At 59.2% G+C, this 54,079-nt stretch carries 65 protein-coding genes and 1 tRNA gene (1 of these 66 only partly in view); 43 read left to right on the top strand and 23 right to left on the bottom strand.

Annotated elements, in window-relative coordinates; all coding sequences use genetic code 11:
• The 3 genes from fdhD to BLT98_RS24485 form a co-directional block, all read left to right on the top strand.
• Positions 1-768 carry the 3' portion of a formate dehydrogenase accessory sulfurtransferase FdhD gene (gene fdhD / locus BLT98_RS24495; RefSeq protein ID WP_244517695.1) on the top strand. The gene continues 27 nt to the left of window position 1, outside the view, so only the last 768 of its 795 coding nucleotides appear in the window; its start codon lies beyond the left edge, outside the window; the stop codon is at positions 766-768.
• Between the two features lie 155 nt (positions 769-923).
• Positions 924-2,423, top strand: coding sequence for a metal-dependent hydrolase family protein (locus BLT98_RS24490; protein WP_244517679.1), 1,500 nt, complete (start codon positions 924-926; stop codon positions 2,421-2,423).
• A gap of 46 nt (positions 2,424-2,469) precedes the next feature.
• Entirely contained in the window at positions 2,470-3,450 is a 981-nt protein-coding gene (locus tag BLT98_RS24485; protein ID WP_092612388.1) for a ribonuclease Z, read from the top strand.
• Here the strand turns inward: BLT98_RS24485 and BLT98_RS24480 are convergent.
• On the bottom strand, positions 3,437-4,093 hold the full coding sequence (locus BLT98_RS24480; RefSeq protein ID WP_170846485.1) for a tetratricopeptide repeat protein: 657 nt from the start codon (positions 4,091-4,093) through the stop codon (positions 3,437-3,439). The genes BLT98_RS24485 and BLT98_RS24480 overlap by 14 nt on opposite strands.
• On the opposite strand from BLT98_RS24480, the gene BLT98_RS24475 reads away from it, so the two are divergent.
• A complete protein-coding gene (locus BLT98_RS24475) occupies positions 4,056-4,916 on the top strand; it encodes an XAC2610-related protein (RefSeq protein WP_170846484.1) in 861 nt (286 codons plus the stop codon). The two genes, BLT98_RS24480 and BLT98_RS24475, sit on opposite strands and share 38 nt — an antisense overlap.
• 49 nt (positions 4,917-4,965) lie before the next feature.
• Positions 4,966-5,436, top strand: coding sequence for a GNAT family N-acetyltransferase (locus BLT98_RS24470; RefSeq protein WP_092612379.1), 471 nt, complete (start codon positions 4,966-4,968; stop codon positions 5,434-5,436).
• Here BLT98_RS24470 and BLT98_RS24465 read toward each other — a convergent pair.
• The gene (locus BLT98_RS24465) at positions 5,433-6,041 is read right to left on the bottom strand and encodes a TetR/AcrR family transcriptional regulator (protein WP_348272747.1); all 609 of its coding nucleotides are present in this window, start codon (positions 6,039-6,041) and stop codon (positions 5,433-5,435) included. The two genes, BLT98_RS24470 and BLT98_RS24465, sit on opposite strands and share 4 nt — an antisense overlap.
• A gap of 245 nt (positions 6,042-6,286) precedes the next feature.
• On the opposite strand from BLT98_RS24465, the gene BLT98_RS24460 reads away from it, so the two are divergent.
• Positions 6,287-7,432, top strand: coding sequence for an MFS transporter (locus BLT98_RS24460; protein ID WP_211615111.1), 1,146 nt, complete (start codon positions 6,287-6,289; stop codon positions 7,430-7,432).
• Positions 7,433-7,442: 10 nt separating this feature from the next.
• On the opposite strand, the gene BLT98_RS24455 is transcribed toward BLT98_RS24460, so the two are convergent.
• The 5 genes from BLT98_RS24455 to BLT98_RS24435 all read right to left on the bottom strand — a co-directional run bounded on the left by BLT98_RS24455 (position 7,443) and on the right by BLT98_RS24435 (position 9,858).
• Positions 7,443-7,937, bottom strand: a complete 495-nt coding sequence (locus BLT98_RS24455; protein ID WP_092612371.1) for a prolyl-tRNA synthetase associated domain-containing protein — start codon at positions 7,935-7,937, stop codon at positions 7,443-7,445.
• A 64-nt stretch (positions 7,938-8,001) separates the two neighbouring features.
• Positions 8,002-8,211, bottom strand: a complete 210-nt coding sequence (locus BLT98_RS24450) for a DUF3079 domain-containing protein (protein WP_092612368.1) — start codon at positions 8,209-8,211, stop codon at positions 8,002-8,004.
• A gap of 137 nt (positions 8,212-8,348) precedes the next feature.
• Complete coding sequence (locus tag BLT98_RS24445; protein ID WP_211615105.1) at positions 8,349-8,711, bottom strand: hypothetical protein; 363 nt, start codon at positions 8,709-8,711, stop codon at positions 8,349-8,351.
• A gap of 125 nt (positions 8,712-8,836) precedes the next feature.
• Entirely contained in the window at positions 8,837-9,244 is a 408-nt protein-coding gene (locus BLT98_RS24440; protein WP_092612362.1) for a GNAT family N-acetyltransferase, read from the bottom strand.
• Between the two features lie 152 nt (positions 9,245-9,396).
• Positions 9,397-9,858: a GNAT family N-acetyltransferase gene (locus BLT98_RS24435; RefSeq protein ID WP_092612358.1), complete on the bottom strand. Its 462-nt coding sequence runs from the start codon at positions 9,856-9,858 to the stop codon at positions 9,397-9,399.
• Positions 9,859-10,149: 291 nt separating this feature from the next.
• On the opposite strand from BLT98_RS24435, the gene BLT98_RS28955 reads away from it, so the two are divergent.
• On the top strand, positions 10,150-10,563 hold the full coding sequence (locus BLT98_RS28955) for a hypothetical protein (protein WP_139179369.1): 414 nt from the start codon (positions 10,150-10,152) through the stop codon (positions 10,561-10,563).
• Positions 10,564-11,115: 552 nt separating this feature from the next.
• Here the strand turns inward: BLT98_RS28955 and BLT98_RS24430 are convergent.
• Positions 11,116-11,508: a GFA family protein gene (locus BLT98_RS24430; protein WP_092612355.1), complete on the bottom strand. Its 393-nt coding sequence runs from the start codon at positions 11,506-11,508 to the stop codon at positions 11,116-11,118.
• 342 nt (positions 11,509-11,850) lie between these two features.
• Entirely contained in the window at positions 11,851-12,543 is a 693-nt protein-coding gene (locus BLT98_RS24425) for a DUF4274 domain-containing protein (protein WP_139179368.1), read from the bottom strand.
• Positions 12,544-12,620: 77 nt separating this feature from the next.
• Between BLT98_RS24425 and BLT98_RS24420 the strand changes: the two genes are divergently transcribed.
• Both BLT98_RS24420 and BLT98_RS24415 read left to right on the top strand, forming a co-directional pair.
• Positions 12,621-13,121 carry a DUF4265 domain-containing protein gene (locus BLT98_RS24420; RefSeq protein WP_092612349.1) on the top strand — a complete coding sequence of 167 codons (501 nt, stop codon included), beginning with the start codon at positions 12,621-12,623 and terminating at the stop codon, positions 13,119-13,121.
• A 1,213-nt stretch (positions 13,122-14,334) separates the two neighbouring features.
• The gene (locus tag BLT98_RS24415; protein ID WP_092612346.1) at positions 14,335-15,174 is read left to right on the top strand and encodes a TIR domain-containing protein; all 840 of its coding nucleotides are present in this window, start codon (positions 14,335-14,337) and stop codon (positions 15,172-15,174) included.
• A gap of 459 nt (positions 15,175-15,633) precedes the next feature.
• Here the strand turns inward: BLT98_RS24415 and BLT98_RS24410 are convergent, their stop codons facing one another.
• From BLT98_RS24410 to BLT98_RS24385, 6 genes are all read right to left on the bottom strand, one after another.
• Positions 15,634-16,377, bottom strand: coding sequence for a toll/interleukin-1 receptor domain-containing protein (locus BLT98_RS24410; RefSeq protein WP_092612342.1), 744 nt, complete (start codon positions 16,375-16,377; stop codon positions 15,634-15,636).
• Positions 16,370-16,669 (bottom strand): SOS response-associated peptidase family protein, encoded by a 300-nt coding sequence (locus tag BLT98_RS24405; protein ID WP_092612339.1) that lies wholly within the window; start codon positions 16,667-16,669, stop codon positions 16,370-16,372. Before BLT98_RS24405 ends, BLT98_RS24410 begins: the two co-directional genes overlap by 8 nt.
• Positions 16,670-16,679: 10 nt before the next feature.
• Positions 16,680-17,123, bottom strand: a complete 444-nt coding sequence (locus BLT98_RS24400; protein WP_139179367.1) for a hypothetical protein — start codon at positions 17,121-17,123, stop codon at positions 16,680-16,682.
• Positions 17,124-17,523: 400 nt separating this feature from the next.
• Entirely contained in the window at positions 17,524-17,739 is a 216-nt protein-coding gene (locus tag BLT98_RS24395) for a hypothetical protein (protein ID WP_092612333.1), read from the bottom strand.
• Entirely contained in the window at positions 17,736-18,782 is a 1,047-nt protein-coding gene (locus tag BLT98_RS24390; protein WP_092612330.1) for a phage portal protein, read from the bottom strand. Before BLT98_RS24390 ends, BLT98_RS24395 begins: the two co-directional genes overlap by 4 nt.
• Before the next feature lie 14 nt (positions 18,783-18,796).
• A complete protein-coding gene (locus BLT98_RS24385; protein WP_092612647.1) occupies positions 18,797-20,608 on the bottom strand; it encodes a terminase ATPase subunit family protein in 1,812 nt (603 codons plus the stop codon).
• Positions 20,609-20,744: 136 nt separating this feature from the next.
• On the opposite strand from BLT98_RS24385, the gene BLT98_RS24380 reads away from it, so the two are divergent.
• The 24 genes from BLT98_RS24380 to BLT98_RS24265 all read left to right on the top strand — a co-directional run bounded on the left by BLT98_RS24380 (position 20,745) and on the right by BLT98_RS24265 (position 39,732).
• Complete coding sequence (locus tag BLT98_RS24380; RefSeq protein ID WP_092612327.1) at positions 20,745-21,533, top strand: GPO family capsid scaffolding protein; 789 nt, start codon at positions 20,745-20,747, stop codon at positions 21,531-21,533.
• A gap of 47 nt (positions 21,534-21,580) precedes the next feature.
• Positions 21,581-22,600, top strand: a complete 1,020-nt coding sequence (locus tag BLT98_RS24375; RefSeq protein WP_092612324.1) for a phage major capsid protein, P2 family — start codon at positions 21,581-21,583, stop codon at positions 22,598-22,600.
• Positions 22,600-23,316: a phage terminase small subunit gene (gpM, locus tag BLT98_RS24370; RefSeq protein WP_092612321.1), complete on the top strand. Its 717-nt coding sequence runs from the start codon at positions 22,600-22,602 to the stop codon at positions 23,314-23,316. The genes BLT98_RS24375 and gpM overlap by 1 nt, the downstream gene beginning before the upstream one ends.
• 95 nt (positions 23,317-23,411) lie before the next feature.
• Positions 23,412-23,915, top strand: a complete 504-nt coding sequence (locus tag BLT98_RS24365; RefSeq protein ID WP_092612319.1) for a head completion/stabilization protein — start codon at positions 23,412-23,414, stop codon at positions 23,913-23,915.
• The gene (locus BLT98_RS24360) at positions 23,915-24,124 is read left to right on the top strand and encodes a tail protein X (protein WP_092612316.1); all 210 of its coding nucleotides are present in this window, start codon (positions 23,915-23,917) and stop codon (positions 24,122-24,124) included. The genes BLT98_RS24365 and BLT98_RS24360 overlap by 1 nt, the downstream gene beginning before the upstream one ends.
• Before the next feature lie 64 nt (positions 24,125-24,188).
• Complete coding sequence (locus BLT98_RS24355) at positions 24,189-24,560, top strand: hypothetical protein (protein ID WP_035820867.1); 372 nt, start codon at positions 24,189-24,191, stop codon at positions 24,558-24,560.
• On the top strand, positions 24,560-25,120 hold the full coding sequence (locus BLT98_RS24350) for a glycoside hydrolase family 108 protein (RefSeq protein ID WP_092612313.1): 561 nt from the start codon (positions 24,560-24,562) through the stop codon (positions 25,118-25,120). Before BLT98_RS24355 ends, BLT98_RS24350 begins: the two co-directional genes overlap by 1 nt.
• Positions 25,117-25,629: a lysis system i-spanin subunit Rz gene (locus BLT98_RS24345; RefSeq protein ID WP_092612309.1), complete on the top strand. Its 513-nt coding sequence runs from the start codon at positions 25,117-25,119 to the stop codon at positions 25,627-25,629. Before BLT98_RS24350 ends, BLT98_RS24345 begins: the two co-directional genes overlap by 4 nt.
• On the top strand, positions 25,613-26,101 hold the full coding sequence (locus tag BLT98_RS24340) for a phage tail protein (protein ID WP_092612306.1): 489 nt from the start codon (positions 25,613-25,615) through the stop codon (positions 26,099-26,101). The genes BLT98_RS24345 and BLT98_RS24340 overlap by 17 nt, the downstream gene beginning before the upstream one ends.
• Positions 26,098-26,565, top strand: a complete 468-nt coding sequence (locus tag BLT98_RS24335) for a phage virion morphogenesis protein (RefSeq protein ID WP_092612303.1) — start codon at positions 26,098-26,100, stop codon at positions 26,563-26,565. The genes BLT98_RS24340 and BLT98_RS24335 overlap by 4 nt, the downstream gene beginning before the upstream one ends.
• Positions 26,566-26,663: 98 nt before the next feature.
• The gene (locus tag BLT98_RS28950) at positions 26,664-28,034 is read left to right on the top strand and encodes a PIN-like domain-containing protein (protein WP_139179365.1); all 1,371 of its coding nucleotides are present in this window, start codon (positions 26,664-26,666) and stop codon (positions 28,032-28,034) included.
• Positions 28,035-28,175: 141 nt separating this feature from the next.
• On the top strand, positions 28,176-28,838 hold the full coding sequence (locus BLT98_RS24330; RefSeq protein WP_092612644.1) for a phage baseplate assembly protein V: 663 nt from the start codon (positions 28,176-28,178) through the stop codon (positions 28,836-28,838).
• The gene (locus BLT98_RS24325; protein WP_092612300.1) at positions 28,835-29,179 is read left to right on the top strand and encodes a GPW/gp25 family protein; all 345 of its coding nucleotides are present in this window, start codon (positions 28,835-28,837) and stop codon (positions 29,177-29,179) included. Before BLT98_RS24330 ends, BLT98_RS24325 begins: the two co-directional genes overlap by 4 nt.
• Complete coding sequence (locus BLT98_RS24320) at positions 29,176-30,087, top strand: baseplate assembly protein (protein ID WP_092612296.1); 912 nt, start codon at positions 29,176-29,178, stop codon at positions 30,085-30,087. Before BLT98_RS24325 ends, BLT98_RS24320 begins: the two co-directional genes overlap by 4 nt.
• A complete protein-coding gene (locus BLT98_RS24315; protein WP_170846483.1) occupies positions 30,080-30,700 on the top strand; it encodes a phage tail protein I in 621 nt (206 codons plus the stop codon). The genes BLT98_RS24320 and BLT98_RS24315 overlap by 8 nt, the downstream gene beginning before the upstream one ends.
• Positions 30,697-32,217, top strand: a complete 1,521-nt coding sequence (locus tag BLT98_RS24310; RefSeq protein WP_139179364.1) for a phage tail protein — start codon at positions 30,697-30,699, stop codon at positions 32,215-32,217. The genes BLT98_RS24315 and BLT98_RS24310 overlap by 4 nt, the downstream gene beginning before the upstream one ends.
• Before the next feature lies 1 nt (position 32,218).
• Positions 32,219-32,728: a hypothetical protein gene (locus tag BLT98_RS24300; protein WP_092612290.1), complete on the top strand. Its 510-nt coding sequence runs from the start codon at positions 32,219-32,221 to the stop codon at positions 32,726-32,728.
• A 31-nt stretch (positions 32,729-32,759) separates the two neighbouring features.
• Entirely contained in the window at positions 32,760-33,935 is a 1,176-nt protein-coding gene (locus BLT98_RS24295; protein WP_092612287.1) for a phage tail sheath protein, read from the top strand.
• Between the two features lie 56 nt (positions 33,936-33,991).
• Positions 33,992-34,501 (top strand): phage major tail tube protein, encoded by a 510-nt coding sequence (locus tag BLT98_RS24290; RefSeq protein ID WP_092612284.1) that lies wholly within the window; start codon positions 33,992-33,994, stop codon positions 34,499-34,501.
• 37 nt (positions 34,502-34,538) lie between these two features.
• Entirely contained in the window at positions 34,539-34,847 is a 309-nt protein-coding gene (locus tag BLT98_RS24285) for a phage tail assembly protein (protein ID WP_092612281.1), read from the top strand.
• Between the two features lie 8 nt (positions 34,848-34,855).
• Entirely contained in the window at positions 34,856-34,969 is a 114-nt protein-coding gene (locus BLT98_RS24280; protein ID WP_071650284.1) for a GpE family phage tail protein, read from the top strand.
• Positions 34,970-37,840 (top strand): phage tail protein, encoded by a 2,871-nt coding sequence (locus tag BLT98_RS24275; RefSeq protein ID WP_139179363.1) that lies wholly within the window; start codon positions 34,970-34,972, stop codon positions 37,838-37,840.
• A 15-nt stretch (positions 37,841-37,855) separates the two neighbouring features.
• Positions 37,856-38,464: a phage tail protein gene (locus BLT98_RS24270; protein WP_092612275.1), complete on the top strand. Its 609-nt coding sequence runs from the start codon at positions 37,856-37,858 to the stop codon at positions 38,462-38,464.
• Positions 38,461-39,732: a phage late control D family protein gene (locus BLT98_RS24265; RefSeq protein ID WP_092612272.1), complete on the top strand. Its 1,272-nt coding sequence runs from the start codon at positions 38,461-38,463 to the stop codon at positions 39,730-39,732. Before BLT98_RS24270 ends, BLT98_RS24265 begins: the two co-directional genes overlap by 4 nt.
• Before the next feature lie 160 nt (positions 39,733-39,892).
• Here BLT98_RS24265 and BLT98_RS24260 read toward each other — a convergent pair whose 3' ends face one another.
• From BLT98_RS24260 to BLT98_RS24250, 4 genes are all read right to left on the bottom strand, one after another.
• Positions 39,893-41,335, bottom strand: a complete 1,443-nt coding sequence (locus BLT98_RS24260; protein WP_092612270.1) for an SMODS domain-containing nucleotidyltransferase — start codon at positions 41,333-41,335, stop codon at positions 39,893-39,895.
• Positions 41,332-42,264, bottom strand: a complete 933-nt coding sequence (locus BLT98_RS24255) for an S-4TM family putative pore-forming effector (RefSeq protein ID WP_139179362.1) — start codon at positions 42,262-42,264, stop codon at positions 41,332-41,334. The genes BLT98_RS24260 and BLT98_RS24255 overlap by 4 nt, the downstream gene beginning before the upstream one ends.
• A 547-nt stretch (positions 42,265-42,811) precedes the next feature.
• Positions 42,812-43,666, bottom strand: a complete 855-nt coding sequence (locus tag BLT98_RS28945; protein WP_139179361.1) for a BRCT domain-containing protein — start codon at positions 43,664-43,666, stop codon at positions 42,812-42,814.
• Positions 43,667-43,673: 7 nt separating this feature from the next.
• Entirely contained in the window at positions 43,674-44,117 is a 444-nt protein-coding gene (locus BLT98_RS24250; RefSeq protein WP_092612264.1) for a helix-turn-helix domain-containing protein, read from the bottom strand.
• 294 nt (positions 44,118-44,411) lie between these two features.
• Between BLT98_RS24250 and BLT98_RS24240 the strand changes: the two genes are divergently transcribed.
• The 10 genes from BLT98_RS24240 to BLT98_RS29280 all read left to right on the top strand — a co-directional run bounded on the left by BLT98_RS24240 (position 44,412) and on the right by BLT98_RS29280 (position 49,096).
• Entirely contained in the window at positions 44,412-44,615 is a 204-nt protein-coding gene (locus BLT98_RS24240) for a hypothetical protein (protein ID WP_035820909.1), read from the top strand.
• Positions 44,616-44,652: 37 nt separating this feature from the next.
• Complete coding sequence (locus BLT98_RS24235; RefSeq protein WP_035825591.1) at positions 44,653-44,841, top strand: hypothetical protein; 189 nt, start codon at positions 44,653-44,655, stop codon at positions 44,839-44,841.
• On the top strand, positions 44,838-45,101 hold the full coding sequence (locus BLT98_RS24230; protein WP_092612257.1) for an Ogr/Delta-like zinc finger protein: 264 nt from the start codon (positions 44,838-44,840) through the stop codon (positions 45,099-45,101). Before BLT98_RS24235 ends, BLT98_RS24230 begins: the two co-directional genes overlap by 4 nt.
• Positions 45,102-45,221: 120 nt before the next feature.
• Positions 45,222-45,623, top strand: a complete 402-nt coding sequence (locus tag BLT98_RS24225; protein ID WP_092612254.1) for a hypothetical protein — start codon at positions 45,222-45,224, stop codon at positions 45,621-45,623.
• 101 nt (positions 45,624-45,724) lie between these two features.
• The gene (locus BLT98_RS29610; RefSeq protein ID WP_035820917.1) at positions 45,725-46,078 is read left to right on the top strand and encodes a hypothetical protein; all 354 of its coding nucleotides are present in this window, start codon (positions 45,725-45,727) and stop codon (positions 46,076-46,078) included.
• Positions 46,068-47,906 carry a replication endonuclease gene (locus BLT98_RS24215; RefSeq protein WP_092612251.1) on the top strand — a complete coding sequence of 613 codons (1,839 nt, stop codon included), beginning with the start codon at positions 46,068-46,070 and terminating at the stop codon, positions 47,904-47,906. Before BLT98_RS29610 ends, BLT98_RS24215 begins: the two co-directional genes overlap by 11 nt.
• On the top strand, positions 47,903-48,055 hold the full coding sequence (locus tag BLT98_RS29285; protein WP_170846482.1) for a hypothetical protein: 153 nt from the start codon (positions 47,903-47,905) through the stop codon (positions 48,053-48,055). Before BLT98_RS24215 ends, BLT98_RS29285 begins: the two co-directional genes overlap by 4 nt.
• Positions 48,049-48,288: a hypothetical protein gene (locus tag BLT98_RS24210; protein WP_092612248.1), complete on the top strand. Its 240-nt coding sequence runs from the start codon at positions 48,049-48,051 to the stop codon at positions 48,286-48,288. The genes BLT98_RS29285 and BLT98_RS24210 overlap by 7 nt, the downstream gene beginning before the upstream one ends.
• Entirely contained in the window at positions 48,285-48,899 is a 615-nt protein-coding gene (locus BLT98_RS24205) for a hypothetical protein (RefSeq protein WP_211615101.1), read from the top strand. Before BLT98_RS24210 ends, BLT98_RS24205 begins: the two co-directional genes overlap by 4 nt.
• A 29-nt stretch (positions 48,900-48,928) precedes the next feature.
• Entirely contained in the window at positions 48,929-49,096 is a 168-nt protein-coding gene (locus BLT98_RS29280) for a hypothetical protein (protein WP_170846481.1), read from the top strand.
• Between the two features lie 143 nt (positions 49,097-49,239).
• Here the strand turns inward: BLT98_RS29280 and BLT98_RS24200 are convergent, their stop codons facing one another.
• From BLT98_RS24200 to BLT98_RS24185, 4 genes are all read right to left on the bottom strand, one after another.
• A complete protein-coding gene (locus BLT98_RS24200; RefSeq protein ID WP_092612245.1) occupies positions 49,240-50,421 on the bottom strand; it encodes a tyrosine-type recombinase/integrase in 1,182 nt (393 codons plus the stop codon).
• Positions 50,422-50,615: 194 nt separating this feature from the next.
• Positions 50,616-50,705 (bottom strand) — tRNA-Ser (locus BLT98_RS24195).
• A gap of 93 nt (positions 50,706-50,798) precedes the next feature.
• On the bottom strand, positions 50,799-52,844 hold the full coding sequence (locus tag BLT98_RS24190; RefSeq protein ID WP_092612242.1) for a putative bifunctional diguanylate cyclase/phosphodiesterase: 2,046 nt from the start codon (positions 52,842-52,844) through the stop codon (positions 50,799-50,801).
• Between the two features lies 1 nt (position 52,845).
• Positions 52,846-53,934 (bottom strand): EAL and HDOD domain-containing protein, encoded by a 1,089-nt coding sequence (locus BLT98_RS24185; protein WP_348272746.1) that lies wholly within the window; start codon positions 53,932-53,934, stop codon positions 52,846-52,848.
• Positions 53,935-54,079: the final 145 nt, after the last annotated feature.

The following is a 54,079-nucleotide window of genomic DNA, read 5'->3' as shown; positions in this document are numbered from 1 at the left end:
ACGGCGGGCCGCGACATGGTGGCCGAGGAGTATCCCGTGGCCCTCGTCTACAACGGCATCGCCCACGCGGTAATGATGGCCACGCCGCGCGACCTCGAGGAATTCGCCGTCGGCTTTACCTTGACCGAAGGCATCGTCGGCAGCGTGCGCGACATCTACGACCTCGATGTGTGTTGCGGCGAGGATAGCGCGGAAGTGCGGCTGACCATCGCGCAGCCGGAGTTGATCAAGCTCAAGGCCCGCCGCCGCGCGCTGACAGGGCGCACCGGTTGCGGCGTGTGCGGCATCGAAAGCCTGGCCCTGCTGGACCTGGTGCCGGAAAAGATCACGCGTCCCCTGCCGCCGCTGGTCGCCAGCAGCGCCATCCTCGGCCGCGCCGCGCGCGAACTGCTGCCGTACCAGGAGCTGATGCACAAGACGGGCGGCGTGCACGCGGCCGCCTGGTGCACGGCCGAAGGTGCCATCGTGAAAGTGTTCGAGGATGTGGGCCGGCATAACGGCCTGGACAAGCTGATCGGCTACCTGGCCCTGCACCGCATCGCCATGCACGACGGCTTCGTCTTCCTGTCCAGCCGCGCCAGCTATGAACTGGTGCGCAAGTCGGCGCGCATGCATATCGGACTCGTCGCCACCATCTCGGCGCCCACCTCGCTGGCCATCCGCATCGCGCGCCAGGCCGGCATGCAGCTGGCCAGCTTTTGCCGCCGCGACGGCTTTGTCGATTACACGGCCGGCGACGGGGAAGATGGCGGCCAGCATGCACCTTAGCATGTACCTTTAACGGCAGATGCTGCATTCTTTGCTGTAAAGCAAGTGCACGCTTGACTTGCCGACGCTGCGGGCTTTCAATGGGAATAGTTTCCTATTATTAACTTTGCCTGCGGCCACTCTCCTGGCGCGGCAACGATGAAAGGATGGCGTCGATGGCCCAGGCACAAGAGCAGCATCTGATGGATACATGGCAAACGGGCGGCTTGAAGCCGCGCGCCTGCGACTGCGGCGGCACCGTCTTTACCATCTTGCACCAGCGGGTGATGGCCGACATGCGGCGCCGGCAATTTCTCGGCGGCGCGGCCGCCATGCTGGCACCCTTCGTCGGCCTCGGCCTGTCCACCGGCAACGCCATCGCCCAGCAGCCGCAAACGCCCCAGCGCCCCCTGCTGCTGACCAATCTGCGCCTGTTCGACGGCACGGGCAAGGCGCCCCGCTCCGGCATCCACGTGCTGGTGACGGGCCCGACCATTACCGCCCTGCTGCCGGCCGGCGAGAAGGTGGACGGCGCGCAAGTGATCGATTGCCAGGGCAAGCTGGTGATGCCGGGCCTGATCGACGCCCACTGGCACACCATGCTCGCCGCCATCAACCAGGTGACGGCCATGACGTCCGACGTCGGCTATCTGTACCTGGTGGCGGCGCAGGAAGCGCAGCGCACCCTGCTGCGGGGCTTTACATCCGTGCGCGATCCTGGCGGCCCCGCCTTTGCATTGAAACGCGCCATCGATGAAGGCATCGTCGACGGTCCGCGCATCTTTCCATCGGGTGCCATGATTTCGCAAACCTCGGGCCATGGCGACTTCCGTTTGCGCTCGGACATCCCGCGCGCTGCCAATGCGCCGCTGGGCATGGCGGAAACGGCGGGCATGGCCATGATCGCCGATGGCGAGGCGGAAGTGCTGCGCCGCGTGCGCGAACAATTGATGCTAGGCGCGACGCAAATCAAGATGATGGCGGGCGGCGGCGTTGCTTCGATGTACGACCCGCTCGACAGCACGCAATATTCGGAACGCGAACTGCGCGCCGGCGTGGAAGCGGCCGCCGACTGGGGCACGTATGTGATGACCCACGTCTACACGCCGAAAGGCATACAGCGGGCCATCCGCGCAGGCGTGCGCAGCATCGAGCATGGCCAGCTGGCCGACGACGACTCCGTGCGCATGATGCGCGACACGGGCACATGGTGGAGCCTGCAGCCTTTCCTGCAAGACGCGGATGCGAATGTCTACCCCGATGCGGCGCGCAAGGCCAGCCAGGCCATTGTCTCGGAGGGCACGGTGAAGGCGTATGCGCTGGCGCAAAAGTACGGCATCAGGACGGGCTGGGGCACGGACGTCCTGTTCAACGCGAAAAACACGCCCACCCAGGGCCGCCAGCTGGCGAAACTCACGCGCTTTTACGACCCGTTGACCCTGCTGGCGCAGGCGACGGGGCAAAATGGCGAACTGCTGGCCCTGTCCGGCCAGCGCTCGCCCTACCCGGGCACTTTGGGCCGCCTGGCCGCGGGCGCGCTGGCCGACTTGCTGGTGGCCGATGGCGACCCCGCGAAGAATCTCGATTTTCTCGCCCGGCCGGAAGAAAGCCTGCTGCTGATCATGAAGAACGGCCGCATCTACAAGGACAAATTGAGCGCGCCATTGGCAGGCTGAAGACTGGCGCGTTGGCAACGGCGGTGGCTTGCCGCATAATGCGCCCATGTTCAAATTGACTTTTCTCGGCACGTCTTCCGGCGTGCCCACGCGCCACCGCAACGTCACGTCGCTGGCCCTGCAAACGACGCACAACCGCGACTGGTGGATGATCGATTGCGGCGAAGCCACGCAGCACCGGCTGCAGCGCCTGCCCCTGTCCGTGCACGACCTGGTGGGCATCTGCATCACCCACGTACATGGCGACCACAGCTACGGGCTGCCGGGCTTGCTGGCCAGCGCCTCGATGACGGGGCGCAAGAAGCCCCTGCTGCTGATCGCCCCGGCCGCCATCAAGGCCTGGATCGACGCGACACTGCTGCACACGGAACTGTTCCTGACGTATCCGCTGATCCACATCGACGTGGACAGCGCGCCAGTGGTGTACGAGGAAGCGGGCTTGACCGTCTCGCGCCATGCGCTGTCGCACCGCGCCCCGAGCGTCGGCTATCGTTTCGCACTGGAAACGAGCCGATGGAAGCTGGACAAGGCAGCCCTGCAGGCAGCGGGCGTGCCGTCCGGTCCCGCCTGGGGACTCTTGCAGGCGGGCCAGGATACGGTCCTGGACGACGGCACGGTATTGAACGCCGCCACTTTCCGCCAGGTGGAAACGCAGCGCGCCACGGTGGTGATCGGCGGCGACAACGACACGCCAGCGTTGCTGGCGGAGGCTTGCGCGGATGCGCAATTGCTCGTGCATGAAGCCACCTACACGGAAGCGATGCTGCAGAAAGTGGGGCCCGGCCCCACGCACAGTTCCGTGCAGCGCGTGGCGCAGTTTGCCGAAGCGGTGCGCCTGCAGAACCTGATCCTCACCCACTTCAGCGCCCGCTACCACAATGCGGACGGCATGGCCGAGCTGGAAGCGGAAGCCCGGCTGCATTATTCGGGCGAACTGTTCCTGGCGCGCGATTTCGACAGCTATGAACTCGACGCGGCGGGTGCGCTCAGCAAGCAGCCGGGGAAATCGTCGTTCAGTGGGGATTGACGCCATACTGCGCCGCATACTCGGCGGCCAGCGCGCGCGCCGCCAGTTGCTGTGACGGCGTGAGGATTTCCAGCAACTGGTCGCGGTTCTTGATCGATTGCACGCTGCCTGCCTCGGCCGGCATGGCGATCCACGCATACGCCTGCACGTAGTCGAGCTCCACGCCCTGCCCTTGCGCGTACAGCAAGCCATATTCATTCTGCGCCGACAGGGAACCGGCTTCGGCCGCCTGCTTGTACCAGAACGCCGCTTCGGCAAAGTCTTGCGGTACGCCATCGCCCTTGCGGTAAGCCTGCGCCAGGTTGAATTGCGACTGGCCATCGCCCGCCTCGGCCGCCTGGCGGCCATACGCGAGCGATTGCGCCATGTCTTGCGCGACGCCATCGCCGCTCGCATACATCAGGGCCAGATTGGCCAGCGATGGCGGAAAACCCGCCTGCGCGGCCGCCGTAAACAATTCCACCGCTTTCGGCAAATCTTGCGTCACGCCATGGCCCTGGTAATACAGGCTGGCCAATAAATGCTGGCCGGCCGGATCGCCGGTGCGCGCGGCCGCATCGAATTGCTTGAATGCCTCGGCATGATGGCCGTCGTTATAAGCGAGGATGCCCGCTTCATTCAAAGATTCGGGAGAGGATGTCATAAGAATTCCTTGTTCATGGATTTTTGGCATTGTACACAGCACCGTTCCGCGCAGAATACACGATAGGGAATGGTGTGGCGCACTGCCCAAATCCTGCAGTATGATCACTCTCCGCCTGATGCAATCGGGGCATTTGCCCCAACGCCCGTCCACGAATATCGCCATGAAACTGATTGCTCTGCTTTTATCCCTGATTTCCACCTCGGTTTATGCTGGCACCTTGCATCTGGATAAAGCAGTGACAGGCAAAGTGTGGCAAGCGGCCGATATCCGTTATGCGAATCACGATGAAAAACAGACGTACCGGCTGAAAATCGGAAAGCAGTGGATCAATGGCAGTTGCAGCAGCAGCGGCACGGGCAATTTGCACGCGCTGCTGCTGGACATGGATTTTGACGGCCATGCCGACCTGTGGGTCACGGGCTACACGGATAGCCAGGGGCGCATCCGCTGTTCCGATGTGTGGCTGTGGGATGCGCCAGCGAAGCAATACCGTTTCAACAAGCCATTATCAGCCATTCCAAATCTGGATATCGGCATGAACGATCAAAGAATCGAAGGCGGCATCCCCAATTGCGGCTGCGCGGCGCAATGCTTTTATGAAGACAGCTATGCGTGGCGGGCCAGCAAATTAATCGCCACCGCGCGGCGCGAACAGGATTGCGAGCGCTATCGGGAATATCGCTTGAATGACAAAAACGACTTGATCATCGTCAAGGATGAAATCATCGATAGCAGCAACCCGGGCCAGCAGGCCATCGAGAATACAAAAGTAGTTGACTGGCAGCGTCACGCGAAAATCATGCGCAAACCCTGGGAATGATTTTTATCCTGCCCTGCCCGCCATTCATCCCACACCATCGAGCAAATACATGACGACACACCCAACATCGATTACGTTCCATCCCGCCAAGGCGGAAAACACCCCCGCCTTCATCGACTTGCGCGGCAAGACGCGGCAAAATGCCATTCCCGCGGAACGCCTGGCGGAAGTGGGCATCACGGCCGACTCCTGGGCCGAAATGATGCGCTCGGGCAGCCTGCCTGGCCAGGTCTGCCATCACGACGGCCAGCTGGTCGGCTACTGCTTTGGCGAGCGCGACACGGGCGCAATCATCGTCCTGGCCCTGCTGCCGGAATTCGAAGGCTTAGGTATCGGCAAGACCTTGCTGGAATTGGTGATGACGGAACTGCGCGCGCAAGGCCACCAACGGCTGTTCCTCGGCTGCTCCAACGACCCCGCCTCGCGCTCCTACGGTTTTTACCGCTACCTGGGCTGGACCGCGACGGGCGAGACGGACAAGTATGGCGACGATGTGCTGGAGTTCCGCTTTACGGCCTAGGCTGCCAAGCGGTTGGCATCCCACACGCGCATGATTTGCGTGATGGCAGAGTCAAACACGGCGTAGCCTACGCCATCGCGGGCCTGGATAGCCACGCCCGACAGAAAGCTGTCGAAGACGGACGCCAGCGCCACGGCATCCATATCGCCAGGCAAGTCGCCGCTGGCCATGCCCCGCTCGACGCAGCGCACGAAGCCGGCGCGCGTGCGGGCGCGCGATTGCGTGAGGGGCGCGGCCACGGCCGCGTGTTCGGTCGTCGGCGCGCTCATGCAGCCGAGCGCCACCATGCAGCCGGGCGGATGTCCCGGCTCGGACTGCATGCTGGCCGACTGGCGCAAGGCCAGCTCGATGGCCGCGCGCGGCGCCAGACTATCATCCCACAGGCACTCCGTCACGCGGGCAAACGTGTCCAGATAGCATTGCGCCGCTTCGCGGAACAGCGCTTCCTTCGAGCCGAACGCCGCATAAAAACTGGGCGCGGAAATGCCGCCGCCCAGGCTCGCCTTGAGCTGGCTCAAGGACGTTGATTCATACCCCTGCTGCCAGAATAAAAACATGGCCTGCTCGACCGCTGCCTGCCGGTCGAACGTGCGCGGCCGTCCCATTTGCGCCATCCTTCGCTCCTCCTCATTTACTTACATACTACTCGATACAGAAGTCATTGACAACGCGGCACGTCATCGCCTATATTTATACCGATCGATACATATGTACCGCAACGACGGTCAGGGGCGCTCCTGCGCCTGATCTCTTTACAAGGATGTTTGCCGTGAATCTCGCCACTATCACCACCGGAGCCAGCCCCGCGCTGGCCGACCGCCTCCCCGTCGCCGGCCTGCTGGCCCTGGCCATGACAGGTTTTATCTGCATCGTCACGGAAACCTTGCCCGCCGGCTTGCTGCCGCAGATCAGCTCTGGACTCGGCATCAGCGCCGCGCTGGCCGGGCAAATGGTCACGGCCTATGCCCTCGGCTCCCTGCTGGCAGCCATTCCGCTCACCATCGCCACGCGCGGCTGGCGCCGCCGCAACGTGCTATTGCTGACCATCATCGGCTTTCTCGTGTTCAATACCGTCACGGCCCTGTCGTCGCACTACTGGCTGACCCTGGCGGCCCGCTTCTTTGCCGGCATGGCGGCCGGACTGGCGTGGAGCTTGCTGGCCGGCTATGCGCGGCGCATGGTGGCGCCACACCAGCAAGGCCGCGCCCTGGCGCTGGCCATGGTGGGCGCACCGGTCGCCCTGTCCCTGGGCGTGCCGCTGGGCACCTTGCTCGGTTCGCTCGTCGGCTGGCGCGCCGCGTTCTGGATCATTTCCGCACTGACATTGATCCTCATCGCCTGGGTGCTGGCCAAGGTGCCGGACTACCCGGGCCAGTCCGTCCATGAGCGCCTGCCCTTGCGCCGCGTCTTCACGACGCCGGGCGTGCGCCCCGTGCTGGCCGTCGTCATCGCCTGGATGCTGGCACACAATATTCTCTACACCTACATCGCCCCATTCGTGGCGCCGGCCGGATTGACGGAGCGGGTCGATCTTGTGCTGCTCGTCTTCGGCGCCGCCGCCATGGCTGGCATCTGGATCACGGGCAAGCTGGTCGAGCGCCACTTGCGCGCCACCGTGCTGGCCAGCCTGGCCGTGTTCACCGCGACGGCCTTCGTGCTGGGCGTCGCAGCGCACGTCCCCTTTGTGATCTACCTGGGCATGGCCGTCTGGGGCTTGTCCTTTGGCGGCGCGGCAACGCTGTTGCAGACGGCGCTGGCCGACACGGCAGGCAGTGGCGCCGACGTGGCCTTGTCGATGAACGTGGTGGCGTGGAATGGCGCGATTGCGGCCGCGGGCGTGGTGGGCGGCGCCCTGCTGGAAACGTGGGGCGCGGACGCCTTCCCGTGGGCAATGGTCAGCTTGCTGGTGCTGGCGCTCCTCGTCGCCTGGTCGGCCCGCGCGCACGGCTTCCGGCCGGGACGGCGCAGCGGCGGCGCGTCCGTGGCCGGGCATTGATACAACGCGTTTAATCAGCTGCCGGCACGCTCAGAATGCGGGGTACGTGTCCAGTATGGGCGAGGAAATCGACCAGGGTGGCATGCGACAGCGCCACCGTGGCCGTATTGCGCAAGGGATGGGCTTGCACAGAACCAGCTTCCCATACGGCCTGGTCCAGCACCAGTTCCACCGCCTGCGCGCTGTCGTGGATCAGCGCAAACAGGCTGACGGACCCCGGCGTGATGCCCAGATGCTGGAGAAAGCGTTCAGGCGAAGCCATGCTCAGCTTACTGGCCGGCAACAGCCGCCCCAGCGCCGCCAGGTCGATGCGCTTGTCGAAAGGCACGATGACGAGAAAATGCCGCCGGCCCTTTTCATCGCGCACGAACAGGTTCTTTACCATCAGGCCAGGCATGGCTGGCACGTGGATCAGCGCCTCATCGATGGTGTGGACGGCCGGGTGTTCGGCCAGGGTGTAATCGCCGGCGCTACTTGCCAGCCAGCGGGACAGGGCTTCTTGCATGGAGACTCCTCAGCTCGGACGCGATGAAGAGATTGTAGCGGCGCGCCGCGCGCTGCGCTTGCCGTCAGGGCGGGTTCTCGTCCTTGTCGGCCTTGTCGACCTTGTCGGCCGCCGCCAGCCCCCAGTCATTCCAGCCCTCGCCAAACAGCTCGATCGGATGCTGCGTGCGCTCGGAACCATTGCCGCAGCGCATGGCGTCCGGCGGACAATACTTGTCGCAGCCCCAGCAGATGCGTTCGGGATTCTTGGGGTTCAAGGGAAAAGGCTTGGCCATGGTGTGGGCGCCGGGGTCGGTTGGGTCTTGTTGATGACTCTAGACCTGGCGCGGTGGGCGGTCAAACCAATTTCAGCTAAAAACTTGTCCAGTATCAAGCTTATGCAGATAGTGGAGCATCGGCATGGCACCGTCCCCTACTCTTTATCTTTTCTGACGGAGATGGCCACTTCCAGCACGATACGCGCCACATTGACACCGCCGTCGGCGGCTGGCTGTGCCTTGAGCTCATCCAGCGCGTAGATCATCGTCACCATGGCGCCAGGCACGAACAGCTTGATGTCCTGTTTGTCGTTCATGTAGATGCTCTCGTCCACTGTCGAGCCATCCGCCAGGCGCAAGATAACGCTGTTGACTTGATCGCCACGGCGGCTGTCCTGCCCCGCAAAATACGTTCGTTCGATGATGCCCGTCAAGGTTTGCATCGGGAGGCGCTTGGCCTCGATGCTTTTCCACCAGGCTGCGGAAGCGAACAGGCCATGGCTGCCTTTCAGGCCCATGTAGGGCCTGGTACTGTCGAGGGTAAGGGACTGAGTTTTGGCAACGCGGCCGGGATCTTTTGCCAAGGCTTCGACGAGGGTATAGACGGGTTTCATCAGGTGCGGGAATTGTTAAAAACGGTCGCTCAATGTTTGCGCCGAATGACGTAGGCATTGCCGGCATGCTCAAAACCGAGCGTCGGATAGTAGGACATGGCGTCCGGGGCGGAGAGCAGTATCAAGGACACTTCCTCGCCGATGATGTCCTGGGTGCGCTTGACAAGTTCCTTGCCGATTCCCAAGCCCTGGTAATGCTTGTTGACGGCCAGATCCGACAGATAGCAGCAATACGCATAGTCGGTCAACGACCGGGCCAATCCTACCAGCTCCCCATCCACCCACGCCGACAGCAAGAGGCAAGGCGCGGCGAACATGCGCGCGATTCTCGGGAGATTGTCGGTGGGGCGCTTGATTCCAGACTGATCGAAAACACGGACGACATCGACCGGATCAAGGGGGAAATTGTGACGATATTCTACGGTGATGTTTTTCATGGTTTCAAAGGTGGAGGTAAGCGCGCTTGGGCGTGCTATACCCATGATATGGCCGCAGCCTGTTTCGACAAGTATCGCTCATGTCGGCGTATTCATAGTATGGCAGTTGCGGGGGATGAGGGCTTTTCCCGTCCCCACCACGCACCTGTATTTCAGTCAATTGCCCGGAACTTTAAAAAACATTGGCCTTCATACTCCACTTCGCAATCCAATGCGAAGCCGATTCTTGCAAGCCCCCTGACGCGAGTGCGGCTGGGCGGCAGCAGGATACTGACCGGGCCAATACCCAGTTCCAGCCGGCGGTGCATGAACCGGCGAAACAGCGCAGGACCATGCCCCCAGAACGCGGGGAGCAATACCAGTGCCAGGTCAGCTTCGCGCCCTTCCTTCTGAAAACCGCCCCAGCCGGCAAACGCGCCATCAATCCGGATAGCCCACGGCCCATAGCCATTTGCTTGCCACTGCGCGTCCTTGCCTTTCGCCCATTCCATCACAGCGTGCGCATCCCAGCTTTCGGTGGCGAGCGGCATGTGGCGGATGACGTCCGAGTGATTCAACAGAACGAGCCATTCTTCATTGGCAATATCGGAGAGCGGGTGAAAAGTAAAAGCCATGTGCGTCTTGTCAGTTTAATGAGAACCCGATGAACTTCTCATCGTGCCACGAAAACTACGCACTCACCAGTGGAGAACAAAAACGCTGGAGCCGGGATTGTTGACTGTAGACGTGGCAGTTCCATCCTTCCTGCATTCGCAAGGGTGTGAAGGCAGAGTCAACATGCGTGAGGCAATCCTGCCAGCAAACGAGCAAGCTGTCGGCAGCTTGTGTGACAATGCACACACTCGAAATATGGAAGCTCCCATATCTCTATCTGATATCGAACAGACTTGGCAAGGATTGTAAATATGTTGGCACCGTTACGTTTGAATAGACGCATGTACGCTTCCTTTGTCGCCGCCATTTTTCTTGTTGCTGGCGTCTCATCGGCGCGCGCGACCACGCTTGACGAGGACAGGACACGCGGTGATATACATGGCTTATTTGAGATCAGGGATGCTGCAGTAAAGTTCATGGCAGCAGAGAATTCCAAAAACGGAACACGGTGGCGGGTCTTGGAGCCTAACCGGAAGATTCTGGTGACGAAATGCGCGGTATCTTTGCGTGTGGAATGGGTTCCGAAGAGCCGTGGCCTGTCTGGATCAAATGTTGCGGTGAGCTGCGCCAAGACTGTAAAGCCCACGATACAACATAAATGGGAAGTGTTTGTGCCAATCGCCAAGGGTCCACAACGCGCCACAGTTATTCCAGGAAACTCCTGAGTGACACCGCTTATTTTGAGCCGCGGACGAAACTGCCGACAAAAATATTTCAATTTGGCAATGTCGATTTGTATTTTCTGAAAAATCATACATCTATCACGACTACGTTCCACACCACAACATTGAACGCATCAATTAAAAATATCTCACATTCCATTGAAAAAGTCAGGTCTTTCAACGTTTTTCGCCGAATTATTGGATTTTTCGCCTATGCGCATGCGGCAGCTGTATACTCCATGTCATACGCATCCTATTCCGATGCCAGTTATAGCGAGTAGGTGGTCGAAGACAATTCAATTCATTGCGTAGCCAAAAAACTTCATCTGCTTAATTCAGTGCCCAATATTTGAACAGCAGCATTGTATAAATCAGCTATCGGTTTTTGCCACGCATGAGGAATTGATGGAACTGGGTTTCGAGGGATTTGACGACAGGGTTGCGACATTCACGAGGGTATGGCGGGAGGGTCCATCCTGACAAAAAAGGAATATCGAAATTGCTTGAAATATCAAGATTGCAATAAAAAAGCCAGTCAAATGACTGGCTTTTTTATTATGCAGGACTTTCCTGAAACTGTTTTGCATTATCACAAATTTCATACCATACGGGCTTGGAGCCGACATACACATGAAATTGTATGCTGACCTCAGGGTCATCATCCAGGCAGTTAACTGATATCGGAAACGAATCATTTTCTGAACCAATTTCCCCCAAAGAAGTCCCGCAGTTTTTACAAAAAGTTCTTGCATATTTAAAGGGAGCCTCTGGCTCATATCGCTGAATAAATTCTCGCCCCTCCAGCAAGGTAAATGAATTCTTATCAACGAAGGCCAAGGCACTCGCGCCGGCCTTCCGACAACGAGAACAGTGACACATGCCCATCATGCCCGGGGGAGACGCCAGTTCAAACTTTACTGAGCCACAGCAGCAACTGCCTCTGATCATGAGATGTCCTTTTTGAAAGTTGACACTGTATTTTTACACAGTACTTTTGGACAGGCAAGTGACATATGGTGGAATTTTTCAGAACCGAAGCGAGGACGGGGCCGCTCTACCATTCAGGCTCAGACTGATGTGTTGAGTGCTGTGAAAGCTTGCTCAGTCGAAAACTGATGAGAGCTCTGTGTAGAGTTTGCGAACGGTAGCAGTGGATCTATCCTGATGTTGGGACAGGCCGGGAGATCGTGCTGGTGTTGATGATGAGCGTGCACTGGAGTCAAAAAAGCAAGGGGAGGATTCTGGGCGGGCTGGTCCCGCAAGCCCAGCCTGTAGCCCAAGCTTTATTCTTCACAAGTGTACACGGAGTTCAACTGGAATATTTATCAATGGTTTCACTGAATAATCTGGCTTGCGATCCAGGAAACAAGCAACGTCTGGAATGGGAAGGATCTGTGCAAATATTCCCAGCTTTGTCTTGTATTCGATTTTATTGAGCAACACGGCATTCGCATGGGATAGAGCATGGATGTCCTCGCAAGCAAGATCGAGTGTCTTGTATCGTGCATAGTGATCGCCCGGTTGATTGGCCCAATAGATGCACAGCGCTGTAGCAAATTCACACTTTGCTTGCGCTATGATCTGCGTTAGAAGCCATATGCCACTATCATAATTATGATGCTGGACGATGGCATGAAGCTGACATCCAGACAGAGTCGAGAGATCGTTTTCTACTTCTTTTTTGAACGCTTGAATACCTATCGTTCTCTGCCGAACATAGAAGTGATAAAAATCTTCCTCCTCGTTACCTTCCATAGCGCTGTCAAAAACCGACTGATCCATGTTGTGATAATAAGTGTCGCCGGCACATTTTCCTTTCAGGGCCAGGATTAGGATATCTTGCTCGGCATCCGAGCCGTTCGGCTGTTTAAGTCCCAGCGCTTTTTCCAGTTTTGTTAAAATTTGCATTCCTTGGAGTAGACGGTTTGACAAAACTTCAGGATGAGTGAATGCGACAAATGATAAGGAAATGTCGTTCTTCATGCAGCCTGCACAATATTGTCCTATCTATTTAGCTGGCGCGACCCGCACCGCAGCGTACCAGCAATATGAAAGAGTTAATGGAAAATATCAATTGTAAAGGCATACCACACATCCGCGTACTGGCAGACGAAGACACCGACGGCCCCACGTACGAAACTCTGCCGGCGCGCCAGATTGACGAGCACGTCTTCGAACTGCTGGCGTCACCCGGCTTGGCCCTGAACCTGGCGCGCGGCGACATCGTAAACATCGCCAACCCGCTCTCCCCTGCCCAAGTATTGAAGCGCGGCGGCAACTTCTGCATCAAGATCTACGATGCCGACGCCGTGAGCCAGTCCGCGGTCGACCAGCTCGAGTACGACGTGCAAAAGCAGCTTGGCGGCACCATGGACGGCCAATATGAAGGCAATCTGACCTTCAGCGTGCCGGGCCACCACGGCATTTACAACGTCAACGGTCCTTTCGACGCCTTCCGCGAAGCAACGGGCGTGGAATGGTACTTCGCCAATATCTATGCCAACCTCGATGACGACAATGATGAATCATACCAACAGCAAAACCGTAGAAAAGGTTTATAGCGCCTGGGCCACCTGGCGAGGCAAGTTCGGTCCCAGACGTCTCCACCACTGAATTTTAGAATCAACTAGGCAGCTAGAAGAAGGCTGTCATTATTTGGGGTGTTTTAGCCTGGGAATGACAACAAAATGACAGCTTTTTTTCGTACGTTAGCGACTCAGCAACAACAGCCATCCCCTCATTTCGTAGCTTTGCGATGGGTTTGCGTCAATACCCGGAGCGCTATGTGCATAGGAACGTTGTTTTTCGCCAAGTAGGCGGCCGCAGTCGCTGTGCCTAGCATTTCTTGAAAAATGACTCCGACATCGACTTTTTGCGCTGTTAGACCGTCATGCCTTAAACAGTCATAATTTTGGTTGGCTGCAATAGCAAATATGGGTTCATCAAGGTTGTTCACGTGCATTTTTGCCTCATCAATAAAAGAGAAAAATGTCTCCTTTTTTGTCTTAAAGATAACTTAAATTTCCATTTTTGAGTAAATATTTTCTTTAATCAAGTTGTTGAAAAAGTAAAAAATTAACTATTAACAAGCAAAAATCATGCTGACAAGAACGCAAGGAAGCATGGGGGCAAAACACCTGTTATTGTAAAGGAGCACTCTCCCGCTTCCCCTGTAAATCCCTTGGGCAGTACACACCACGCGCACTGACGCGAGGGTCAGGTTTGGCGCTCTGACACGGACTGAGGCGTGGGGTTCTGTGACAGTTGGCTCAGTCGAAAAACTGATTGGAAGCACGAACGCGCGCCCACGGCGCGCGGAGCTGCCGCGCAGCGGCAGCAGTTGGAGGATTCGGGGCGGGCTGGGCCGGTAGGCCCAGCCCTTCGAATCTCACACGCAGGGCGCCGCCCTGCTCGCTTCCGCCAAGAAATAAAAAAAGCCGCCCAAGGGGGCGGCTCTTCTTTTTATTTCTTGGCGGAAGCGGTGTAATACGAATAGCAATCTTTCATGCCACTCTTAAGCTAATTAGAAAAGCCATACCTACGAAAATACCTACACACGAACATTGATGCAAAAAAGACTGTGCATGCCCCCCAACCCTACCTGACGACACCTCGCAGCATCACACAGTGATGATGCAGCAGTGCTTTTACCTATGAGAAATTAGCTCACCTGACATAAGTTACACCTAAAACTACACTTAAATAGCTGCAATATTCGCGTTCTCCACGACAACATAGGATAGACTTAGAAAATTATCAAATTAGGAATATTCTATGAAAGTGTTCATGAGCTGGTCTGGGCTGCGTAGTAAGCTAACTGCGGAGCTTTTGCATGATTGGATCAAGTGCGTTATTCAAGCTGCACAACCGTGGATTTCTTCAAAGGGCATCGAACGAGGTGCTTTGTGGTTTTCCGAAATTAATAACGAATTGAAAGACACCGCGGTCGGCGTCATCTGTCTTACGCAGGAAAACAAAAATGCTCCATGGATTCTTTTTGAGGCTGGAGCTCTAGCAAAAGGACTAGCCAACAGTCGTGTTTGCACTTTTCTTGTCGATCTAGAAACTGCTGATCTTCAACCTCCGCTCTCTCAGTTCAATCATACTTTCGCAACTTACGAAAGCATGTGGAGCTTGGTCGCAACATTAAACAATGCTTTAAGCGCAAACAGTCTGGAGCTATCTGTTTTAAAACGTGTTTTCGATACCTATTGGCCTCAGTTTAAAACTGAATTTGACAAAATTATTGACGAAAATCCTCCTGTCACAGTTATTCAACCGAGAGACGACAAGGAAATTTTGAATGAAATTTTGGATACTACCCGCAGCATGCTTGGCCGTGTCCGCAAGTTGGAAGCAAGAGAGAGTCTAACAATTGACCAGGCTGATAACGCGAGAAAAAATGACTTCATAGCGCACTCAGTATCGGTACTTGAACAAGGTCTATATTTCGATGCTGCTAATACGGCACTCACCTTTCTTCAAGGCGGAATGACTGTTAATGGCATGGTAATAAGGCTTATGAAAAAATATGCCTTTGATGAAGCACGCGCCCTGTATGTCATCGAATTGGCAAAAAATAGACTTAACGAGAATTCGCCTGAAGCACTTTAGAAACAGTCCTTTGCTACTTGCACCTAGGATTGTGATTCTTGTTGTCGTTGGTTCGAGCCCCATCAGCCACCACACAGAATGAGCAGGAGAATCAAAGGGTTACATGCTTCGGCTTGTAACCTTTTTTTCATTTTCCAACGGTTTTTAAATTTTCCAACGCGCCCTGCTGCCGTATTACATCACACACAACAAATCGCCACTATGCAATATTAGCCGCACCCTACTTGGCAGTGAGGAGCAGCCCTTCGAATCTCACGAATAGCTTAACCCGTCGCTAGTTTTCAAGTCTCCGAAATTTTCCATTTATATCAATAGGTTAGGATAATTTCCATTTCGCACGCAATGTTTTTCTAGCGTCTTGCCACGCCCAGCTTGTACCACCCGAAACAGGCGATGCGGAAACGATTTGCTCCGAGCGATGACTCTAAGATACAGTGATGATGCAGCAGTACATTCCGCCTACCATCCGTGCATTGCTGGATCGAAGTTCTTGTCTTTTACGTCGTAACCGTGATCTTTGCAAAGCTTGAGAAGTCGTTTTTTTCGATCCGTTGTGATCGGGATTGCGTCGGGATTGCTGTAATGGAAGACCGCTGCTACTCCTAAGATAATTTCTTCCTTAGAGTAGAGTTTATCGTGGACATAGAGAGGAAACTGGTCATCTGTGAACTCGGCTGCTTCATAAATATTGAAGCATCTGCCGCGATCCGTATTTGCAAACAATTCTCCTTGACCTTGCAAGAATCTCCACTGTGGATTTTCATAGGAAGGGGATACGCCTACGGTTGGACTTCCCTTGTAAACTCGCTTGGCGATTTTTTCAGCGATAGCAGGCGCTCCCTCGGTGCTGTTCATGGCTACAATCCCTGCGATTCCCTCATTCCAATCGTCTAATTCCTTCTTGGTGACTCCGTGCCATACCGGAAACAACTTTTTATCTTGTTCGATATGCTGTCGCATCATGATATCCAATTCGTAGCCGGTCCACTTCTTTGCAATGTAGATCGGGGACAGAACAGCAAAGCCGAATTCTGAATTCTTCAAGCCCGCATTAATGGAACTCAGTAAGTTTGATCCGAATTCCAAAGAAAGCGGAGCAAACCATACGCGAACACCTAGATGTTTTAGTGAGCCCACTATCTCTTTCGTGAACGCTTCATCTTCCGTGGCATACGAAATGAATACGTGATACGGCTTAGTCATTTATCAGTTCCTTTAGATTGCGCTTCCAAGCATTGCGGAGGGATGGTTTCTGCGCCACGGTTTCGGTGCGGGCATTGTAGGTCTGGCGCGCCAGCTTCATATCGGCCCAATGGGGCACCATTCCAAAACATGCCGGCGCGACTTCCAGCTCACCGGGCACGTCGTGCGAGGCACGAATGATCGGCGCCATATACCCTGGCCAAGCTTCCGGCGGCAGGTCAAATTGAGGGGAGCGGACAGCAAAATGCTGTTCGATTTGATCGCTACGGCTGGGGGTATAGTCGGCGCACATGCAATTTATTCTACCTGCCTTCTGGCATTGGCGGCGGCTCCGTCCCGACAAAACACAGCCAGGACTGCGCGTAGTCGCAAAATTGCATATCTTTTTTGCTGCGCTCAAACCCTGACAACACCATTCGCCCATCCCGATACCAGAGCAAATTCACATCGAAAAGTGTCTCAACATGGTTTCCGCTCCCTTCATGAGTGAAGCGGGCCAGCTTTACCAGACGGTGCAGGCCTTGGTCCGTCGTTTCAACGACTTCCAACTTGCCGGACTGCGCTGAGTTGTAGCGATCATGCAGCCGTCGCTTGGGCACCTCCACGCCAGCAAGGCGCATCTTTAACATTTTAACAATCATCGTGACACCTGAATAAAATACTGTATATAAATACAGTATATCAAGAGTTCTTGAGGCCGCAATACCCGGCAATGACGCGAGGGCGTGAGGATGAACGATGCTCATAGTGCAGGCACCAATACATGGGCCAGAACCGCGCCAGGGCGCGGCGCAGCGCGAAAACAACATCGTTCCCACGTCGTTCAAACCGCCCGCATGAAAAGCCGCTCAAAGTGCGTCAAAATGCGTCAAATCGCATGCCCCCTCTTCGCCCCGCCGCGCCAGTCCTCATGCGCCTTCGGCCATGGCGCAAATTTGAGTCAAAAGAGCCCTAACTAGCGGGCAGGTGTGGAGGGGGGACAACTGCGCGCGCCGGGCCGAAATGGGCTTTTTTCTTGCTTCTGGTGCAACATCAATCATCAGGGCGTGAAAAAGCCGCCTCGTGGGCGGCTTGTGCGGTGGCTGGGGCGCTTTGGCGCGGCTGGACTGTCGCGGCCCTGCCCTGCCGGCTATCGCGGCATGGCGGTCATCCTGCGCTGCCGGCACGCGCCTTGGCCGCCTGCTCCTTGTCATAGTCGTCGCGGCAGTCCACATCGCAGAACAGCAGCGCGGGCGCCAGCGCCTCGTCGCAATAATGACAGCAGCCATGCGCCGCCAGGGTGGGCCGGCCGCGCACGGCGGCCAGGCCGCGCGCCACTTCGGCAAAGATGATCTGGTCGGTGTTGTCGACGTGGTCGCTCATTGCGTGCCCTCCCCGCCCGTGGCCAGGTCATACGGGGCGAAACGCACCACTTCCACGCCGGCCCACTCGTTGATGGCCATGAACTGCGCCTGCAACGGCACCAGCTCATTGCGCGCGAAGACGCGCGCGGCCGGCTCGACGGCGCCGAAGCCGCCGGCATTGTTCGGCAGGATGCCCATGAGCTGGGGCGGCACGCGGTGCGCGGCCAGCTGGTCGTCGCGCGTGACGCTCTTGATATTGAAAAACTCGTCCTTGGCGGCCACGTCCGACACGGGCAGAATCTGGATGCCGTCCTTCTTGCCGTTCGGCGCGTACATGAACAGGTTGCGGAAGTTACCCGGCCCCTTGCTGTCGCGCATGGCCTGGCGCAGGTTGTCCACGTCCTGGGTATTGGCGGCCGCGTCCGTCATGTAGAAGACGAAACCGGCATGCGAGCCGTTCTTGTAGTACTTGCGGCGGAACAGAGTAGCCGCCTCGTTGAGCCAGGCCGATTGCAGGGAGCTCAGGTACTGCGGCACGCCGTACAGCTCCTGGTTCACGTCCGGCTCCATCAGGTGGAACACGCGGCCCTTGTCGAACTGGTGCACAGCCTGATAGCCGTTGACGAAGAAATACGTGTCCAAATCGACGCCGCGCCGCATGTACTTGGCCAGCGCATGCTGGTACGCCAGCGCCTTGCCGCTGCGGCTGGGGCGGTCTTCCAGGTAGGCATTGCCAAAGGTCAGATAGTCCAGGGCCATGCGCTTGAAGCCATCGCGCGACAGGTATTTCGTCGGCATCAGGGTGGACGTCAGCACGTTGGCCTTGAAGTGGATGGCGCTGCTGTGGTGCACGCCGGCATTGAAGGACTTGGCCAGGCCGGCCAGGTTGACGGGCGGCTCATACCAGTGGCCGTTCTTCCAGCATTCGAAGCAATCGAGAATGTCGGCGTGCTCGAGCACGGGCGTCGGGTCGCCGAAGGAAAACGCCTCGATGCCGGCGGCGGCCGGCGCCGTGGCCGCTGTTGATGGGGCGCCCTGGGCCTGCTGGCCGCGCGCGCGCATGTGTCGTGCTTTGCTCAAGAATAAATCTCCATGAAAGAGTGGTGGTTGTCGGTGGTGCCTTCGAATGGCTCGTGATCGAGGGCATGCATGCAGGCCCACGCCAGATCGGCGTGGCCGGTTTCGTCGCTGCGGCCGGCGACATAGGTCACGTGCCGTCCGCTTGAGGTGAGGGTCTTGTGGATGGCCATGAAGGACTGCGCGATGTCCGTCCAGCCGGCGTCAAACTCCAGCCGGCCCTTGCTGATGATGTTTTTGGCCTTCAAGACCATGCGGGTCTTGACTTCGGGCGAGTAGTTCAGCGGCGTGACGGCCGGGAAGAAGCCGCGCACGATAGGCAGCACGCCGATGCCCATGCCCGTGGTATCGATGCCGATGTATTCGACGTTGTAGCGCTGGGTCATCTGGCGGATGGCGTCGGCGTGGTCTTCGAAGCTCTGCCCGCGCCACTGGTGGCGCTCCAGGATGCGGAACTTGCCGCCGGCCGTCATGGGCGGCGCCAGCACCACGCAGCCTGCGCTGTCGCCGTTCAAGGCCGGGTCATAGCCGATCCACACGGGCCGGTTGCCGAACGGGCGCAGGCCCAGCAGGGGCTTGTAGTCGTCCCATTCGACCCAGGAATCGACCATGCAGCGCTGCAGCTCGGCCAGCGGGAAGACCGAGGCCGAGTCGTCAATAAAGTTGCACATCAGCAGGTTGTCGAACTGGTCGGGGCTGTATTCGAAGTTGCGCAGTTCGTCGATGTCGAACAGGTTGCAGCCGCCGCGCTCGGCGTCAAGGATGGTGACGATCTGGCGCCAAATTTTGTCCTCGCCCGTAAAGCCCGACGACAGGCGGCCATGGCTCACGTCGATGTTCACCTGGTCGGCCTTGGCGCGGCGTTTGTTGAACAGCTCGCCCGTCCAGAACGGATAGGCCTGGTGCGTGGTTGAGGATGGCGTTGAAAAATAGGTCTTGCGCCATTTCTTGTGAATGGCCATGCCCGAGGCCACCTTGTTCAACTCCTGGAAATTCTGTGTCCAGAAGAATTCATCGAAGTAGAAATTGCCGTGGTAGCCCTGCGCCGTGCGCGCGTTCGTGCCCAGGAAGTACAGGTGCGCGCCGTTCGGCAGCACGATGGGGTCGCCGGTCAGCTCGATGCCGGCCGCCTCGCGCGCGAATTGCACGATGTATTGCTTGAAGACGTGGGCTTGCGACTTCGATGCGGACAGGAAGATTTGATTGCGGCCCGTCTCCATCGCGTCGGCCAGCGCCTCGCGCGCAAAGTACCAGGTGGCGCCGATCTGGCGGGACTTCAAAATGGCGCGCGTGCGCTGGTCGCCGTTGCGATACCAGACCTTTTGATAATCGAAGAGCGAATCCTGGAAGGCGTCGAGCAGCTGGATTTTCTGTTCTTCGCTGAAGTCGTTGCGCGTCGGCTTCTTCTTCGGCCCGGCATTGCGGTTCGCCAGCTTGGGGTTGAGATCGACCTCGTTGCCGCCCGGCTGCTCATAGCGGCGCACGCGCGCCATCTGCACGATGGTGCGCGCCAGCAAGTCGATTTCCTTGTAGTCGCTGCCGCTCTTGACCTCTTTTTCGATCAGCTTCACCAGGCGCAGCTCGGCCGACGCCTCGACGTGCTCGATGGCCTGCGCCTTGTCCCACTCGTCGCGCTCTTTCCAGCTATTGATGGTGCTGCGCTTAATTCCCAGGTGGCGGGCGATGGACGAAATGCGCCAGCCCTTCCAGTACAGGGCGCGCGCGGCGCGCCGTGGCTCGGATTCGGGCACGGCCAGTTCGCCGATGATTCCATCGACGGTTTGTTCGCTTGTTTTCTCGATTGTCAGCATGCCGCCAGCGTAGGCCGCGCGCGCGCGGAACGGGGAAAGGCAAAAGTCGCTATGGCCCATAGCAACCCGCAGCGCATTGAATCGCAGCGCCAAGACGTTGACCATGGCGTTATCCGATCAACCGAGAACGCCCACCATGTCCAAATCGAAATTCTTCCGCGTCGCCACCGAAGGCGCCACCACGGACGGTCGCAACATCGACCGCGCCACCATCGAGCAGATCGCCGCCACCTACAACCCGAAAACCTACGGCGCGCGCATCTGGCTCGAACACATTCGCGGCATCCTGCCCGACAGCCAGTTCAAGGCCTACGGCGACGTGATCGCCGTGAAAGCCGAGGAAGTCGACACCGACAGCGGCAAAAAACTGGCCCTGTTCGCGCAGATCGAACCCACGCCGGAGCTGGTGGCCATCAACAAGGCGAAACAAAAGCTGTACACCAGCCTGGAAATCCAGCCCGACTTTGCCGACTCGGCGCAGCCCTACCTGGTCGGCCTGGGTGTTACCGACAGCCCGGCCAGCCTGGGCACCGAAGCGCTGCAATTCTCCGCCAGCCGCAAGCAGCAAAGCACCAACCTGTTTACTTCTGCCGTCGAGGTGACGCTGGAATTTGACGAGCCGCAGGGCATCAAGCTGGCCGACGCCGTGAAAAACCTGCTGTCGCGTTTCTCCCATAAATCCGGCGCCGACGCGGCGCAGTTCGCCGACATCAGCGAAGCCGTCGAGGCGCTGGCCGGCCACGTCGTCACCGCCAACGACAACTACACGGGCACCTTGGCGCGCTTGGAGAAAGCCGAAACAGCCTTGAAGGCCACGCAGGACGAGCTGGCCGCCTTCAAGGCGCAGATGGATGAAGCACCCGGCAACGGCCCGCGCCGCCCGGCCGCCACCGGCAACGACGGCGCCGTGCAGACCGAGTTTTAAGCGCCCGCGCTATCCACCTACCCCATTCAACAACGGAGCAATGATTCATGAAAAAGCAAACGCGCCAGGTCTTTGGCCAATACGAAACCCGCCTGGGCCAACTGAACGACACGGACAACGTGGCCAAGACCTTCAGCGTCACGCCCAGCGTGCAGCAAAAGCTGGAAACGAAGATGCAGGAATCGAGCGAGTTCCTGTCGAAAGTGAACATCATCGGCGTGACCGAGCAGGAAGGCGAAAAGCTGGGCCTGGGCGTGTCCGGCCCGATTGCCGGCCGCACCAACACCAAGGACAAGGAACGCAAGACGCGCGACCTGTCCACCCTGGACGGCACCAAGTACCGCTGCGAGCAAACCAACTTCGATACGCATTTGAACTATGCCAAGCTGGACGCCTGGGCCAAGTTCGCCGACTTCCAGTCGCGCGTGGCCAATGCCATCCTCACGCGCCAGGCGCTCGACCGCATCGTCATCGGTTTCAATGGCGTGAAGGCCATGGCCGACACCGACCTGGACGCCAACCCGCTGCTGCAGGACGTCAATAAAGGCTGGCTGCAACACCTGCGCGAGCTGGCGCCCGAGCGCGTGCTGGGCCTGGTGGCCGCTGGCATGCCGGGCAAGGTCATCATCGGCGACGTGGACGGCGCCGACTATGCGAACCTCGACGCGGCCGTGACCGATGCCGTCAACCTGCTCGATCCCTGGTATCAGGAAGACACCAACCTGGTGGCCATCGTCGGGCGCAAGCTGCTGAACGACAAGTATTTCCCATTGGTCAACACCAAGCAGGCGCCCACGGAAACCCTGGCGGCCGACATCATCATCAGCCAGAAACGCATCGGCGGCTTGCAGGCCGCGCGCGTGCCCTACTTCCCGGACAACGCCATCCTGATTACCCGCTTCGACAATCTGTCGATCTACTTCCAGGAAGGCGCGCGCCGCCGCCGCGTCGAGGACGTGCCGAAACGCGACCGCATCGAAAACTATGAGTCGTCGAATGACGCCTACGTGATCGAAGACCTGGGCCTGGCCGCGCTGGTGGAAAACATCGAGCTGAAAGACAAGTGATGGCGAACCAATCCCCCGCCCTGCGCCACCGCGCGCGCATGCTGGCCGAGCGCACGGCCGGCGCCGCCGCGCCGCAGGGCGTCACCACCGGCACGGCCTACGAAATGATGCTCTACAAACTGGCCGACGACCGGCGCCGCCTGAAGTCCATCCAGTCGGTCGAACGCAAGATCGAGGTCAAGGCCACCTTGCTGCCCGACTATGCGCAGTGGATCGACGGCGTGCTGGCGGGCGGCAAGGGCGCGCAGGATGACGTCTTCGCCACCCTGCTGGTGTGGCACATCGACACGGGCGAGTATGAGCGCGCCCTGGTCATGGCCGCCTACGCCCTTGAACACAAGTTCACCCTGCCCGACACCTACAGCCGCGACATCGCCACGCTGATGCTGGACGAGTTCGCCGAAGGCTACTTGCACGGCAAGCTGGCCGCCGATCCGCAGCACGCCGCGCAGGTGCTGGGCACCGTCGAGCAGTTGACGGCCGCCAGCGACGCACCCGACCAGGCGCGCGCCAAGCTGCACAAGGCCATCGGCCTGGCCATGATCGCCGTGCTCGATCAGGCCGACGACACGGACATCGCCCCGGCGCTGGTGGCGCAGGCGGAAACGGCCATGGTCCAGCTGAAACGCGCGCGCGCCCTGTCCGAGTCGTGCGGCGTCAAGAAAGATATGGAACGGCTGGAACGGCGCCTCAAGCGCGCGGCCGGTTCCACGTAAAGAGCATCCCCCGCAGCACGGCGGCACGGGGGGATTCTGGCTAATTCATTTGCCTGATGAACCCCGTCCACCGCCCACTTTTGAAAGCGTCCCGTATGTCCTTCATGGCCCTGCCCCCGTCCATCCCGCCCGGCACCGCCCCGGCGCCGCCAGCGCCGGCCGTAGGCATCATCGAAAACGACGGCTGGTTTCCCGACATCTTGCTCACCGATATGCGCGATGCGATGCGCCTGGATGGCACCGTCACCGACGCGCGCCTGGTGCAAGCCGTGGTCGACGCCATCCTGCAGGTCAACCGCGAGCTGGCCGACTGGCAGGGCAAGCAGGCCGCTGCCGGTATCAGCGCCCTGGTGGACGTGCCAGCCGCGCGCATCAACCGCGAATCCCGCTTGCTGGCGCAGTACCGGCGCGCCGTCTACAGCACGGCGAAAGCGGATCTGATCGAGCGTTACCGCGACTACGACAGCACGGCCACGTCCGTCAGCGACAAGAAAAGCATGGAGTGGCTGGACGAGGCACCCGGCGCGCAGCGGCGCAATGCGCAATGGGCCATCGCCGATATGGTCGGGCGCACGCACCTCACCGTGGAGCTGATCTGATGCAGGTGCGCACGCAACAGCACGACACGGTGGACGCCCTGGTGTGGCGCTACCTGGGCGACGGTGCGGGATACGTCGAGCACACCCTGGAAATGAATCCCGCGCTGGCGCGCCACGGCGCCGTGCTGCCGGCCGGCCTGGTCGTCACCCTGCCCGAGGCAGCGCCCAGCATGACCCAAGCCGCAGACATCGTGCAGCTATGGGATTAACGCAGCAATCCACCTTTTTACCCTCATGAAAAATCTATCCCCCCTAACCTCGGAGTATCAAGCAATGTCCGCAGAATCGTTTGGTGGTTTCGCCACCCTGGTCAAACTGTACGGCTTCAAGGCGGCACTGGGCATGGTCGGCGCCGCCATGCTGTACATCGTCCTACCGCCCCTGAACAGCGACGGCACCTTCAACAAGGGTGAATTCGTCGCCCGCCTAGCCTGTGCCGGGGTGTTCTCGTGCCTGCTGGGCGGCACCGTGTACCAGCTGCTGTGCGCTCAGCTCCCGGCCATTGGCGCCATGGTCAACGCCTCCGCCATCGATCTAATCGTGGGCGCGCCCGGCTGGTGGGTATCGCGCGCCGTGGCCCTGTGGTTCCAGCGCCGCAGCGACAAGGACATCGCCGAGCTGGTCAAAGACGCGAAGGAACACTGATGGCCACCCCGGAAAATCCCCTGATCGCACGCGTCATCGACGCCATCCTGCGCGCCGAAGGTGGTTACGTGAACGACCCGGCAGACAAGGGCGGCGAAACCAATTTCGGCATCACCGTGGCAGTGGCGCACGCCAACGGCTACATGGGGCCGATGCGCGATCTGCCCGAGGCCGTGGCGCGCGCCATCTACACGGCGCGCTACATCACGGAACCGAAGTTCGACCAGGTGCTGGCCCTGCATGCCGGCATCGGCGCCGAGCTGATCGACACGGGCGTCAACATGGGGCCGCACCGCGCGGCTGAATTCCTGCAGCGCTGGCTGAACGGTTTCAATGACACGGGCGCCCGCTACCCCGCCCTGTTCGTCGACGGCCGCCTGGGCGCGCAGTCGCTGGGCGCGCTCGCCGCCTTCCTGCAGTGGCGCGGCCAGGACGGCGCCGCCGTGCTGCTGCGTGCCTTGAATGGCGTGCAGGCGGCGCGCTACCTGGAAATCACCGAGACCAACAAGACCCAGCGCCGCTTTCTGTTCGGCTGGATCAAGGAACGGGTGGCGATGTGACCACAACCACCTGGCGTCCACTGGCCGCCTGCCTGTTGTGCGGCGCCGTCGCGGGCTGGGCGACGCAGGGCTGGCGCAAGGACGCCAGCATCGCCGAACTACAGCGGGCGGCCGCCACCAGCAAAACCAATGCCGCCACCGAACTGGCCCTGGACACCGCCCGCGTGCTCACCTTGGAGCGCGCGGCCGGCGCCACCCTGGCGCAGCGCGCCGACCACCTCACCCAGGAGCAATCCCATGCGAAAACTGAACGTGACCGTTTCAATGCTGACGTGCGCAGCGGCGCTGTGCGCCTGTCAATCCCCATTGCCAGCGGCCAGTGCGCCGCAGTTACAGATACCGCCCCTGCCACAGGCCATCGGCGTGAAACGCACGCCGAACTTGACCCAGCGACTGCGGCAGCTCTTGACGCCATTGCCGGCGACGGCGACGACGCCACCCGGCAACTGAACGCCTGCATCGACGCCTACAACACCGTGCGAGACACCTACCATGTACAAACCGAATAGCCTGCGCCAGCACCTGGCCGCCGCCATCCCCGACCTGCAGCGCGACCCCGACCGCCTGCTGGTCTTCGCCGACGAAGGCAACGTGGTGGCCAGTGCCACCGCCTCCCTCTCCTTCGAATACCGCTTCAAGCTCAACCTGATAGTCACCGACTACGCGGGCGACGCCGACGCCATCATGGTGGCCCTGATCGCCTGGCTCAAAGTCCACCAGCTCGACCTGATGGCCAACGAGGAAACCCGCAAGCACGGCATTGCCTTCGAAGTCGATTTCAACAACCATGAAACGGTGGATGTCTCGATCAAGCTGGACCTGACCGAGCGCGTGGCCGTCAAGACCGGCGAAGCGGGCCGCCTGGACATCAAGCACCTGGCTGAGATACAGCACACGCCGGCCTATGCAGACGAGTTCTGGAAGCTGTACGACGGCGACACCCTGCTGGCCGAATGGCGCACGCCCGAGGCCACGACATGAGCGACGACCTGCACGCGCTGGAAGCCTGGGCCGGCGCCCTGCTGGCCAAGCTGCAGCCAGCCCAGCGCCGCGCAATCAATCACAAAGTGGCCATCGATCTGCGCCGCAGCCAGGCGCAGCGCATCAAGGCGCAGCAGGGGCCGGACGGCACAGCCTATCCGGCGCGCAAGCGGCGCAAGGAATTCAAGGGAAAGAATGGGCGCATCAAACGGCAGAAGGCCGCCATGTTCGCCAAAATCCGTACAGCGAAATACCTGAAGGTGCATGCCGATCCTGGCCAGTTGACTGTTGTCTTCGTAGGTAAAGTGATGCACATCGCGCGGGTGCATCATGAGGGCTTGACGGATAGTGTCTCCAAGAAGGGCCCAAAATACAGCTTCCCGGCGCGCCCACTCTTGGGATTCAGTGAGGCGGATCGGACGTTGATCCGAGAATCTTTGCTCCGTAACCTAGCCCACGTATGAGTTAGTTTAATGGAACTTCAATGACATTGGTTGCTACTTAAGTTAGAGTTACATAGAAAATTTCGATGCAAACTCTAAGAAAAAGGACCAAGACACTTATGAAAGACATGTTTCCTGAGTACGATGTTAGCCGTACAGTAAACTACGAAGATGTATGGCAAGAGGCTTTATTCGTCTTTGATACAAATGTTTTACTCAACCTTTACCGCTATCGAGTCAATACCAGAGACGAGCTACTAGCCGTCCTTGATAGCATTGCCGATAAAATATGGATTCCATATCAAGTCGGACTCGAATTTCAGAAAAATCGTCAGTCTGTTATCGCCGAACAAATAAAGCGTTTTTCGGAAGTCAAACGCACTGTAGAAAAAGCCAAGACAGGTTTATCGAACGAACTTGAAAAACTAAAATTACAGGAACGTCACTCCCTAATCAATACCGAACCATTAATTTCTGGCATCGAAAATTTAACAAGTGATTTTCTAGATGAACTGAAAAAGCTAGAAAAATCTCAACAGACCATTACCGGCGAAGATCATTTGAAAATCAAGCTAGAATCTCTATTCGAAGGACGTATTGGATTGGGATTCACAAAGCAAGAACAATTAGACACGCTTCACAAAGAAGGCGAGGCTCGCTATAAATTTAGAATTCCACCTGGCTTTGAAGATGACTCTAAGGAAAGAAAAGAGCCTGATGAGTTTATGCATGCTGGTTTAATCTACAAGCGCAAGTATGGGGACTTCATTCTTTGGAAACAGATGTTAGAGCACTGCAGGGAGAAAGAGATAAAGTCATTGATATTTATAACAGACGATGCAAAAGAAGATTGGTGGCGAATTATAGATGTTGATGGCCCGAAAACTATTGGACCGAGAGCAGAACTTATTGATGAAGCACTCAGAATTGGAAAGTTAAAAAATCTTTTAATGTATAGCCCTCACAATTTTCTTGAGAATGCCAAGAAAACGTTGAAAGCGAGAGTTTCAGAAGATGCAATTCAAGAGGTAAAAGATATTTCATCTATAAAAAAATTAACGAGTCAGCGTCGAATGGATGCTGATTTTAGGGCATACGAGGCACTTAAAAATTGGCTATTAAATAAGGCCATGATGGTTGTTGCCTCGCCAGACAAGATGACAGTATCAAGCTACAGCGGAAACAAACATTGCAAATACATAATTGCCACTGTCTTTTCAGCAAAAAATGTTGCGAACTTATACGACAGAACATCGACTATAGTAGCTAGCAGCATTTTCGACAATCCTGAAGGTAAAATTTTAGAAGATCTCACAGTCGTATGGATTGCCACCAATCAAAATCATGCCGAAGAAATTCGGAACATTCTTCTCGATGGGGATAAGATTCATGGGGGGCGACCACTAGGAACAAAAATTATAATTGCAACACTTGAAGATCCAGAAACACTTCTTTCTGGATTCTTTCCTCAGTGGGAATTCAAATTATAAGTATATTCAAATGAATTTTACTCCGATCAACTTAGAAAAATACATATCTCATTTGATGTATCAAAATAATCAAAGCCATTAAACAGCTTATCAACCCGCCCCCGCGTGCATTCGCACGCGGACTTCGGCAACATGCACTGCATGAACGCCGACCTGTCCGACCTCCTCCGCTTGCTGCAAAACCTGATTCGCCTGGGCACCATTGCCCAGGTCAAAGGGGCCAAGGCGCGCGTCCAGCTCGGACCTAAACTCACCACAGAATGGCTGAAATGGGCCACGCCACGCGCCGGCAGCACCCTTACTTGGTCGGCGCCCACCGTCGGCGAACAAGTCATCGTCTTTTCCCCGGGCGGCGACCTGACGCGCGGCATCATCCTGCCGGCGCTGTACTCGCAGGCATTTGACGCGCCCGAATCGAGCGACAGCATCCACACCACGCACTACCCCGACGGCGCCGTGGTGCAATACGACCATGCTGCCCACGCCCTGACGGCCACGCTGCCAGGCGGCACGGCCACCATCACGGCCGACAAGGTGACATCGAACGCGCCCAGCACCATCTGCACGGGCGACCTGACCGTGATGGGCAATCTGCTTGTCGAGCAATCGGCGACCGTGAACGGCGCCACCGCGCTGAACGGCGGCGTGAATGCCAAGGCCGGCGCCGCTGGCGGCGTGGCCATGGCCGTGCAAGGGACTGTCAAAGCTAGCGAGGACGTGCTGGCTGGCGCCATCAGCCTGGCCAAACATGCGCACGGCGGCGTCAAGGCCGGCGGCGACCAGTCGGGCGGGCCACAAGCATGATGGGCATGCACGCCGCCACCGGGCGCAGCCTGACGGGACTGGGCCATCTGCGCCAGTCCGTGGCCGACATCATCACCACGCCCATCGGCTCGCGCATCCGGCGCCGCCGCTATGGTTCCGAAGTGCCGGAGCTGATCGACCAGCCCCTGAACAGCGCCACGCAGTTGCGCATCTATGCCGCCACCGCCTTTGCCCTGCGCCGCTGGGAGCCGCGCCTGCAGCTCTCCAGCGTGCAGCTCACGCGCGACACGGACGGCGCCATCGCGCTGCTGCTCGATGGCACGGCGAATGGCCAGGGCATCACGCTGGCCGTACCCGTCAAGCAAGGCGGCAGCGTATGAGCACGCCCATCGACTTGACCCAATTACCGGCGCCCAGCGTGGTCGAGGTGCTGGACTTCGAAACCATCCTCACCAGCCGTAAAGCGCACCTGGTCAGCCTGCTGCCGGAAGCCGAGCGCGCGGCCGTCACGGCCCTGCTGGAACTGGAATCGGAACCGGCCACCAAGCTGCTGGAAGAGAACAGCTATCAGGAAACCATCCTGCGTAACCGAGTCAACGAGGCGGGCAAGGCCGTCATGCTGGCGTTTGCGCTCGACGGCGACCTGGACCAGCTGGGCGCCAACGTCAACGTGGCGCGCCTGGTCATCAACCCGGCCAATCCCAGCGCCCTGCCGCCCGTGGCCGCCGTCATGGAAGATAACGACGCCTATCGCCTGCGCATCCAGGAAGCGCCGGACGGCCTGTCCGTGGCCGGCCCGAAAGCGTCGTATGAATTTCACGCCCGCAGTGCGAATGGCCAGGTCAAGGACGCGAGCGCCACCAGCCCCGCGCCGGCGCACGTCATCGTCACGGTGCTGGCCAACAACGACACGGGCATCGCCGACGCCGCGCTGCTGGCCACCGTGGCGCGCGCGCTCAACGCCGAGGACGTGCGCCCCCTGGGCGACCGCCTGACGGTGCAAGCCGCACAGGTCATCGACTACCAGATCGAGGCCACCTTGTTTATCGGCGTCGGCCCGGAAGTCCCGATTCTTCTGGACGCCGCGCGCGCCAACGCCGTGCGCGTTTCGCAGCCGCGCCGCCCGCTGGGCCACAGCATTTATCGTTCCGCCTGCAGTGCCGCCGTGCACGTCGAGGGCGTGCGCAAGGTCGTGCTCACCAGCCCGGTGGCCGACATCGAACTGAACGCCACCCAGGCCGCGCGCTGCACCGCCATCAAGTTGAATGTGGTGGTGCTCGATGAATAAGACCGTGCCGACACTGCCGCCCAACTCCACGGCGCTCGAGCGCGCCATTGCTGTGGCCTGCGCCGAGCTGGTCAACGTGCCCGTGCCGCTGCGCGACCTGTGGAATGCCGACCGCTGCCCCGTCAATCTGCTGCCGTTTCTGGCCTGGGCCTGTTCCGTCGACCGCTGGGACGACGCCTGGCCCGAGTCGATCAAACGCGGCACCATCAAAGCGTCTTACTTCATCCACAAGCACAAGGGCACGATTGCCGCCGTGCGCCGCGTGGTGGAGTCCCTGGGCTATCTGATCCGCATTACCGAATGGTGGCAGACCACGCCACCGGGCGTACCGGGCACCTTCCGCCTCGATGTCGGCGTGCTGGACTCGGGCATCACGGACGCCATGTTTCAGGAAATGGAACGCCTGATTGCTGACGCCAAGCCCGTCAGCCGCCACATGACGGGCCTGGCCATTTATCTGGAAAGTCGCGGCAACGTCTACGCGGGCGCTTGCGCCTACCACGGCGACAGCATGACCGTGTATCCCTGGATCGCGGAAACCATCGAAGTGCGCGGCACGCTGTTGCAGGCCGGCGCATCCCATACCATCGACACCCTGACCATCTATCCATGAGCACATACTTTGCCATCCTGACCGAAGTGGGCGAGGCCAAGCTGGCCAATGCCATTGCCCTGGGTCAAACCCTGAAACTGAAAACCATGGCCGTGGGCGACGGCAACGGCAATCTGCCCATGCCATCGCGCACGCAAAAGGCGCTGGTGCATGAAGTGCGCCGTGCCGGCCTGAATCAGCTGACGGTCGACCCGGCCAACACCAGCCAGATCATCGTCGAACAGGTGCTGCCCGAGAATGTGGGCGGCTGGTGGATACGCGAAATCGGCATCTACGACGAGGCCGGGGACCTGTGCGCCGTGGCCAACTGCCCGCCCAGCTACAAACCAGTGATGGCCGAGGGCAGCGCACGCACGCAAGTGGTGCGCATCGTATTGATCGTCGCAAGCACGGCAGCTGTCGAGCTGAAAATCGCCCCGTCCGTCATACTGGCTACGCGCAAGTATGTCGATGACCAGGACATTACCGTACGTGCCTACAGCGATACGCAACTGGCCAAGCATCAGGCTTCCGCCGACCCGCACCCACTCCTGGCAAAAGTCACCTACGTCGATCAACAAGACACCAGCGCACGCACCTACGGCGACCAGCAACTGGCCAAGCACCAGACTGCCGCCGACCCGCACCCGCTCCTGGCCAAGGTCACTTACGTCGATCAGCAGGACGCCAGCGCACGCACCTATGGCGATCAGCAACTGGCCAAGCATCAGGCTGCCGCTGACCCGCATCCGCTCTTGGCGAAGGTCGCTTATGTCGATCAGCAGGACGCCAGTGCACGCACCTACGGCGACCAGCAACTGGCAAAGCACCAAGATGCTGCCGATCCGCACTCCCAATACAGCAAGAAAGAAGTGGTCACGCCACCGAAGTTTGACACCTCGACCAAGCTGGCCAACACCAATTTTGTCCAGCGCGCGCGCGGTGGCATGGTCGGATACGTTCGTGTGGATGCCGACCGCGCGCTCACCGCGGATGACACCGGTTCTGTTCTCCTGCTTGGTTTTGCCGCAACAACGCTCACCATTCCAACGCCGCAGGCCTTGGAGATTCCTTACACCGCCGGGGCGTGCGTTCACCTGCACTGCACCGGCCCCTATAACGTGCAATTGGTCGCCGGTGTCGGCGCGTCGCTCACGGCCCCGGACGCCACGGCAAGCATCACGCTCAAAAAAGGGCAGTCGCTCACCTTGATGGCGACCACCAACCAGACTTGGCGAGTCATCGCTTCAACCGCCGAGCTGTGGCGCAATGCGGACTTTGCATCCAGGCTGCTGCCTGACGGTGATCTGAAACTGCCGGGGGACTTCATCATGCAATGGGGTTCTGTGACGGCAGGGCCGGCGGGGACGCGCGTGGCCTTTCAATATGCCTTTCCGAAGCAGTGCCTGCGCGTCTTCCTCACCGTATCGAACGGCAACTACCCTGGCTATGTCAGCTCGGACTCTCCCACCATTACCGGATTTAACGCCTATGCAGCTACAGATGCCTCCGCCAACTTCATCGCCATCGGAAAATAACATGACGATGCTCTATTCCAACAAGGCCCGTGGCTTCTTTCCGGCCGACATGCAAGCCGCGTATGAAGCGGCAGGCACCTGGCCGGCTGATGGCGTGGAAGTCACGCCCGAAGATGAAGTCATGCTGCGCGAGGCAATCAGCGCTGGCGCGACCATCCGTAAAAAATCCGGCGGCAAGTGGGACATCACCGCGCCCCCGCCTTTGCCCTTTGCCGTGCTGGCCGCTCCATACCTGGCCAGCGTGCGCCAGACGCGCGACGCCATCCTCAACCGCCTGGCCGGCATCGGCTTTGCCGCCATGGCCGACGACGACGCGGATACCGTGCAAGCCATCGCGGCAGCGCGCACTTGGTTGCTCGACATCACCATCTGCCCGACGGTTGCCGCCGCGCAGGACATCGAGGCGCTGCAAGTGGCCGTCAGCGCCGAATACGCGCGCATCGCCGCCACCCTGTCCGGCGAGGCACGGCGCGCCTTCGACGATACCGCCGGCATGGCATCCACTCTGTAACTCCCCATTCACCACTCACCAGGAGAGCCCTATGGCCACCGACTACCACCATGGCGTGCGCGTCATTGAAATCAATGAGGGTTCGCGCCCCATCCGCACCGTGTCCACCGCCGTGCTGGGCCTGATCGCCACGGCCGACGATGCCGACGTGGCCGCCTTCCCGCTGAATAAACCTGTGCTCGTCACCAACGTGCTGGCCGCCATGGGCAAGGCCGGCAAGAGCGGCACCCTGTACCGCGCGCTGAAAGCGATTGCCGCGCAGACCAAACCCCTGACGGTCGTGGTGCGCGTGGCCGAGGGCGAGACGGAAGAGGAAACCACCAGCAACGCCGTGGGCGGTGTGTCGCCGGATGGCCAGTACCTGGGCGCCCAGGCACTGCTGGCCGCACAAAGCAAGCTGGGCGTGAAACCGCGCATCCTGGGCGCGCCGGGCCTGGACACCCAGGCAGTCACCAATGCCCTGGCCAGCGTGGCGCAGCGCCTGCGCGCCTTTGCCTATGCGTCGGCCTACGGCTGCGCCACCGCCACGGAAGCCATCACCTACCGCGGCCAGTTCGGCCAGCGCGAACTGATGCTCATCTGGCCGGATTTTATCAACTGGGATACCGCCATCGACGCCGAAGCCAGCATTTCGGCCGTCGCCTACGCCATGGGCCTGCGCGCAAAGATCGACGAGGAAACTGGCTGGCACAAGACGCTGTCCAACGTGGTCGTGAACGGCCCGACCGGCATCAGCAAGGATGTGTTTTTCGACTTGCAAGACCCGGCCACGGATGCCGGCATGCTCAACGCCAAGGAAGTGACTACCCTGATCAACATGAGCGGCTACCGCTTCTGGGGTTCGCGCACCTGCGAGGCGCAAGGCGGCTTCTTCTATTTCGAAAGCTACACGCGCACGGCCCAGGTGCTGGCCGACACCATCGCCGAGGCGCACTTCGCTTACGTCGACGTGCCCCTGCATCCGTCCCTGGTGCGCGACCTGCTGGAAAGCATCAATGCCAAATTCCGCGACTTGAAACTGCAGGGCTACATCATCGATGGCCACGCCTGGTATGACGAGCAGTACAACGACAAGACGGCGCTGAAAGACGGCAAGCTGGCCATCGACTACGACTACACGCCCGTGCCGCCGCTGGAAAACCTGAAATTCCAGCAACGCATCACCGACCGCTACCTGGCCGACTTCGCCTCGCGCATCGCCGCGTAATCGCTATCACCACCCTGCCCGCGCCTGCGCGGGCACATTGAAATACTGGAAAAATTATGGGCCTGCCCCGCAAACTGAAAAACTTCAACCTGTTCCAGAACGGCGTGTCCTTCATGGGCATGGTGCCCGAAGTCACCTTGCCGAAACTCAGTCGCAAGATGGAAGAGTACCGCGCCGGCGGCATGAGCGGCCCCGTGTCCGTGGACTTCGGCAACGAGGCGCTGTCGCTGGAATGGAGCGCTGGCGGGCTGATCGCCGAAGCGCTGAAACAGTACGGCGCGCACACGCACGGCGCCGTGCAACTGCGCTTTGCCGGCGCCTACCAGGAAGACGATGATGGCACGGTCGCCGCCGTGGAGGTGGTCGTGCGCGGCCGTTACAAGGAAATCGATATGGGCGCGGCCAAGATGGGCGACGACACCACCCACAAATACACCATGGCGTGCAGCTATTACAAGCTGATGATCGACGGCGCCACCGTCATCGAACTGGACTTCATGAGCGGTACCGAGAACTTCGGCGGCGGCGACACCAACGCCGCCATCCGCAAGGCCATCGGCCTGTAACCCCCTTTTCTAAACACTCCACAACAAGGAACACACCATGAACAACGATACCCAAAACCAAGCAGTCATCGAGCTGGACGAACCAATCAAGCGCGGCGACAGCTTCATCACCTCGCTGACCGTGCGCAAGCCCAAGGCGGGCGCCCTGCGCGGCGTGTCCCTGATCGATCTGGCCAACCTGAGCGTCACCGCACTGCAAGTGGTGCTGCCGCGTATCACCGAGCCAACCCTGACCGCGCATGACGTCGCCAACATGGACCCGGCAGACCTGCTGAGCGTAGGCGCGGAGGTGGGCGCTTTTTTGGTGAGCAAAGCCGATCGCCTTTCGGTATCCCCGGCGAAGTAGAAGACGCCATGGCCGACATTGCCGGCGTCTTCCACTGGACGCCGGCAGCGATGGACGGCTTTACGATTGATGAACTGATGGCCTGGCGCGAGCGCGCCAGGCAGCGAAGCGGAGCGGAATAGATGGCTGGTCGGGATCTGAAATTACAGGTGGTATTTGCGGCGCTGGACAAGATTACCGGCCCGCTGAAAAAAATCATGGGCGGCTCGAGCGAGACGGCCAAGGCCTTGAAGGCCACCAGCGACCGCTTGCGCGATCTGAATGCCCAGCAGAAAAACATCAGCAAGTTCCGCGAACTGCACGGCGGCCTGGACGCCACCCGCACCAAGCTGGAGGCGGCCCAGCAGAAGGTCGCCAGCCTGGCCACCAAGATGAAACAGACGGAGGCGCCCACGCGCGCCATGACGCGCGAATTTAACGCCGCGACCAAAGCGGCCGGCGCCTTGAAGATCGCCGGCCAACAGCAGGCCCAACAACTGCAGGTCATGCGCGAGCGCCTGGCGGGCGCCGGCATCGGCACCAAAGACCTGGCCAACCACGAGCGGACCTTGCGCCGCGAAATCGAGGCCACCAACAAAACCATGACGCTGCAGCAGCAGAAGCTGGCCAACGCGGCCGCCAAGCAGCAGCGCGTCACCAATGCCACCCAGCATGCGGACAAGCTGCGCAACAAGGCGGGCAACATTGCCATGGCCGGCGCGGGCGCGACAGCAGCCGGCGCGGTCATGGCAATGCCTATCGCCAAGGGGCTGCACGAGGCGAAGCACTACCAGCTGGAAAAGGCCCGCGTGAATGCCCTGGGCCTGGGGCCGGAAACCAGCCAGCAGGCGATCACCTTCGCCAAGAACATGAAGACCTACGGCACCAGCCAGAACGAAAACCTGGAACTGGTGCGCGACGCAATGTCGATCTTTGGCGACCTGCACCACGCGGAAATGGTCGCGCCCACCCTGGCCAAGATGAAGTTTGCCAACAAGGCATTCTTCGGCAAGGAATCTGGCGAAGAGAACGAGCGCATCTTCATGGACTTGCTCAAAGTCATCGAACAGCGCGGCGGCACGGCCAGTTCGGAGAAATTCCACGACCAGGCGAACATGATGCAAAAGGTCATCACGGCCACGGGCGGACGCGTGGGCCCGACGGAATGGCTGAACTTCATCAAGACGGGCGGCATCGCCGCCAAGATCATGGACGACAAGCAGTTCTATTACCAGATGGAACCGCTGGTGCAGGAAGTCGGCGGCCACCGTGCCGGCACGGCCCTGATGTCCGGCTATACGAACTTGTACCAGGGGCGCACCACGAAACGCGCCGTCAGCAACATGGAAAAACTGGGGCTGATTAAAGATCGAGGTCAGGTCAAGCACGACAAAGTGGCGCAAAGTGCCACCCTTGGCCCTGGCGCCCTGCTGGGCAGTGACATTTTCCGACGCAGCCAGTTTGAGTGGCTGGAGCAGGTGCTGTTGCCACAACTGGAAAAGAAAGGCATTACCGATCCCAAGCAAATTGAGGACACCATCGGCAGTTTGTTTTCAAACCGCACGGCCGGCAATCAGTTTTTGGACATGTTCCGGCAGCGCATCCAGATGCACAAGAATGCCAAGCTGAACGCAGGCGCGTACGACATCGAGCAGATTTATGACCTGGGCAAGCAGCAGGCCGGCGGCGCCGAACTGGAAGCGACGGCCAGGCTGGCCAACCTGAAACTGACCATGGGCGAGAAAATCCTGCCGCTGTATGCGCAGGGACTGGAAATGGCCATCAATGCCATTACACGCCTGAATGCCTTCATGGAGCGCAACCCGACCGTGGCCAAGGTCATGATCGCCGGCTTTGCCGTGCTGGCGGGATTGCTGCTGGTGCTCGGCCCGCTGATGCTGGGCATTGCCGCCCTGATCGGCCCGTACGCCATGCTGCACGTCATGTTCGCCAAGATGGGAGTGACGGGCGGCGTGCTCACGCCCATTTTGCGCAACCTGGGCGGCGCCTTCATGTGGGCGGGCCGTGCCGTGCTGTGGCTGGGCCGCGCACTCATGCTCAACCCGATTGGCATTGCCATCACGGTCATCGCCGGCGCCGCCTTCCTGATCTATAAATACTGGGAGCCGATCAAGGGTTTCTTTGGTGGCCTGTGGTCGGACGTCAAGACGGCGTTTGCCGGCGGCATTGGCGGCGTCAGCGCCCTGATCGTCAACTGGTCGCCGCTGGGCCTCTTCTATCGCGCCTTCGCGGGCGTGTTGGGCTGGTTCGGTATCGCACTGCCGGCCCAGTTCACCGACTTCGGCGCCAGCATCCTGCAGCGCATCACCGCATCTTGGGCGCCTATTTCCGCCTTCTTTGCCGACATCTGGTCGCGCCTGCGCACGGTCTGTGCCGGCGGCATGGGCAGTATCACGGCCCTGATTATCAACTGGTCGCCCGTGGGCGTGTTTTACCAAGCGTTCGCGGGTGTCATGAGCTGGTTCGGCATCGAACTGCCGGCCCAGTTCACCGAATTCGGCGCCAACATCCTGCGCGGGCTGGTCAACGGCATCACCGGTTCCATGGGCGCCGTCAAGGACGCCATCAGCAATGCCGGTTCCAGCACCATTGCCTGGTTCAAGGAAAAGCTGGGCATCCACAGCCCGAGCCGCGTCTTCGCCCAGCTCGGCGACTACACCATGCAGGGGCTGGCCGTGGGCCTGGACCGCAGCGAGGGCGCGCCGATTGCCAAGGTTTCCGGCCTGGCGCAGCGCCTGACGCAATTGGGCGCCGGCATCGCCATCGGCACGGCCACGGCATTACCCGCCAGCGCCTTCGATACGCGCGCCCCGCTTTCACAAGGCGGGTTCGGTGCCGGCGTGACGATTCAAGGCGACAAGATCGAAATCACGATCCAGGCGCAAGCAGGTTCCGATCCGCAGGCCATCGCCCGCGCCGTGTATGCGGCCATGGAACAGCGCGACCGCGAAAAGGCGGCGCGCATCCGTTCGTCCCTGCGCGACCACGATTAAGAAGGAACAACCACCATGATGATGATTTTAGGAATGTTCGTGTTCAGTCTGCCTACCCTGGCCTATCACGAGCTGCAGCGGCAAACGGAATGGAAGCACGCCAGCACGGCCCGCGTGGGCCTGCGCGACGCGCACCAGTACGTGGGGCCAGGCGACGACACCATCACTCTGTCGGGCTGGGTGGCGCCGGAGCTGACCGGCTCCCTGTATTCGCTCGATGCGCTGCGCATGATGGCCGACACCGGTAAATCGTGGATTCTGATCCAGGGCACGGGCCGCATTCTCGGCTCGTACCGCATCACCAGCATGACCGAGGGGCGCACCATCCTCGACGGCAGCGGCGGCGCGCGCCGCGTCGAGTTCTCGATTGCGCTCAAGCGCGACGACGACGGCGTGATGGCCATGGTCGGCCTGGGCGATATCGGCGACCTGAAAAACATGCTCAGTATCGACGGCATGACCAGCAGCATCGCGGGCGCGGCCAAGAATGCCGTGGGCAGCGTGGTAGGCAATGTGGTCGGCGGCATCACGTCGAAATACGGCGGCGTGGTCAGCGAGATGAAAGACAAGATCGGCGGCAGCATCAGCGGCGCCATCGGCAGCGCGGCGGACAAGTTCAAATGAGCGAGCATATCCCCGCCTTCAAGGTCAGCATCGAGGACAAGGATTTGACGGCCATCGTCTCGCCGCGGCTGATCAATCTCACCTTGACCCTGTGCCGTGGCGACGAGAGCGACCAGCTCGATATCTCTCTCGATGACAGCGACGGCAAGCTGGCCCTGCCGCCGCGCGGTGCGCAGATCGCCCTGGCGCTGGGCTGGCAAGCCACCGGCCTGGTGGACATGGGCAAGTTCACCGTGGACGAGGTGGAGCACAGCGGCGCGCCCGACACCATCACCTTGCGCGCCAGGTCGGCCAACCTGATCGACACCTTCAAGCAGCAGCAAGAACACAGCTTCCACAAGACCACCCTGGGCGCCATCATCGAAGCGATTGCCTTTCGCAACGAGCTGGCGTCGGGCGTGTCCGCGCGTCTGCGCGATACCGCCGTCGAGCACATCGACCAGACCCACGAAAGCGATGCGGCCTTCCTGCGCCGGCTGGGCAGGAAATACGATGCGGTGGCCACCGTCAAGAACGACACCCTGCTCTTCATCCCCATCAACCAGAGCCGCACCGCCAGCGGTAAGGCGCTGCCCGTCATTCCCATCACGCGCGCCCTGGGCGACGGCCACCGCTACCACAGCGCCGAAAGCGACGCCTACACGGGCGTGCGCGCCTTCTGGCACGACGAGCGCTACGCGCGGCGCCGCAGCGTTGTAGCCGGCGTGCCCGGCAACAGCAAGCGCCTGCGCACCACTTTCGCCAACGAAACGGACGCGCGCGCGGCGGCCGTGGCCGAATGGCAGCGCATCCTGCGCGGCCTGGCCACCTTTGAAATGAGCCTGGCCATGGGCAATCCTGCCGTGTTCCCCCAATCGCCTGTGACGGTGACAGGCTTCAAGCCCGAGATCGACGCCACCGACTGGCTATCGGTCAAGGTCACGCACAGCTTGGGCGGCAACGGTTTTACAACGCGCGTGGAGTTTGAAACGAAAACCGAAGCGGTGGAGGCCGAGCGCGAGGAAGAGAAAGACCCGGACGAAGGCATCACGGGCGTGGTGGCCAAGTGGAAGGATGTGGCGGCGAAGAAGAAAAAGGCGGGGCAGGAGCAGGCCGGCGCCACGGGCACGCTCAAGATGCTGGAGCATACTTACAAGAGCAAGCAGTCCGCCAAGCGTGCGGCGCTGCATGCGTGGAGGCATATCGAGGAAGTGCGGGATATTATTCGTGAAAACAGCGAAGAACCCTGGAAACCTTCGCAAGCGGTAGCTGGCGCAGATGCGGCATGAACCTGTGCCAGCTACTTTCTCCAAGCGGCTGCTTCCACCTCAAACCAAATGGAAGCGTTGCAGCGATGCCAAGTGTCAACCTATAAGCCAGAAACTATTGTGACTGCTGCAGACCTCAGCATCGCCAACAAGTCTGGTATTGCTTCAACTCTCTCACATATTATTCAATGACAACGTAAAAAGGGATCGACTTACCTGCAAGCTTAGAGTCCCGCCTACGCACAAGAAACGCTTCAACGAAATGTACACCTCTATACTCAGTTTTCTCTCGGCGTGACGTACCAATTTCGGGAAGGTAGAACTCTCCCCGCAATGCATTTGCATCCGCTGCGACTTTATCTGTATTCGTCACTCGCCATCGAACCTTATACATGTCAGTGGAAAATTGAATGCCTAAGTGGTTGACAGCATCAAAATTTATCCAGCTACCAGGCTTGAGAACTTCGCCGGATTCCAATGTCCGAAGCTTGGGACCATGTTCCTCTGAGCACAACGCACCTATAACTCGAACCGTCACCATCTCTTGCGCGTGGCGCCACTTTGACCTATTCACATGCGGTAACTTGATCAAGCTTTGCGGAATTGCCCGAACACCTTGCTCCTTCACCATAGTTACGAGGTCTTTTACACGGCCATAGTGTTCAAGAGCTGTTCCGCTGGCGGCAACGCTTTCGCTAACCTTCTCGGCTGCTTGCCTTACCGCCGAAGCAGCAAAATTTTCACCAAAAACTCGCCGCCATTTGGCAATACTCTCTTCGAGATCTTCTTCCTCATACGCATCATCAATCCAACCCCGATATAGATTTACCTTTTCGCGAAAGTTCGCGTATTTTGTCGAGTTCCAATTTTCAGCCTGATCCTCGCTCAACAATACAGGATTCGAAATCTGTGGAACCTGGGGGTGAGCTTGCAGCCAGTCATCGAGCCGGCCAAAAAGGACTTTCAGAGTAGTAGTAAGGTCGGGAAACGTGTTGACATAACGATCCGAATCATAGATTCGATCACCCAACAATGTAGTCAAGATGAAGGAAGGGACGGCGAAGTTTTTCTTGATATCGCGCAAATACTTGATTAGGCGCGTAACTTTTTTAAGGTCATTCCCCCCAGCGATGCCGTTGCGGTTGTTGACCCATTCCGTGTACCCAATAGGTTCCGAATGTTCAAAATCATCAGTTATTCGATTACACACCTCATAGCGACCGGCGTACTGACGACCAACAACACATGGTGCGATGTCAATCTTGCGATCACCAACATATTCGATAGTGGCGCAATGCGAAAAACGACGGATCTTGTCCTTGTACAACGGATGGTTAGCAAGTGCAGTAGCAAGTGTATTAACGTAGTCCTTCGCGGCCCAGTCTTGCACCGGCTCAACGAAAACAAGAATATCGGCATCGAAAGGTTTACCTTTCTGAGGCTTGATAATGGTTTGATGGGCCCAAGAGCCTTGGATAGCAAAACCAGTGACTTTGGGACCCCATTCAAGTTCACGTACAGCAATTTTAACGGCGTCGACACTATTCTCAAGAAGAGTCAGCCGTGTTCTGTTAAGGTTGACAAAGTCATCAAGAAATGTTTTGAAGTGGTTGTGCAGCTTCACTGGGCGCCTCCGGCGTTAAGAGCTTCCTGCGCTTGGGCCACATAATATTTAGCCCCAGTATATGCAACCATTTCATTCTTGTTTCGAAGCATTTTATATACCCAATCATAAATGAGCGGATTGCTAGTTCTATTTCGATAAATAGCATCCTGCAAATCCCGCGATTGGTTCGTTAGCTCCTTTGAAGTGGGGTTTTCTAGTGCATTTGCCCACAGCTTCTCAACCTCTCCTTTAAGATTTGTAAGCCCTTCGATAGCATCAATGTGTTTTCGGTAATCTTTAAGAACGAACGAAGCGAGTGGTAAAAATGGTAAAAAAAGCGTTAGGAGAAGGTCGCTAAACTTGCTGCCTTCGTAAAGCCCAATCAATGAAAGAATAACAAACAATACGATTACGAATGCCAATAGTCCGCGGGCGTAAAGCCTACGTACCCGCATGTCATAAGTGATGTTGGTTCGCTGGCAGATGAGCCGTCCTAATTCAATTGGCAGGGTCCCTGCCGTTGGTTCGTACCAGTCGGTAAATTTCTTTTTATCTTCTTCGGAAAATTCGTCCATCGATATAATTTTAATATCTTCAGTGTCGATCTTGGTTCCGACCACGAATTTACTCCAAGGAATACACAACACCTTCGTGTCAAATAGCTCTTGAATCTTCGCTGCTTTTTTTGTCAGGTCGCGCTGCAATCCACTTAATATCCCAACTTCGGCGAGAAGTAATAATATTGAAACGTAAGCAACAGTGGCTTTTACTGTTATTAGTCTATCCTCAGAAAAGAATGATGCAGCACATAGTCCAAATATCGGAAGTGCTAATGCAATCACAAGATATGCAGTCTGCACAGATTTTGCCTGCGCGTAGTACCGCCTCTGAGCTTTGAGCCAACCTAAACATTCTGGCTTATTCTGTTCGATGTCAATTGATGCCAAGAAGAAACTCCTCTAAATTTTATAGTCAATTAATTAAAAACAATGTCTTGTCCCGCTACGAATAAAATAAAATCCATCTTTTACACCAGATGCAAAATTTCGGGTTTGAGATGACGTGAAAAATGAAGGCGGCCGAGAAGCCAGGTTAAAAGGAGGAGGGAAAGTACAGAGTGAAAGGGCAGAAAATTGGGAAAAGCACGCTAACTGTTTATATGTTTGTTCTGCCCATTTAAAGTACACCTCATGGGGTGTCTAGTATTCTGTATAAAATGCAAAAAATTAAGGGCGACATACAAATTTCTTGATGCTAGCACGCAAGCGCCTATAACCTCAACATGACACTTACATATTTCAGCCAGTTGTTGGCCACAATGCATCTGAAAATCTAAAACCCACCAACTGTTTGATTAACGCCAAGCTTAACCACTTACAACACCTATGAATAGTGGCTTGTGACCCCAATTACCCCATGAGTATAACGATTTACACAGAGAGAAAAATCACGCATTGTAACACTAAGGTAAATGGCTACTCTTTGGCACAGCTGTCAGTCTTCCTCAATACGTTTTCTAAAATTGGATTCCGATAGAGAATCAATCCCCATCGAGTTAGCTTTGCTCAATTGCACACGCCCAACCAGTGGACCAGCGATCAAAACATCCAACGAAGTACTAAACCCGCTGCGTACCTGCCAACCCGCCGCCCTCGCCATTGACTCCAATTCACAGCGTTTGGCATCACGAAAACCCACAAAATATGCCGCTGTCTGCCATTGCTTTCGATTGGATTTATCTATTAGATAGCCGTTGATGCCAACCGCACGATCAGAAGCACCAGCAGTAACGACTCCGTTATTGGGAAGGAGGCGCATTGCACTCGCCCACCTCCCGATACGTTGAATTTCTCCTGTCCTTAGCGAAGTCACCTCGCCACGAATGCGCCGCAAAGAAAAAGTTCGTTTTCCCTGCCTTGCATGGCAATAACCTTCCAAATAATCCTCATCGACTGCCCATACCGAGACGTGTCGAGGTGCATAGCCAGGTCCCTCGCGATTTGGATACGAAAACTGAATTTCGTCAACATCCGCTGCTTCCCCTCGAAACTCCCTCTTCGTTTTTTTCTTGGTACGAGACGGAACTTGCGCAGCCTGTATCTCAACTTCGACCGGCTTGACTTGGGGAGTGCCCTCGCTAGCCAAAGGCGCTATTTTCGGCGTGGCAATCTGCGCTTTTATCCATGACACTTTTCTTCTCTTATCGTCAGATATGCATTGTCGGATGTGATACCAAAGGGACCCACATGACTCGCCCGACTCCAGCGCTCGCCTCCGATGGTTCATGCCGCTGAAAATTATGCAGAGCAGACAAGCAGCAATTACAATAAGCATAAGAAGATCAATCATTTGCAGACTATTTTTCCTTTTTTCGTCCGCTGCCGGCCACATTAAAAGTCTGTGGCCCAATGATGTTCCCCACGAAATTTTGCCCAATCTTGCCATGGGTTTCAACGTGTGGAGCATTCCCTGCTTGGGATGCCGGGATCGTTGGCGAGCTCATGCCGCTAAGCATCCCAAGTACGCCCGCTTTCCCGCGAACGTCCATACTTCGATAGCCGGTCAACAGTTCATGCTCGTCCGCAGGCAACGCTGACAGCGCATGTTCTCCTGTCAGCAAATACAACACATCTACTCCGGCCGCAGCAACGGCCGCCAAATAGTCAGAATCTGGCGTACGGGAGCCGTTTTCATAGTTGAACTGGGCCCCCTTTTTTACCCCACCAAGGGCAGCAAACTCGTCCTGATTGAGGCCGAGGCGCTTCCGTTCTTCCTTGAGACGATCAAAAAAATACTTCATTTGAATACAAATACCTTTCCAAATCACTCAAATGAGTGATATATTTACGCCATTCCGTAGCGATTACAGATCATAACATTATGAATAATTTGTCAAAAGTCGGACGCATTACCAAAGGCGTCACTTCCCAGCCGCTTGGCGTTCGTCTGGCCCCCGACGAGGTAAAGGAAATCGAAACTCTTGCCGCAGCTCAACAGCGGTCACGTGCATGGCTCTTGCGCCTCTTGATCCTGCGCGGCCTAGCCGACTACAAGCGCGAACTCGCATCCAAACCCACCCACTAAGGACAACGTCATGTACCCCGATGCAAAACGTATCCGCAGCCACCGCGTCATGCTGCGCCTGGACGATTACGAGCACCAGCTCGTTTCCTCGATCGCCAACTACCAGGGCGAAGAGCTTGCGGTGCTGGTACGCCAAATCGTGATGCGTGAAGCCCTGGCCGTGATCGCCTTGGATGACGCCACCATCGACAGCGTACAGCGTCGCAGCGTTTAAACCGAGTCACTTTTGAGCAACTCTAAAGTTACAGAAAATGCCAGACCATCAAATTCACCTCAATGACGAAGAGCGCGCGGTGCTGGAACTCGTGCGCCAACGCCAGGGGCTGGCAAGTATCGATCAGGCGGCTGAATGGCTCGTCAAGTCGCGCCTACGCATACAGTCGAAAAACATGACAGGTCGCGGTCGCGCCCTGTACCAAGTGGAAAGAAAGCTGAAATGAGAGTCATCGGCCTGCCCTGCCCGCATTGCGAATACACCGTCCGCGCCGTCAAGAGCCGCACGATGTCCGCCATGTTCAAGGAAATCACCTACATGTGCCAAAACCCCGACTGCGGACATTCCTTCGTGGCAGGCCTGGAAGTGCTGCGCACCCTCTCGCTGTCCGCCATGCCCAAGCCGGATATCCGCATCCCGATGTCCCAGCATGCGCGCGCGGCGGCCACCAGCCAGCTGGCCCTGGACCTGACTACGGGCTGCTGATGATTATCCCGATCCTCGCGCCGCCGTAACCCGGCCGCCGTTACTCCCCTCTTTTGCTGTGCCCTGCAGCGCTCCCTTTTGAGCGTGCGGGATTCGTTCAACCTGAAATAAGGAAAACCGATGGAAAACACGCTGCACGCCACCAGTGATGCCGACAAATCCATGGCATCAAGCACGATCCGCCCGACCCTGCAAAATTGCATTGTCCCCGTGGCACCAACGTGTTTTCTTCTGCAAGCCAGCGCGGGCATCGGCATTGCGGCGCTGTCCGCCCGCATCCATGAGATTGCCAAGACCTATCACGCCTACGGCGCTGCCAATCTGACCTTCATCGTCAGCGATGCGCAGGCACTGCAGCGTGACGGCTTTTTCGCGCCAGCCAAGCAGCGCGCCCTGGTCGGCAAGCTGCCCATCGAGTTGAACTACATTTTCGCCAATGAAGCGGGTTCCCGGCACTGCTGCGGCGCATCGCACACGCTCCCGTACTGGGCAGAGCAATTTCTCAAGCCAGGGGCACGCTGATGCTGCGCCTGGCCAAAACCTGCGGCATCTGGCTGCTGACGCTCCTGATTGTCATTGCCCCCGGCGTGCTGCGGGCCATCGGCGCCATCAAGGACTGAACCATGCCGGCGTCCCTTATCGACAATCACCTGTCCTTCCAGCCTGCCGCCGAGATTCTGGCCGCGCGCGACAAGGACATGCCGACGCCACCAGGCGCCGGGCATGCGCTGGCCGCCATCGCCGAAGCCAAGGCCCAGCTACGCAGCATCAAACCGCGCAACCTGGCGCCCTTCATGGCCCAAGCCTGGGGATTGTCGCCACGCGGCGCGCGCCGTTCCGTGTTGATCGCCGCCGGCCTGGACGCCGACCGCTGGGAATCGCCCATCCACTCCTTTACCGAAGAAGAACGCATCGAACTGCGCGCCGCCACAAGCGCCGCCATCCGTGTGTACGAAAGACTGTTGAATGCAATCTAAACAAATCCTGCTGCCTGACGCCCAGCGTCACGAAGCCTTCTTGCGATCCGCCCAGTTCGCGCCCGAGCTGGCCCGCATCCCGTTCAAATGGCGCAACCGCGTCATCACGGCCGCCATGGCCAAGATGGCCTGGTCGTCCTGGTACAAGGTCTACGAATCCATCGCCACCGGCTTTGTCCGCGAGTTCGCCGAACAATACGTGCCGGCAGGCGTCGACTTGTCGCAAAGCGACGCCGACATCGTGACCACCGCTGAACGCGCAGCGGCCGGCGTGACCAAAATGCTGTGGATGGCCGTGTCCGACACGCACGCCCTGCAGATCATGGAAGACGAATGCGCCTCGTATGGCATCGAGCTGCCCGAGTTCGACGCGCTGACCGACACCATCGCCCGCCTGGTGGACGCCCGCTGGTGGCGCCGCCAACTGCGCAAGCGCGTCAAGCGCGCCTTCGAAGCGGGCAATATCCGCCTGGGCTATGTGAACTATCGCGGCGAACCCTACGCCAGCAATGACGCCGTGCTATCGCGCCTGGCGCAAAACCGCCGGAACGCGGCAGCGCTGGCCGCCACCTTGGTGCAAAACGAGAACGGCCAGGAATTCAGCATCGCCGAGCTGGCCGAGAAAACGACGGCAAACAAGGCCATCCGGCGCGGCGAGCTGATGTTGCGCATCAACGGCTTTGAGCAGATCGCCCGCGAGTGCGGCGACCAAGGCATCTTTGTCACCTGGACGTGCCCATCGCGCTTCCACGCAATGCAGCACAACGGCAAGCCAAACGACAAGTTCGACGGCTCCACGCCGCGCGAGGCCAACGCCTACCTGGGCAAGATGACCTCGCTGTGCCGCTCCGCGCTGGCGCGCCGTGGCATCGGTCTGTACGGCTTCCGCATCGCCGAGCCGCATCACGACGGCTGCCCGCATTGGCATCTGCTGCTGTTCGTGCGCCCGACAGCGAAATACAAGACGGCCCACCTGCAGGACGTGGCCGGCCGCGCCATTCGCATCATGAAGCGCTACGCCTGGCGCGTGGACCGTGGCGAACCGGGCGCCTTCGCGCGCCGCCTGGACGTAAAGCGCATCGACTGGGACAGAGGCAGCGCCGCCGGCTACATCGCCAAGTACGTGGCCAAGAACATCGATGGCCTGGCCGAGCACAAGACGAAAGAAGGCTATGTCGTTACGGCCGACACCGAAGGCGATGTCGAGCTGACGCCATCGGCACGCGTCGAGTCCTGGGCCGCTTGCTGGGGCATCCGTCAATTCCAGCAATGGGGCGGCGCGCCCGTCACCGTCTGGCGCGAACTGCGCCGCATCGAGGAAAGCATGCTCAATGAAGCGCCGGCCGCCATGCGCCGCGCCTGGGACGCCGTGCAAAAGATCGACGGCGAAAAGCGCGCCTGCTGGGCCGAATACCTGCGCGCCCAGGGCGGCGCCCTGGTGCCGCGCAAGGAACTGGTCGTCACGCTGGCCAAGGACGAAAAGACCGTCATCGGCCGCTATGGCGAAACGCTGCGCACCACGCCCTACGGCGTGCGCTGCAGCGACCTCATCGGCGTGGTCTTCAAGTCCGTGCGCCATACGTGGACGCCGGTACAGGCCACAGGCGCTCGCGCGGTGGCTGTTGGGGTTGCCGTTCCTCGGACTCGTGTAAATAACTGTACGCACCCCGACCGCCCTGCCCCGGCCACGCCGCCAGCGGCGCCCGTGCCTGACCTGCCCGACGAGGCAAAAACAGCGCTGATTGCAGCCTGGGCGGCCGTCAACGCCTGCCCGTATCCCCGGCTGATCGTTCCCGACAACCCACCCCAAGAAGGAAGTGGCACATGAGCACCTATGCCGTGATCGTTCGCACGCAAACCGAACGCTTTGACTATGCCGCGATTGCCGCTTGCTGCGGCGACGTGATCCTGGACGCCATCGACCGCTACGGCGTGTGCGGCGTTTCTGCCAAATTGAAAGGAAAACCGCAATGCTAACCACCTCGACCAATTCACCGCGGCAAGTCGCCCTGGGCGACCGCGTGACATTCGACACCGATGAAGGCTACCAGGCCGGCACCGTCAACGACCTGCGCCGCGACGTGGGCAATGGCGAGCTGCATGCGTGGGTGGAGCTGGACCACCAGTGGGCGGGCTGCTTCCGCGCCGTTCCGCTGGGCGCCATCGAAGCGGTCAAGAAAGCAGCCGCGCCTGTCGGGTGCCCAGCATGACAGCGGAACGCTCATTACCTGCCGTGGCGGCCTTGTTCGTGCGCGCCAATTCGATCTACAAGACCATGCCGGCGGTGGACGCCTGGGACGCGGAGCGCGACGCCCGCGCCTGGCCAGGTGGCGTGCCGGTGGTGGCGCATCCGCCTTGCCGCTCCTGGGGCACGCTGCGCCATCTGGCCAAGCCGCGCCCGGACGAAAAGGAACTCGCGGTGTGGGCCGTCGCCCAAGTCCGCAAGTTCGGCGGCGTGCTCGAGCACCCGAAGCGCTCGACCCTCTGGCCACACTGCAACCTGCCAGCGATCGGCGAGCGGGACAAATTTGGCGGCTGGACGTTGCCGATTTTCCAAAGCTCGTTTGGTCACCGCGCGGAAAAGGCCACCTTGCTGTACATCGTCGGCTGTGCGCCAGCTCAAATACCGGCCATGCCCATCGTCCTGGGCGATGCCTCGCATGTGATTGCCCCGTCCGGCCGCAACCGCGCCGGCGAGCGGCGCCGAAAAGGCGATCCAGGCTGGCGGCCGGAATGCGGCAAGGCAGAACGCGAGCACACGCCCGCCGAGCTGGCGCATTGGCTGGTCTCCCTGGCGCGACGCTGCATGGTGCCCGCATGAACAGTCTATTCCTCAACGGAAAGTGAAAAATGGACCAATACAAAGAATTCTGCCGGCTGCGCGACTACCGCAAGCCTGGCGTCGAAGTACCGCACCACACGGAGGCCGAAGCCTTCGCCTTGGCGGTGCAAAGCAAAGCCGGCCATACAGAACCAGCCCAACGCAAGAAAAACCCCACCACGAAAGGAATCAAATAATGAACGAAGACCGAATTATTTACCGCCAGGACTTATACAAAATGCTGGGCGTGACTTCGGAGACGCTGCGCAGATGGGTGAAGGAGAACAAGCTGCCGCCGGCGGACGTTGCCATAACCCAGCGCACGCTGGGATGGCGCCTTTCAACGCTCCAATCCGCTGGGATCAGGCTGCTTTAACAGCCAGTCAGCGAAGGCCTGAAGCATCACGCGGCGCTGCTTCAGGTATTCTGCCGAGTTGTAAACTCCGCGCACGCCGCCGTCCTTGTGCGCGAGCTGCACCTCGACGTGGTCCGAGTTGTACTCGTGCTCGTTGGCCCAGGTGGAACCGACCTTGCGCCAGCCGTGGCCGGTCATCTTGCCCTTGAAGCCGATACGGTGAATGAGGTAGAGAATCGCGTTTTCACTCATGGGGCGGCTACCGCCCCGGTCGTTCGGGAAAACGTAGTTGCTGCCCCGCGAACGCAGCTTCATTTCCGCCAGCAGGTCCAGCGCCTGGGAAGACAGCGGCACCAGGTGCTCGCGCCCCTTCTTCATGCGCTTGCCCGGTATCCGCCAGACATCCCCCTCCACTTCCGCCCAGGTCATGCGCCGCAGCTCGTCAGTGCGCGTCCACGTCAACGCCAGCAGCTTGCAGGCCAGCACGGACTGAATTTCATCTTCCAGGTCCAGGCGCTCCATGAACGGATGCACCTCGGCCAATGCCAGGGCGGCGAAGCCTTCGCGCGGTTTGCGGGAAAAAGCGACCTTCGAATTGATGTTCGATGCGGGGTTCTCTTCGCAGTGGCCATGCTGGATGGACCAGTCGAGCACCTGGCCCACCCACATGCGCACGCGCCGGACGTAGACGGACAGGCCGGCGGCATCCATCGGGCGCAGCGCGGCCATCAAGTCTTCCTTGGTAATTTCACGCACGGTTTTCGCGCCCAGCGTCGGCGAGATGTACATGGCCAGCGCGCGCAATGCATTTGCCTTGTAGCCGGCGCTGATGTCCGTGCGCCCGGCCCAGTAGGTATCGATGGCGGCATCAAGTGCAATGGATGGGCTGCTTGTCTTGCGCTTGGGCTTGAGGTCGTCGCCGTCGATCAGTTTCAACCGCAAAACGTCGCGGCGCTCGCGTGCTTCCTTGAGGCCGATCAGGGGATACGGGCCGATGACGGCAGTTTGCTGCTTGCCCTCGTCGTTACGATAGGCCATGCGCCAAACCTTGTTTCCGCTTGGCAGGACGGCCAGCATCAGGCCGTGGCCATCGAAGAGCTTGCGCAGCTTGCCGTCGTTCGGCGTTGCGCGGCGGCAGTCTGCATCGGTAAGCGTGTTGATGGCCATGCGGAATCCTGTAGGTACGGGTTTGAGAAAAACCGCATGATACCTACATTTCAGCCTACGCGTGATTCTGTGGGATGGTTTTTGGATGGTTCCGAATCTGTGACTCGGAGGGATGAAAATCAAGCTAAGTCGTTGATTTTCAATGAAATTCGGTGGAATATAGGTTGAGTATACTCACGAATTTTTTATGTACTTGGCGGAAGCGGTGAGATTCGAACTCACGAACAGTTTAACCCGTCGCTAGTTTTCAAGACTAGTGCCTTCAACCACTCGGCCACGCTTCCAGATGGCAGCATTATACATAAAGGTCCGTGGCTTACCAATGGCTAGTACCGTCACGGCGTTTTCCGAGACAGGAAACAGCGGACACGCCTGCCTTACACGCCCCAGTTTTTCCGCAGCGCCTTCTCGAACTCCCCCGCCGGCAACGGCCGCGAGAACAGATAGCCCTGCACTTCGTCGCAGCCAGAACTCTTCAGGAAGGCCAGCTGCTCCGCCGTTTCCACGCCTTCCGCGATGACTTTATGGTGCAGCTGCTGGGCGATGCTGATGATGGTGCTGGCGATGGCGCAGTCGCTGGCATCTGTCGGAATGCCGGTGGTGAACGAGCGGTCGATCTTTAATGTGTCGATGGGGAAACGCTTGAGGTAGGACAAGCTTGAGTAACCAGTGCCGAAATCGTCCAGCGACAGGGCCACGCCCAGCGCCGTGATGCGGTCCATGATGCCGATGACCCTCTCGATGTTGTGCATCAGGGTGCTTTCCGTGATTTCCAGCTCCAGCCAGGCCGCTTCCAGGCCGTAGCGGGCCAGGGTCGCGGCCACCCTGGCGGGCAGGGCTGCCGTGAATTCGCGTGCGGACACGTTGACGGCCAGGCGGATCGGCGGCAGGCCGGCCAGTTTCCACGCTTGCGCCTGGGCGCAGGCCGCTTCCAGCACCCATTCGCCCACTTGCACCACCAGCCCCGTCGATTCGGCCAAAGGAATAAACTCGGCGGGCGGGATCATGCCGTGCTGCGGGTGGTGCCAGCGCACCAGGGCTTCGGCGCCGATGATGCGCCCGCTGGCCAAGGCATACTTTGGCTGGTAGTGCAGCAGCAGTTGCTGCTCAGACAGGGCCTGGCGCAAGCCTGTTTCCAGCCGCATGCGCGCCTGCATGCCCAGGTTCATGTCCTGGCTGTAGAAGGCCACGCTTTCCGCTTCGCCGCCGCTGTCCTGTTTGGCCCGGTACATGGCGATATCGGCCAGGCGCAGCAGGGTCTCCGCGTCCTGCCCGTCTTGCGGATACACGCTGATGCCGATGCTGGCGCCCACGCGCAAGTCGTGGCCTTCGATCAAAAACGGTTCCACCAGCGAGGCCAGCAGCTTTTGCGCCACCATGCTGGCCTCGAAATGCTGGCCGATGTCGAACAGGCCGACGGCGAACTCGTCGCCGCCCAGGCGCGCCACCAGGTCCTGGTCGCGCAAGGCGTGGCGGAAACGCAGCGAGACTTGCCGCAGCAGTTCGTCGCCGATGCGCCGGCCCAGAGTATCGTTGATCAGTTTAAAACGGTTCAAGTCGATGAACAGCACGCAGCCGAGCATCTTGCTGCGCTGCGCCACGCTGAGGGCCTGGTCGACCAGCTTGGCCAGCAAGGTACGGTTAGGCAGGCTGGTCAGGGGGTCGTAATAGGCCAGGTGGTGCAGGCGCTCTTCGGCCAGCTTGCGCTCCGTGATGTCCGTCAGATAGGCGATGAGTCCGATGGGCTTGTCGTCCAGGTCTTGCAGCGGCGACAAGGACAGGCTGGCCCAGAAGATCTCGCCCGACTTCTTTCGGCGGCGCACCTCCATCAGGCGCCCTCCCTGCTCCAGGAAGGCGTCGTGGAAACCCGTGTCTTCGTCGTCGTACAGGAACAGGATGTTGCGCCCCACGGCTTCCACCGAGGTGTAGCCGAACAGGCGCTCGGCACCCTTGTTCCAGCTGGTGATGTAGCCCGTCAAGTCCATCGTCAGCACGGATTCGTGCAACTGATCGAGGATTTGCGTCTGCTGCGCCAGCAAGGCTTCGACTTGCGCGTAAGCATGGGTCGAGCGTTGCGCCAGCGAATGCACTTGCAAGACGCCGGCCGTCAACGATGCCAGGCTGGCCAGGTGGCGGCGGTCGGCGTCGTTATACAGCGGGCGCCCCGCCACGCTGTAATGGCCGAAGCAGTGGCCGTCGAAACTGATTTCCTGCAGCAAGGCGGGCGTATCGTCGGGAAACAGCGCGACCGGCGCAGCGGCGTCCATGCTGGCCGCAGGCAGGAAGCGGCCATGCGGGCTGGCCATCACGGCGCTGGCAATACGGCCCAGCTCGGCCACCAGCGCAGGGCCGCGCAAACGCACGACGGCATCGCACAGGGCGGCGCTGTCACCTAGGAAATCCGACACCGGAAACAGGGTCATGCTAGAGGTTCCGGCTGACCTGGATGGCCCATTGGTAGGCCTGCAGCAGGCTGCGCCAATAGGTTTCTCCATCGATGCCGGCGCGGCGCAAGCCCTCGGGCGGCGGCGCGGCGCTTTCGACCAGCGCCAGCAAGGTGCCCAGTTCGCCATTGCGTTCGAGCAAGGCGGCACTCACTTCCGGCGCCAGATTCAGGGTGGCGATGATTTCCTGCATCGGCATGCCCAGCAGGACGTCGAGCAGCGAAAACACGCCCGCCATGAAGGCCAGGTCCTGCGCGTCGCGGTCGCCGCCGCGCAGCTGGCACAGCGCTTCCATCTGCGCCGCGCGCACGGCCGCCAGCGGCAGCAGCGCGTGGATCTTGCCATCGTCCTGTTGCCGCGCATACAGCAGCAGTTGCAGCCAGCGCTGCAGCTGGCGCCGGCCCAGCAGGGTGATGGCCTGGCTGAAGCTGGTAATCGGCGCCGTGAAGCCGAAGGCGGCTGAATTGACCAGTTTCAATAAATGATAGCTGAGCGATGGATCTTGCTTGAGCGGCACTTCCAGTTCGTGCGCGTCGGCATCGCGGGCCAGTAAACCCAGCAGCGCCAGCAGGCGGCGCCGCGACGTGGCGTCCTCCGGCTCGCTTTGCTGGCGCGCATGGTGCAGGGCGTAGTCGCCGGCAAACCAGCTCACGCCGAGTCCTTGCAAGACAGCAAGCTGCTCCGCGTCGGCGATGTTGTAGGCCAGGTGCGGCCCCGGCAAGGGCAGTAACTGGTGCAGGGCCGGGCGCGCGCCGGCCGCGTCAAAGCTCAGCGCGCGCGCGTCGACTTGCGCCGCCGCCACGGGACCGGCATCGGCGCCATCGAGGATGAGGCGGTAGCCGGCGTCGCGCCATTGCTGGCATTTTTTCTGGATCTGCCTGTCGCCGGCAAGATGGGCCGGCAAACGGAAGATGGTGCGTTGCGGCGCCAGTTGCGCCAGCACGGCCTCGTCCACGCCATGCGGATCGGCCAGGGGAATGATGCAGTCGAGCGGCGCCAGGAAGGCATACGCATCGGCGGCGGCCAGCGCCGCCAGCAGCGGCGCCGTCGAGGCCTGCGGTACATGCAAGGTGACAGCGACCCACTCGTTATGAGCATTGGCAACTGCTTGTAATCCCACCAACGGAAACAGGTTTGATTCAGACGCTGACATCGGTATCTCAGTGTGGGTAGGGCGCCATAGTAAATAAACTGACCAGCATTGGCAACCCTGG

The sequence above is a fragment of the Janthinobacterium sp. YR213 genome, assembly GCF_900099875.1.
GTDB classification, from domain to species: domain Bacteria; phylum Pseudomonadota; class Gammaproteobacteria; order Burkholderiales; family Burkholderiaceae_D; genus Janthinobacterium; species Janthinobacterium lividum.
This window is presented reverse-complemented; position numbering and strand designations above follow the sequence as displayed.

Excerpts from the sequence above, each read along its gene's own strand:
- BLT98_RS24490 (WP_244517679.1), top strand. The coding sequence starts at position 924 with ATGGCCCAGGCACAAGAGCAGCATCTGATGGATACATGGCAAACGGGC.
- BLT98_RS24485 (WP_092612388.1), top strand. The coding sequence starts at position 2,470 with ATGTTCAAATTGACTTTTCTCGGCACGTCTTCCGGCGTGCCCACGCGC.
- BLT98_RS24475 (WP_170846484.1), top strand. The coding sequence starts at position 4,056 with ATGCCCGCTTCATTCAAAGATTCGGGAGAGGATGTCATAAGAATTCCT.
- BLT98_RS24480 (WP_170846485.1), bottom strand. The coding sequence starts at position 4,093 with ATGACATCCTCTCCCGAATCTTTGAATGAAGCGGGCATCCTCGCTTAT.
- BLT98_RS24470 (WP_092612379.1), top strand. The coding sequence starts at position 4,966 with ATGACGACACACCCAACATCGATTACGTTCCATCCCGCCAAGGCGGAA.
- BLT98_RS24465 (WP_348272747.1), bottom strand. The coding sequence starts at position 6,041 with ATGGGACGGCCGCGCACGTTCGACCGGCAGGCAGCGGTCGAGCAGGCC.
- BLT98_RS24460 (WP_211615111.1), top strand. The coding sequence starts at position 6,287 with ATGACAGGTTTTATCTGCATCGTCACGGAAACCTTGCCCGCCGGCTTG.
- BLT98_RS24455 (WP_092612371.1), bottom strand. The coding sequence starts at position 7,937 with ATGCAAGAAGCCCTGTCCCGCTGGCTGGCAAGTAGCGCCGGCGATTAC.
- BLT98_RS24450 (WP_092612368.1), bottom strand. The coding sequence starts at position 8,211 with ATGGCCAAGCCTTTTCCCTTGAACCCCAAGAATCCCGAACGCATCTGC.
- BLT98_RS24445 (WP_211615105.1), bottom strand. The coding sequence starts at position 8,711 with ATGGGCCTGAAAGGCAGCCATGGCCTGTTCGCTTCCGCAGCCTGGTGG.
- BLT98_RS24440 (WP_092612362.1), bottom strand. The coding sequence starts at position 9,244 with ATGAAAAACATCACCGTAGAATATCGTCACAATTTCCCCCTTGATCCG.
- BLT98_RS24435 (WP_092612358.1), bottom strand. The coding sequence starts at position 9,858 with ATGGCTTTTACTTTTCACCCGCTCTCCGATATTGCCAATGAAGAATGG.
- BLT98_RS28955 (WP_139179369.1), top strand. The coding sequence starts at position 10,150 with ATGTTGGCACCGTTACGTTTGAATAGACGCATGTACGCTTCCTTTGTC.
- BLT98_RS24430 (WP_092612355.1), bottom strand. The coding sequence starts at position 11,508 with ATGATCAGAGGCAGTTGCTGCTGTGGCTCAGTAAAGTTTGAACTGGCG.
- BLT98_RS24425 (WP_139179368.1), bottom strand. The coding sequence starts at position 12,543 with ATGAAGAACGACATTTCCTTATCATTTGTCGCATTCACTCATCCTGAA.
- BLT98_RS24420 (WP_092612349.1), top strand. The coding sequence starts at position 12,621 with ATGGAAAATATCAATTGTAAAGGCATACCACACATCCGCGTACTGGCA.
- BLT98_RS24415 (WP_092612346.1), top strand. The coding sequence starts at position 14,335 with ATGAAAGTGTTCATGAGCTGGTCTGGGCTGCGTAGTAAGCTAACTGCG.
- BLT98_RS24410 (WP_092612342.1), bottom strand. The coding sequence starts at position 16,377 with ATGACTAAGCCGTATCACGTATTCATTTCGTATGCCACGGAAGATGAA.
- BLT98_RS24405 (WP_092612339.1), bottom strand. The coding sequence starts at position 16,669 with ATGTGCGCCGACTATACCCCCAGCCGTAGCGATCAAATCGAACAGCAT.
- BLT98_RS24400 (WP_139179367.1), bottom strand. The coding sequence starts at position 17,123 with ATGAGCATCGTTCATCCTCACGCCCTCGCGTCATTGCCGGGTATTGCG.
- BLT98_RS24395 (WP_092612333.1), bottom strand. The coding sequence starts at position 17,739 with ATGAGCGACCACGTCGACAACACCGACCAGATCATCTTTGCCGAAGTG.
- BLT98_RS24390 (WP_092612330.1), bottom strand. The coding sequence starts at position 18,782 with ATGCGCGCGCGCGGCCAGCAGGCCCAGGGCGCCCCATCAACAGCGGCC.
- BLT98_RS24385 (WP_092612647.1), bottom strand. The coding sequence starts at position 20,608 with ATGCTGACAATCGAGAAAACAAGCGAACAAACCGTCGATGGAATCATC.
- BLT98_RS24380 (WP_092612327.1), top strand. The coding sequence starts at position 20,745 with ATGTCCAAATCGAAATTCTTCCGCGTCGCCACCGAAGGCGCCACCACG.
- BLT98_RS24375 (WP_092612324.1), top strand. The coding sequence starts at position 21,581 with ATGAAAAAGCAAACGCGCCAGGTCTTTGGCCAATACGAAACCCGCCTG.
- gpM (WP_092612321.1), top strand. The coding sequence starts at position 22,600 with ATGGCGAACCAATCCCCCGCCCTGCGCCACCGCGCGCGCATGCTGGCC.
- BLT98_RS24365 (WP_092612319.1), top strand. The coding sequence starts at position 23,412 with ATGTCCTTCATGGCCCTGCCCCCGTCCATCCCGCCCGGCACCGCCCCG.
- BLT98_RS24360 (WP_092612316.1), top strand. The coding sequence starts at position 23,915 with ATGCAGGTGCGCACGCAACAGCACGACACGGTGGACGCCCTGGTGTGG.
- BLT98_RS24355 (WP_035820867.1), top strand. The coding sequence starts at position 24,189 with ATGTCCGCAGAATCGTTTGGTGGTTTCGCCACCCTGGTCAAACTGTAC.
- BLT98_RS24350 (WP_092612313.1), top strand. The coding sequence starts at position 24,560 with ATGGCCACCCCGGAAAATCCCCTGATCGCACGCGTCATCGACGCCATC.
- BLT98_RS24340 (WP_092612306.1), top strand. The coding sequence starts at position 25,613 with ATGTACAAACCGAATAGCCTGCGCCAGCACCTGGCCGCCGCCATCCCC.
- BLT98_RS24335 (WP_092612303.1), top strand. The coding sequence starts at position 26,098 with ATGAGCGACGACCTGCACGCGCTGGAAGCCTGGGCCGGCGCCCTGCTG.
- BLT98_RS28950 (WP_139179365.1), top strand. The coding sequence starts at position 26,664 with ATGAAAGACATGTTTCCTGAGTACGATGTTAGCCGTACAGTAAACTAC.
- BLT98_RS24330 (WP_092612644.1), top strand. The coding sequence starts at position 28,176 with ATGAACGCCGACCTGTCCGACCTCCTCCGCTTGCTGCAAAACCTGATT.
- BLT98_RS24325 (WP_092612300.1), top strand. The coding sequence starts at position 28,835 with ATGATGGGCATGCACGCCGCCACCGGGCGCAGCCTGACGGGACTGGGC.
- BLT98_RS24320 (WP_092612296.1), top strand. The coding sequence starts at position 29,176 with ATGAGCACGCCCATCGACTTGACCCAATTACCGGCGCCCAGCGTGGTC.
- BLT98_RS24315 (WP_170846483.1), top strand. The coding sequence starts at position 30,080 with ATGAATAAGACCGTGCCGACACTGCCGCCCAACTCCACGGCGCTCGAG.
- BLT98_RS24310 (WP_139179364.1), top strand. The coding sequence starts at position 30,697 with ATGAGCACATACTTTGCCATCCTGACCGAAGTGGGCGAGGCCAAGCTG.
- BLT98_RS24300 (WP_092612290.1), top strand. The coding sequence starts at position 32,219 with ATGACGATGCTCTATTCCAACAAGGCCCGTGGCTTCTTTCCGGCCGAC.
- BLT98_RS24295 (WP_092612287.1), top strand. The coding sequence starts at position 32,760 with ATGGCCACCGACTACCACCATGGCGTGCGCGTCATTGAAATCAATGAG.
- BLT98_RS24290 (WP_092612284.1), top strand. The coding sequence starts at position 33,992 with ATGGGCCTGCCCCGCAAACTGAAAAACTTCAACCTGTTCCAGAACGGC.
- BLT98_RS24285 (WP_092612281.1), top strand. The coding sequence starts at position 34,539 with ATGAACAACGATACCCAAAACCAAGCAGTCATCGAGCTGGACGAACCA.
- BLT98_RS24280 (WP_071650284.1), top strand. The coding sequence starts at position 34,856 with ATGGCCGACATTGCCGGCGTCTTCCACTGGACGCCGGCAGCGATGGAC.
- BLT98_RS24275 (WP_139179363.1), top strand. The coding sequence starts at position 34,970 with ATGGCTGGTCGGGATCTGAAATTACAGGTGGTATTTGCGGCGCTGGAC.
- BLT98_RS24270 (WP_092612275.1), top strand. The coding sequence starts at position 37,856 with ATGATGATGATTTTAGGAATGTTCGTGTTCAGTCTGCCTACCCTGGCC.
- BLT98_RS24265 (WP_092612272.1), top strand. The coding sequence starts at position 38,461 with ATGAGCGAGCATATCCCCGCCTTCAAGGTCAGCATCGAGGACAAGGAT.
- BLT98_RS28945 (WP_139179361.1), bottom strand. The coding sequence starts at position 43,666 with ATGATTGATCTTCTTATGCTTATTGTAATTGCTGCTTGTCTGCTCTGC.
- BLT98_RS24250 (WP_092612264.1), bottom strand. The coding sequence starts at position 44,117 with ATGAAGTATTTTTTTGATCGTCTCAAGGAAGAACGGAAGCGCCTCGGC.
- BLT98_RS24240 (WP_035820909.1), top strand. The coding sequence starts at position 44,412 with ATGTACCCCGATGCAAAACGTATCCGCAGCCACCGCGTCATGCTGCGC.
- BLT98_RS24235 (WP_035825591.1), top strand. The coding sequence starts at position 44,653 with ATGCCAGACCATCAAATTCACCTCAATGACGAAGAGCGCGCGGTGCTG.
- BLT98_RS24230 (WP_092612257.1), top strand. The coding sequence starts at position 44,838 with ATGAGAGTCATCGGCCTGCCCTGCCCGCATTGCGAATACACCGTCCGC.
- BLT98_RS24225 (WP_092612254.1), top strand. The coding sequence starts at position 45,222 with ATGGAAAACACGCTGCACGCCACCAGTGATGCCGACAAATCCATGGCA.
- BLT98_RS29610 (WP_035820917.1), top strand. The coding sequence starts at position 45,725 with ATGCCGGCGTCCCTTATCGACAATCACCTGTCCTTCCAGCCTGCCGCC.
- BLT98_RS24215 (WP_092612251.1), top strand. The coding sequence starts at position 46,068 with ATGCAATCTAAACAAATCCTGCTGCCTGACGCCCAGCGTCACGAAGCC.
- BLT98_RS29285 (WP_170846482.1), top strand. The coding sequence starts at position 47,903 with ATGAGCACCTATGCCGTGATCGTTCGCACGCAAACCGAACGCTTTGAC.
- BLT98_RS24210 (WP_092612248.1), top strand. The coding sequence starts at position 48,049 with ATGCTAACCACCTCGACCAATTCACCGCGGCAAGTCGCCCTGGGCGAC.
- BLT98_RS24205 (WP_211615101.1), top strand. The coding sequence starts at position 48,285 with ATGACAGCGGAACGCTCATTACCTGCCGTGGCGGCCTTGTTCGTGCGC.
- BLT98_RS29280 (WP_170846481.1), top strand. The coding sequence starts at position 48,929 with ATGGACCAATACAAAGAATTCTGCCGGCTGCGCGACTACCGCAAGCCT.
- BLT98_RS24200 (WP_092612245.1), bottom strand. The coding sequence starts at position 50,421 with ATGGCCATCAACACGCTTACCGATGCAGACTGCCGCCGCGCAACGCCG.
- BLT98_RS24190 (WP_092612242.1), bottom strand. The coding sequence starts at position 52,844 with ATGACCCTGTTTCCGGTGTCGGATTTCCTAGGTGACAGCGCCGCCCTG.